Annotated in this window: 47 protein-coding genes (2 of these 47 running past the window's edge); 17 read left to right on the forward strand and 30 right to left on the reverse strand. The window is 64.1% G+C overall.

Annotated features, from left to right (window positions below):
- From iolC to iolB, 3 genes are all read left to right on the forward strand, one after another.
- Positions 1–1,422: the 3' portion of a 5-dehydro-2-deoxygluconokinase gene (iolC, locus tag FFS30_RS20800; RefSeq protein WP_137915110.1), read on the forward strand. The gene continues 627 nt to the left of window position 1, outside the view; only the last 1,422 of its 2,049 coding nucleotides appear in the window; its start codon lies off the left edge, out of view; its stop codon occupies positions 1,420–1,422.
- 100 nt (positions 1,423–1,522) lie between these two features.
- Entirely contained in the window at positions 1,523–3,403 is a 1,881-nt protein-coding gene (iolD, locus tag FFS30_RS20805) for a 3D-(3,5/4)-trihydroxycyclohexane-1,2-dione acylhydrolase (decyclizing) (RefSeq protein ID WP_137915111.1), read from the forward strand.
- Complete coding sequence (iolB, locus tag FFS30_RS20810) at positions 3,400–4,197, forward strand: 5-deoxy-glucuronate isomerase (RefSeq protein WP_137915112.1); 798 nt, start codon at positions 3,400–3,402, stop codon at positions 4,195–4,197. The genes iolD and iolB overlap by 4 nt, the downstream gene beginning before the upstream one ends.
- Positions 4,198–4,345: 148 nt before the next feature.
- Here iolB and FFS30_RS20815 read toward each other — a convergent pair whose 3' ends face one another.
- From FFS30_RS20815 to FFS30_RS20840, 6 genes are all read right to left on the reverse strand, one after another.
- Positions 4,346–5,425 carry a Gfo/Idh/MocA family oxidoreductase gene (locus FFS30_RS20815; RefSeq protein ID WP_137915113.1) on the reverse strand — a complete coding sequence of 360 codons (1,080 nt, stop codon included), beginning with the start codon at positions 5,423–5,425 and terminating at the stop codon, positions 4,346–4,348.
- Positions 5,422–6,288: a TIM barrel protein gene (locus tag FFS30_RS20820; protein ID WP_171014767.1), complete on the reverse strand. Its 867-nt coding sequence runs from the start codon at positions 6,286–6,288 to the stop codon at positions 5,422–5,424. The genes FFS30_RS20815 and FFS30_RS20820 overlap by 4 nt, the downstream gene beginning before the upstream one ends.
- A gap of 121 nt (positions 6,289–6,409) precedes the next feature.
- Positions 6,410–7,507, reverse strand: a complete 1,098-nt coding sequence (locus FFS30_RS20825; RefSeq protein WP_137915115.1) for an ABC transporter ATP-binding protein — start codon at positions 7,505–7,507, stop codon at positions 6,410–6,412.
- 8 nt (positions 7,508–7,515) lie between these two features.
- Positions 7,516–8,340 (reverse strand): carbohydrate ABC transporter permease, encoded by an 825-nt coding sequence (locus FFS30_RS20830; RefSeq protein WP_137915116.1) that lies wholly within the window; start codon positions 8,338–8,340, stop codon positions 7,516–7,518.
- Complete coding sequence (locus tag FFS30_RS20835; RefSeq protein ID WP_249352569.1) at positions 8,337–9,260, reverse strand: sugar ABC transporter permease; 924 nt, start codon at positions 9,258–9,260, stop codon at positions 8,337–8,339. The genes FFS30_RS20830 and FFS30_RS20835 overlap by 4 nt, the downstream gene beginning before the upstream one ends.
- 172 nt (positions 9,261–9,432) lie before the next feature.
- Positions 9,433–10,860, reverse strand: coding sequence for an extracellular solute-binding protein (locus FFS30_RS20840; RefSeq protein ID WP_137915118.1), 1,428 nt, complete (start codon positions 10,858–10,860; stop codon positions 9,433–9,435).
- A 304-nt stretch (positions 10,861–11,164) separates the two neighbouring features.
- Here FFS30_RS20840 and FFS30_RS20845 point away from each other — a divergent pair, with 304 nt between their 5' ends.
- Positions 11,165–13,111: a DUF5054 domain-containing protein gene (locus FFS30_RS20845; RefSeq protein WP_137915119.1), complete on the forward strand. Its 1,947-nt coding sequence runs from the start codon at positions 11,165–11,167 to the stop codon at positions 13,109–13,111.
- A 112-nt stretch (positions 13,112–13,223) separates the two neighbouring features.
- Here the strand turns inward: FFS30_RS20845 and FFS30_RS20850 are convergent, their stop codons facing one another.
- On the reverse strand, positions 13,224–14,000 hold the full coding sequence (locus tag FFS30_RS20850; protein WP_171014768.1) for a hypothetical protein: 777 nt from the start codon (positions 13,998–14,000) through the stop codon (positions 13,224–13,226).
- Between the two features lie 246 nt (positions 14,001–14,246).
- Here FFS30_RS20850 and FFS30_RS20855 point away from each other — a divergent pair, with 246 nt between their 5' ends.
- From FFS30_RS20855 to FFS30_RS20885, 7 genes are all read left to right on the forward strand, one after another.
- Positions 14,247–16,826, forward strand: coding sequence for a TonB-dependent receptor (locus tag FFS30_RS20855; protein ID WP_137915121.1), 2,580 nt, complete (start codon positions 14,247–14,249; stop codon positions 16,824–16,826).
- 251 nt (positions 16,827–17,077) lie between these two features.
- Positions 17,078–18,226: a phosphatidylinositol-specific phospholipase C1-like protein gene (locus tag FFS30_RS20860; RefSeq protein ID WP_249352570.1), complete on the forward strand. Its 1,149-nt coding sequence runs from the start codon at positions 17,078–17,080 to the stop codon at positions 18,224–18,226.
- Between the two features lie 8 nt (positions 18,227–18,234).
- Entirely contained in the window at positions 18,235–19,746 is a 1,512-nt protein-coding gene (locus tag FFS30_RS20865) for a CehA/McbA family metallohydrolase (protein WP_249352571.1), read from the forward strand.
- A 50-nt stretch (positions 19,747–19,796) separates the two neighbouring features.
- Positions 19,797–20,897, forward strand: coding sequence for an AraC family transcriptional regulator (locus FFS30_RS20870; RefSeq protein WP_137915122.1), 1,101 nt, complete (start codon positions 19,797–19,799; stop codon positions 20,895–20,897).
- Between the two features lie 232 nt (positions 20,898–21,129).
- Entirely contained in the window at positions 21,130–22,362 is a 1,233-nt protein-coding gene (locus FFS30_RS20875) for a parallel beta-helix domain-containing protein (RefSeq protein ID WP_137915123.1), read from the forward strand.
- A 20-nt stretch (positions 22,363–22,382) separates the two neighbouring features.
- Positions 22,383–23,537, forward strand: coding sequence for an SO2930 family diheme c-type cytochrome (locus FFS30_RS20880; RefSeq protein ID WP_249352572.1), 1,155 nt, complete (start codon positions 22,383–22,385; stop codon positions 23,535–23,537).
- A 31-nt stretch (positions 23,538–23,568) separates the two neighbouring features.
- A complete protein-coding gene (locus FFS30_RS20885) occupies positions 23,569–26,061 on the forward strand; it encodes a TonB-dependent receptor (protein ID WP_249352573.1) in 2,493 nt (830 codons plus the stop codon).
- A gap of 250 nt (positions 26,062–26,311) precedes the next feature.
- Here FFS30_RS20885 and FFS30_RS20890 read toward each other — a convergent pair whose 3' ends face one another.
- Entirely contained in the window at positions 26,312–26,701 is a 390-nt protein-coding gene (locus FFS30_RS20890; protein WP_137915125.1) for a hypothetical protein, read from the reverse strand.
- 216 nt (positions 26,702–26,917) lie between these two features.
- Here FFS30_RS20890 and FFS30_RS20895 point away from each other — a divergent pair, with 216 nt between their 5' ends.
- The 3 genes from FFS30_RS20895 to FFS30_RS20905 all read left to right on the forward strand — a co-directional run bounded on the left by FFS30_RS20895 (position 26,918) and on the right by FFS30_RS20905 (position 29,173).
- Positions 26,918–27,325: an Imm8 family immunity protein gene (locus FFS30_RS20895; RefSeq protein WP_137915126.1), complete on the forward strand. Its 408-nt coding sequence runs from the start codon at positions 26,918–26,920 to the stop codon at positions 27,323–27,325.
- Positions 27,326–27,643: 318 nt separating this feature from the next.
- A complete protein-coding gene (locus tag FFS30_RS20900) occupies positions 27,644–28,693 on the forward strand; it encodes a hypothetical protein (protein ID WP_137915127.1) in 1,050 nt (349 codons plus the stop codon).
- Positions 28,694–28,936: 243 nt separating this feature from the next.
- Complete coding sequence (locus FFS30_RS20905; RefSeq protein WP_137915128.1) at positions 28,937–29,173, forward strand: hypothetical protein; 237 nt, start codon at positions 28,937–28,939, stop codon at positions 29,171–29,173.
- A 381-nt stretch (positions 29,174–29,554) separates the two neighbouring features.
- Here FFS30_RS20905 and FFS30_RS20910 read toward each other — a convergent pair whose 3' ends face one another.
- The 9 genes from FFS30_RS20910 to FFS30_RS20950 form a co-directional block, all read right to left on the reverse strand.
- Entirely contained in the window at positions 29,555–31,273 is a 1,719-nt protein-coding gene (locus tag FFS30_RS20910; RefSeq protein ID WP_137915129.1) for a hypothetical protein, read from the reverse strand.
- Positions 31,270–33,438, reverse strand: coding sequence for a DUF4175 family protein (locus FFS30_RS20915; protein WP_171014770.1), 2,169 nt, complete (start codon positions 33,436–33,438; stop codon positions 31,270–31,272). The genes FFS30_RS20910 and FFS30_RS20915 overlap by 4 nt, the downstream gene beginning before the upstream one ends.
- Positions 33,435–34,601, reverse strand: a complete 1,167-nt coding sequence (locus FFS30_RS20920; RefSeq protein WP_137915131.1) for a BatA domain-containing protein — start codon at positions 34,599–34,601, stop codon at positions 33,435–33,437. Before FFS30_RS20920 ends, FFS30_RS20915 begins: the two co-directional genes overlap by 4 nt.
- Complete coding sequence (locus tag FFS30_RS20925; RefSeq protein ID WP_137915132.1) at positions 34,598–35,506, reverse strand: DUF58 domain-containing protein; 909 nt, start codon at positions 35,504–35,506, stop codon at positions 34,598–34,600. Before FFS30_RS20925 ends, FFS30_RS20920 begins: the two co-directional genes overlap by 4 nt.
- A 4-nt stretch (positions 35,507–35,510) precedes the next feature.
- On the reverse strand, positions 35,511–36,506 hold the full coding sequence (locus tag FFS30_RS20930; RefSeq protein WP_137915133.1) for a MoxR family ATPase: 996 nt from the start codon (positions 36,504–36,506) through the stop codon (positions 35,511–35,513).
- A 163-nt stretch (positions 36,507–36,669) separates the two neighbouring features.
- Positions 36,670–37,257: a DUF4159 domain-containing protein gene (locus tag FFS30_RS20935; RefSeq protein ID WP_249352579.1), complete on the reverse strand. Its 588-nt coding sequence runs from the start codon at positions 37,255–37,257 to the stop codon at positions 36,670–36,672.
- Between the two features lie 235 nt (positions 37,258–37,492).
- Entirely contained in the window at positions 37,493–38,833 is a 1,341-nt protein-coding gene (locus tag FFS30_RS20940; protein WP_137915135.1) for a TldD/PmbA family protein, read from the reverse strand.
- Between the two features lie 44 nt (positions 38,834–38,877).
- A complete protein-coding gene (locus FFS30_RS20945; protein WP_137915136.1) occupies positions 38,878–40,212 on the reverse strand; it encodes a TldD/PmbA family protein in 1,335 nt (444 codons plus the stop codon).
- A 15-nt stretch (positions 40,213–40,227) separates the two neighbouring features.
- Positions 40,228–41,862, reverse strand: a complete 1,635-nt coding sequence (locus FFS30_RS20950) for a TldD/PmbA family protein (protein ID WP_137915137.1) — start codon at positions 41,860–41,862, stop codon at positions 40,228–40,230.
- A 212-nt stretch (positions 41,863–42,074) separates the two neighbouring features.
- Between FFS30_RS20950 and FFS30_RS20955 the strand changes: the two genes are divergently transcribed.
- Entirely contained in the window at positions 42,075–45,062 is a 2,988-nt protein-coding gene (locus tag FFS30_RS20955; RefSeq protein ID WP_137915138.1) for a M14 family zinc carboxypeptidase, read from the forward strand.
- Positions 45,063–45,142: 80 nt separating this feature from the next.
- Here FFS30_RS20955 and FFS30_RS20960 read toward each other — a convergent pair whose 3' ends face one another.
- The 13 genes from FFS30_RS20960 to FFS30_RS21020 form a co-directional block, all read right to left on the reverse strand.
- Positions 45,143–46,357: a DegT/DnrJ/EryC1/StrS family aminotransferase gene (locus FFS30_RS20960; protein ID WP_137915139.1), complete on the reverse strand. Its 1,215-nt coding sequence runs from the start codon at positions 46,355–46,357 to the stop codon at positions 45,143–45,145.
- Positions 46,350–46,745: an EamA family transporter gene (locus FFS30_RS20965; protein ID WP_137915140.1), complete on the reverse strand. Its 396-nt coding sequence runs from the start codon at positions 46,743–46,745 to the stop codon at positions 46,350–46,352. Before FFS30_RS20965 ends, FFS30_RS20960 begins: the two co-directional genes overlap by 8 nt.
- A gap of 13 nt (positions 46,746–46,758) precedes the next feature.
- Positions 46,759–47,115: an EamA family transporter gene (locus FFS30_RS20970; RefSeq protein ID WP_171014771.1), complete on the reverse strand. Its 357-nt coding sequence runs from the start codon at positions 47,113–47,115 to the stop codon at positions 46,759–46,761.
- 238 nt (positions 47,116–47,353) lie between these two features.
- Entirely contained in the window at positions 47,354–48,442 is a 1,089-nt protein-coding gene (locus FFS30_RS20975; protein ID WP_137915142.1) for a sterol desaturase family protein, read from the reverse strand.
- A 137-nt stretch (positions 48,443–48,579) separates the two neighbouring features.
- Positions 48,580–49,089: a DUF1993 domain-containing protein gene (locus FFS30_RS20980; protein WP_137915143.1), complete on the reverse strand. Its 510-nt coding sequence runs from the start codon at positions 49,087–49,089 to the stop codon at positions 48,580–48,582.
- A 96-nt stretch (positions 49,090–49,185) separates the two neighbouring features.
- Positions 49,186–50,613 carry a M20/M25/M40 family metallo-hydrolase gene (locus tag FFS30_RS20985; RefSeq protein ID WP_137915144.1) on the reverse strand — a complete coding sequence of 476 codons (1,428 nt, stop codon included), beginning with the start codon at positions 50,611–50,613 and terminating at the stop codon, positions 49,186–49,188.
- Between the two features lie 92 nt (positions 50,614–50,705).
- Positions 50,706–51,167, reverse strand: a complete 462-nt coding sequence (locus FFS30_RS20990; protein ID WP_137915145.1) for an OsmC family protein — start codon at positions 51,165–51,167, stop codon at positions 50,706–50,708.
- Positions 51,164–51,442: a GNAT family N-acetyltransferase gene (locus FFS30_RS20995; RefSeq protein ID WP_137915146.1), complete on the reverse strand. Its 279-nt coding sequence runs from the start codon at positions 51,440–51,442 to the stop codon at positions 51,164–51,166. Before FFS30_RS20995 ends, FFS30_RS20990 begins: the two co-directional genes overlap by 4 nt.
- 98 nt (positions 51,443–51,540) lie before the next feature.
- Positions 51,541–52,329, reverse strand: a complete 789-nt coding sequence (locus FFS30_RS21000) for an N-formylglutamate amidohydrolase (RefSeq protein WP_137915147.1) — start codon at positions 52,327–52,329, stop codon at positions 51,541–51,543.
- A gap of 14 nt (positions 52,330–52,343) precedes the next feature.
- Positions 52,344–52,925 (reverse strand): hypothetical protein, encoded by a 582-nt coding sequence (locus FFS30_RS21005; RefSeq protein ID WP_137915148.1) that lies wholly within the window; start codon positions 52,923–52,925, stop codon positions 52,344–52,346.
- Positions 52,926–52,998: 73 nt separating this feature from the next.
- Positions 52,999–54,057 (reverse strand): diguanylate cyclase, encoded by a 1,059-nt coding sequence (locus tag FFS30_RS21010; RefSeq protein WP_137915149.1) that lies wholly within the window; start codon positions 54,055–54,057, stop codon positions 52,999–53,001.
- Between the two features lie 215 nt (positions 54,058–54,272).
- Complete coding sequence (locus FFS30_RS21015) at positions 54,273–55,952, reverse strand: M28 family metallopeptidase (protein ID WP_137915150.1); 1,680 nt, start codon at positions 55,950–55,952, stop codon at positions 54,273–54,275.
- Between the two features lie 167 nt (positions 55,953–56,119).
- Positions 56,120–56,911 carry a glycine zipper 2TM domain-containing protein gene (locus tag FFS30_RS21020; RefSeq protein WP_249352574.1) on the reverse strand — a complete coding sequence of 264 codons (792 nt, stop codon included), beginning with the start codon at positions 56,909–56,911 and terminating at the stop codon, positions 56,120–56,122.
- A gap of 150 nt (positions 56,912–57,061) precedes the next feature.
- Between FFS30_RS21020 and FFS30_RS21025 the strand changes: the two genes are divergently transcribed.
- Positions 57,062–57,493: a YbaY family lipoprotein gene (locus tag FFS30_RS21025; protein WP_137915151.1), complete on the forward strand. Its 432-nt coding sequence runs from the start codon at positions 57,062–57,064 to the stop codon at positions 57,491–57,493.
- 117 nt (positions 57,494–57,610) lie between these two features.
- Positions 57,611–57,671 carry the 5' end (the start) of an amidohydrolase family protein gene (locus FFS30_RS21030; RefSeq protein WP_137915152.1) on the forward strand. It continues 1,250 nt past the right edge of the window, so only the first 61 of its 1,311 coding nucleotides appear in the window; its start codon is at positions 57,611–57,613; its stop codon lies beyond the right edge, outside the window.

A 57,671-nucleotide genomic window follows, 5' to 3' on the forward strand; every position in this document is an offset into this window, starting at 1 on the left:
GCCCGGTTCGACCTGATCGTCGGCACCGAGGAAGAGTTCCGCATTGCCGGCGGCGCCGACGATTTGATCGACGCGCTGCGCAACGTCCGCGCCGCGAGCGACGCACTGCTCGTCATCAAACGCGGCGCGCTCGGCTGCAATGCAATCGATGCGGAGATCCCGGCGCGGATCGAAGAGGCACCGCTCGTCGCCGCGCCGAAAGTCGACGTACTCAACGTGCTCGGTGCCGGCGACGCCTTTATGGCCGGCTTTCTTTACGGCTGGCTGCGCGACCAGCCGATCGAAACCTGCTGCGCCTATGCGAACGCCTGCGGCGCGATCGTCGTTTCCCGCCACGGCTGCGCGCCGGCGATGCCGAGCCGAGCCGAACTCGAATATTTTCTGCGCCAAACCGGAAAGATCGAAGGCGATGCGCGTGAACTTCGTTTCACGCCGAATGCGCAAAAAGCGCGCGCCTATGACATCGCCACCGATGCCGAACTCGCGCATCTGCATCGCGTCAGCGTGGCGCGCCCGCACTGGGAGGATTTGCACGTATTCGCCTTCGACCATCGCAGCGCATTGGAGGAAACCGCGCGGCGCCACGGCGCCGACGCCGCGGCCCGCCTGCCCGTGCTGAAAAACCTGCTGCTGCGCGCCACCGAGCAGACCGAGGCGGCCTTGGACCTCGCCGGCCATATCGGCGTGCTGATCGACGACCGCCACGGCCAGGACGCGCTCAACGCCGCAAGCGGGCGCCGCTGGTGGATCGGCCGTCCAGCCGAACTGCCCGACACGACGCCGCTCGCCTTCGAGCACGGCGCCTCGATCGGCACGCAGCTCGTCACCTGGCCGCAGGAACATACGATCAAATGTCTTATCGTCTTCGATCCGGACGACGCGACTCTGCGCGCCGAGCAAGAACGGCAGTTGCGCACGCTCTACGCCGCCGCTTGCGCGAGCGGCCATGAACTTCTCATCGAAGTCATCGCACCGGCGCATGCTCCGGCGGCGCAGCGCGGCGATCTGGTCCTGCGCGCGATCGAACGCATCTACGCGGCCGGCATCAAACCCGAATGGTGGAAGCTCGCGCCACTCGCCGCCGCCGACTGGCCGGCACTCGACGCTCTCATTACACATAGCGATCCGTGGTGCCGCGGCGTGCTCCTGCTCGGCGCCGACGCACCCTACCCCGAACTCGCCGCCGGCTTTGCCGCCGCGGCCGGCAGCGCGACCTGCCGCGGCTTCGCCGTGGGCCGCAGCGTGTTCGCCGAACCGGCGCGCGCATGGTTCGCCGGCGAGATCGACGACGACGCACTCGTCGCGCGCGTGCACGCGAACCAGTGCGAACTCGCTGCGCTTTGGCGCGCGGCGCGAGACAATGTCGCGGGTCCTGCACCGGTGGAAACAAAAAGAAATTTTGGCCACGGATTACACGGATGAACACGGATCAAGCAAAAAAAAATTTGATCGAGCTTTGCTCCTGCTCTATCCGTGTTCATCCGCGCAATCCGTGGCAAACGCTCTTCTTCTCTGGATCGAAATGAACAGACCGACGATCCGACTGACAATGGCGCAGGCGCTCGTGCGCTATCTCGCCGCACAGCAAGTGCGCATCGATGGCGAGATCGTGCCGCTGTTCGTCGGTGCCTTCGCGATTTTCGGCCACGGCAACGTCGCCGCGCTCGGCGAAGCACTGTACGAGCACCGTGACGCGCTGCCGACCTATCGCGCGCACAACGAACAGGCGATGGCGCACACCGCAATCGCCTACGCGAAAGCGCAGATGCGCAAGCGCATGATGGCGGTGACCACTTCGATCGGCCCTGGCGCGACTAACCTCGTCACGGCCGCCGCGCTCGCCCACGTCAATCGCCTGCCCGTGTTGTTCCTGCCCGGCGACGTGTTCGTCTCGCGCGCGCCCGATCCGGTGCTGCAGCAAATGGAAGACTTCGCCGACGGCACGGTCAGCGTCAACGATTGCTTCAAACCGGTCTCGCGCTATTTCGATCGCATCGTCGCGCCGTCGCAATTGTTGACCGCACTTCCGCGCGCGATACGCGTGCTGACCGATCCCGCGCAGTGCGGGCCGGTCACATTCGCGCTACCACAGGACGTGCAAGCGCAAGCGTTCGACTTCCCCACAGCGTTCTTCGAACCACGCATCATCTCCGCGCCGGCAACGGTGCCGTCGCCCGAGCAGATTGCCATCGCCGCCGATGCGCTGTCGCTGGCGCAGCGCCCGCTTATCGTTGCCGGCGGCGGCGTGCTCTACGGTGAAGCGGCGAGCACGTTGCGTGGCTTCGCCGAGCGCCATGGAATCCCCGTCGCCGAAACCCAGGCCGGCAAGGGCAGCTTGCCGTTCGATCATCCCTTGCAGCTCGGCCCGGTCGGCGTTTGCGGCAGCACCGCGGCGAACGCGCTTTTTGCCGAAGCCGATCTCGTGCTCGCCGTCGGCACGCGTCTCGCCGATTTCACCACGGGATCGAACGCGCTGTTCGCACAAGCGCGACTCGTCACCCTCAACGTCAACGCCTACGATGCAGAGAAAAACTCCGCCCTAGCAATCGCGGCCGATGCGACGGCCGGGCTCGAAGCGCTGGCCTTCGCCTTGTCGGGCTGGCGCGCTGCGGCGGAATGGCGCAATCGCGCCGCTTCGCTCGGCGATGAATGGCGCGCCACCGTCGAACGCCTCACTTCGGCGCGCGACTTTGCGCCGGGCGAACTGCCCTACGAAGCCGACGTGATCGGCACCGTGCAGCGTTCCTCGCCCGATTCCGCAGACCACGACATCGTCGTCTGCGCAGCCGGCGGACTGCCCGGCGAACTGATCAAGCTCTGGCGCACGCGCACACCGGGCGGCTATCACGTCGAATACGGCTACTCGTGCATGGGCTACGAAATTGCCGGCGGCTTGGGCGTAAAGATGGCCAAACCGGAGCGCGAGGTCATCGTCATGGTCGGCGACGGCAGCTATCTGATGCTCAATTCCGAAATCGCGACCTCGGTCATGCTCGGCCGTAAGCTGATCGTCGTCGTGCTCGACAATCGCGGCTTCGGCTGCATCGGCCGCCTGCAGCGCGCCTGCGGCAGCGCGCCGTTCAACAATCTCGTCGACGAAGATTGCGCGACCGTCGCCGCCGGCGCGCCGGCGATCGATTTCGCCGCGCATGCGCGCGCGCTCGGCGCCGCGGCCGAACATGTCGACGATATCGCCGGGCTCGAACAAGCGATGACGCGCGCACGCGCGGCAAAGAGCACTTACGTGATCTCGCTCCGCACCGATCCGCATCGCAGTACGCGCGAAGGCGGGAGCTGGTGGGACGTGGCCGTGCCCGAGGTCTCGTCGCGCGCGTCCGTGCGTGACGCGCGCGACGCCTATGCAGCCGCACTGCGCAAACGCGACGGAGGCGAAAATCCATGAGTCTTCTCGTCAAAGCGCAACGCGACGCCTCCCATCTCGTCCGTATCACGCCGCAATCGGCCGGCTGGCGCCATGTCGGCTTCGACGCCTGGCACCTCGCTGCCGGCGAAGAGCTTCAGATCGACGTCGCCGAGGACCGCGAAACCTGTCTTGCCGTCCTGCGCGGCGCAATCGATTTCGACACCGGAGCGCTACGCCGCGAACGCTTCGGCGGCCGCGCCAGCGTATTCGATGCGCAGCCGCCGCATGCTTTGTATCTGCCGCCACGTAGCTCGGTTCGCCTGCGCGCCTGCGATGCAGTGGAGCTCGCCCTCGCGAGCGCGCCGGCCACGGGCCGATACCCGGCGCGCATCATCGAGCCTGCGGCGATGCCGCGTTCGACACGCGGCACGGGCAGCAACGAACGCTACATCTGCGATGTGCTGCCGCAGAGCGAAGACGCCGAGTCCCTGCTCGTCGTCGAAGTCCGCACGCCGGCGGCGCATTCGTCGAGCTACCCGCCGCACAAGCACGATGCCGACGATCCGCCGCGCGAAACGCAGCTGGAAGAAATCTACTACCACCGCATCGACCCGCCGCAGGGTTTCGCCTTTCAGCGCGTCTACACCGATGCGGGCGATCTCGACGAGACGATGGCGCCGCACGACCACGACGTCGTCCTCGTGCCGCGCGGCTACCACCCGGTGGTGATGCCGCACGGCTACCGCGGCTATTACCTCAACGTTATGGCCGGACCGCGGCGCGAATGGCGCATGCGCAACGATCCGGCGCACGAGTGGATGCTGAAGCTATAGCTTCCCTTCTCCCACCGGGAGAAGGTGGCGCGGCAGCGCCGGATGAGGGAATAGCTTCACAAACTTGAAACGCCATTTCAGTTTGCAACGCCTTCCCCTCATCCGCCCTTCGGGCACCTTCTCCCGCGGGGGAGAAGGGAAGAAGAACCTATGAAGCGGATCGAGCTTCCTCGGCGAACAACTTCCCGATCTGCGCAAACAGCTTGAGATCGTCGAGCGAATCTTCGAGCGTCGTCTTCACCGGGGCACCGTTGAACACCGCATCATGGAACGCATCGAGCTCGCCGCGGAACGGGTCTTCGTGGAACGGTCCGATCGTTTCGGTCGTCGTCTCGTGGTCTCCCGAGCGCGTGATCTCCAATCGCGTCGGCAGATGGCGGACATACGGCGTGTCGTAATTGATGCGAAACATGGCGCGATCGCAGAGCACGTCGATACCCGAGTCGAAGCGCGCGATATGGTTCGTCACCGCTTCGTACACCGCAGTGAAGTGGCCGTAGTCGAACAACACCGCGATCGCTTCGCCGCCGTTGCGCTGACGCGCGGCGAACACGCGCGGTGTGCCGAGCAGCTCGCGCATTGCCGAAAAGCTGTGTGAAGACAACCCGGTCAGCACTTGGTAACCACGCACGACCGCCGCGGGCGCATCGGCGCCGACGACAGCGCGCAGCATTGTCTGCGTGCGCGCCCTGCCCGCGTCGATCACGGCCTGCGGCACGTCGTTCGGCTTGAACACCGGGCGCGTCTGCGCGACGAAGAACGGCGCCTCGCAGATCAAATCGCGCACACGCACATGCTGGACTTCACTCCGCGCCGGCATGCGTTTTTTGAGTTCGAGGAACGGCCGCGCGTAGCGGCGCATATAGCCGACGAAGATCGTCTTTTTGTAGTCGCTCGCCCGCGGCAGCAGTGGCAACAACTGCTCGACATTGAGGCACACCGGCTTTTCGATGAACACGTGCTTGTCCGCGTCGAGCGAGCGCGCAAGCAGATCAGCATGGAGATGATCGGGCGTCAGAATGAAAACCGCATCGACCTCCTTGTCGCTCAACAACGCGTCCGCATCGGCATGCGCGCGCGCGCCGTAACGCTGCGCGACGTGCGCCGTGAGGCTCGGCGATACGTCGTTGACCGCGACGATGCGATAGCGCGCATCGTCCGCGAGCAGCGGCAGGTGCATAAGCTGGGCGACTTCGCCGAGGCCGATCAGTCCGACTCGGATGGTCATTGCGCACCTCCGCTCAAGGACTGGAGGTACTCGAGGTTCTTGCGCGCGAGCACCACCGGCTCTTCCGTCTGCGTCGGACTCCAATCCTGTTCGATGATGCACGGTCCGGCATAGGCCTTCTCGGCGAGTAGGCCCATGACTTCGGCCATGTTCACCGCACCGTCGGTCAGCGGCGCGAAGATGCCAGCTGCCGACGCCTGCGCGGTGTCGATTTCGCCGCGCAGCAAACGCGCACGCACGCCGGCGTCGATGCTCTTGAAATGCACGTAACCGATGCGCGGCCAGACCTTGCGCATGTAGGCCGCCGGGTCCTGCCCCCAGGCGGCATGATGGCCCGTATCGAAGCAGAGATTGACTTCGGTGTCCTGGAGCAAACGGTCGATCTGCGCTTCGCGCTCGACGCAGGTGCCGAGATGCGGATGAAACGTCATCGCGATGCCGTACTCACCGGCAAGACACTGCTGCGCGTCGCGCACCATGCCGACCACGGTTTTCCAACCGGCCTCGTCGACCACGCCGCGGCGGCCGGACGGATACCAGTTGCCCTCGTCCATGATGACGACGTGCTTCGAACCGGCGTCGCTGACCAGCTTGCCGAGCTGCTCGACGGTGGCGAGCAGCGCGTCGTGCGTGGACGGATCGGCGAGTGTGTGCACATGCGTTGCGCCCGTGAGTTTGAGCGCGCGCGAGTCGAGCGCGTTCTTGAGCTGCGTCGCGTCGGTCGGCAGAAAGCCGAGAGGACCGAGCTCGGTCGTCGCGTAGCCCGCCGCGCGTACCTGATCGAGATACTGCTCGGGCGTGTAGCGGTTGTCTTTGGGATAGTAGATACCCCAGGAACAAGGGGCGTTGCCGATCGATAACATGGTCGTGTTGCCTTGGTTGTTGAATAGGTCTTTGTTCGTCATCCCAGCGAAAGCTGGGATCCAGCTCTGCCGTCAATCTGGGGAAGAGCTGGATTCCAGCGTTCGCTGGAATGACGGTGCTCTAGTTTTGGCCGTCGATTCTGTTTCCTTGTGCATCGAACAGCGTGACTCGCGCCGCATCGAATGCGAACACCGCGTCGCCGTCGATGCGTACCGGCGCATCGCCGAACACGCGCGCAGTGATGCGCACGCCATCGTCAAGGCAAAGCGTGACGAGGCTTTCCGGCCCCATCGCCTCGTTGGCGAACAACTTGCCGCGCAGGCGATTGCCGTCGCCCGCAGCGATGCGCAGATGTTCGGGGCGCACCCCGACGGTGATGCGGTCACCGCGTTCAAGTGCGAGATCGAGCGCCGGCCAGCTCGCGATCGGCGCCATCTCCAGTCCGCCGGCGCGCAACGCGATGCCAGCTTGCGTGCGCGTCGCCTGCGCGGCGATCAGGTTCATCGGCGGATCGCCGACGAAACCGGCGACGAAGGTCGTTGCCGGTCGGCGATAAATCTCCAGCGGCGGCGCGTACTGCACGATATCGCCCGCGCACATCACTGCGATACGCGTGGACAAGGCCATCGCTTCGGCCTGGTCGTGGGTCACGTAAACCGCGGTCATGCCGCGGCTGCGCTGCAGGTGATAGAGGAATGCCCTCGCCTCCACGCGCATGCGCGCGTCGAGATTCGACAGCGGCTCGTCGAACAAAAACGCATCGGCCGGATGGACCAGCGCGCGCGCAAGCGAAGTCCGCTGCTGCTGGCCGCCCGAAATCTGCGCCGGCAGGCGGTCGAGCAGATCGGCGATATGCAGCACGTCGGCGACCTCGCGCGCCTGCGCGCGGCGTGCGTCCGCCGCCACGCCGCGCACCTTGAGCGGATAGGCGATGTTGTCGGCAATCGTCATGTGCGGATACAGGGCATAGTCCTGGAACACCATGCCGATATTGCGATCCTTCGGCTGCGCATGAGTCACGTCGCGGCCGCCGATGCGGATGCCGCCGCGCGTCGGCTGTTCGAGCCCGGCGATCATGCGCAAGGTCGTCGTCTTGCCGCAGCCGGAAGGGCCGAGCAGGCAGACGAATTCACCATCGCCGATGGCAAGATCGATCTCGCGGATCGTGTCGATCGCCCCGTAGCTCTTGCCGATCTTGTCGAGTTGGATCGAAGCCATGAATGCCCTTAGGACTTGATCCCGCCGAAGAAGCGGAATCCGTATTTGCGGTTGACGTACCAGTACAGCGCGATCACCGGCAGCGAATACAGTACCGAGTACGCCGCGAGCAGCGGCACGATCGGCGTGCCTGCCTGCGAGTAGAACGAATAGATTTCGACCGACGCGGGCATGCGCTGCTCGCTGCGCAGGAGCACGAACGGAATCAGAAATCCGCCCCAGACCTGGACGAAGGCCCAGACCGCCGCAATGGTGACGCCCGGACGCAGCACCGGCACGACCACATCGACAAAAGCGCGCCATGGCGAGGCGCCGGCGACGAGCGCCGATTCCTCGTAGCCGCGCGGAATGCTCGCGATGAAATCGCGCAGGATGAACATCGCCGTCGGCAACAAGCCACCGGTGAAGACGAGGATCACCGCGACTTGGGTGTCGATCAGGCCGAGCGCATTGACGATCAGGAAGATCGGCACCATCGCCGCCGAGCCGGAAACGACCGAGGAAAACAGCAGCAGCACGTATTCGATCACGCGCTTGCCGCGCAATGCGGTGCGCGCGAGCGCATAGGCCGCGAGTGTCGCCGTCGTCGCCACGAGCAACACCGTGCCGAACGCCTGCAGTAACGAATTCAGCAGTGCGCCGACCGCGGCGCGGTTGGCGAACACGCGCGCGAAGTTCGTCAGCGTCGGCGGCTTCGGCATGGCAAGGTCGAGATCGGCCTGCGCATTGAACGGCGCGAACACGAACCAGATCAGTGGCAGCGCGAACGCAGCGCCAAGCAGTGCGGCGCCGACACTGAAAGCCATGCGCGAAAACAGGGTGCGGCGATTCATGTGCCCTTCCCCTTAGCACGCAGACCGCGCTGGGCGAGGCGCAGATAGAACAGCGAAAACGCGAGGTTGATCAGCATGACGATCACGCCGATCGCCGCGCCATTGCCGAACTCGAAGCTCTTGAACGCGATGCGATACGTGTAGATCGGCAGAATGTCGGTCTCGAACGACGGCCCGCCTGCGGTCAACAGGAATGGCGTAAACACGTTGAACGTCCACATCGTGATCAGGATCAGATCGGTGACGATATGGCCGCGGATCAGCGGCAGCACGATGTCGCGGAATTTCTGCCACGAACTCGCGCCCGCGACATCGGCGGTTTCGAGGTAGCTCGGCGGAATCGATTGCAGCGCGGCATCGAACAGCATCATTGAGAACGCCGCGCCGCGCCAGGCGTTGAACAGGCAGATGGTCAGAAACGGGTGCTCGATCAGGAAATCGGCGGCCGGAAAATTCAGGCCGTGCAGCAACTGATTGAGCGTGCCTGCATCGCGGTCGAGATAGGCGAACCAGGCGAAGCCGACGACCACGTCGGGCAGTATCCACGCCAGCATCACGATGCCCTGCAGCAGCGATTTCGCCCGCGGCGACAGCTCGCGCGAAATCCACGCAAGGACGAGGCCGAGCAGCACTTGGCCGAGTAAAGCCGAGAACACGACGAACTGGATCGTCAACCACAGCGAGGGACCGAAGCCACCCTGACTCCAAAACGTCGCCGGATCGAACAGGTCGAGATAATTCTTCAGACCGACGAACTGCGGATGCAGCGCGTTCACGCCGAGCAGGCTGCGATTGGTGAAGCTGACCGCGATGATCCAGAAGAACGGGAAGACGACAAACAGGCCGATCAGCAGGCCCGCCGGAGTCATAAAGGCAATGCCGGTGCGCGAGGACACATTAGCGCCGCGCTGAGAAATCACGACTCGCCCCTTGCACGTTCGGCGCTCGACCATAAAAAGCCGTTCGAGCCGAGCGTAGCGCCGCAGGCGCGAAGCCTGCCCCGGACTTCGATCCGGGGGAGAAGCCGACTACGCCACTTCGACTTCGCCGCTTCGCGGCTATGCACGGTGCGAACGGCCTTGCGCCCATTGGTCACGGTGCCGCACCTCGCAAATCGAACGCGATCGTGCGATCGGTACCGACGATCTGCTTCACCGCGGCCGCGTACTCGCCCATCGCCGCGCGTGGCGTGAGTTTCCCGGCAATCACGCTTTCGGTCATGCGTTGAATCTCGGCCGAGACCTTTTCATAGTCGGCGTCGATCGGCCGTATCGTCGTCAACGGCAGCAGTTCGCGTCCGCTGTCGCGCAGGAACTGCGAGCGCGGCGGCAGCACGTCGTCGCGCACGCAGAGATGCTCGTTGTATTCCTGATAATTGCGCAGCGCCGGCGCCGAGTTCATGAAGGCGAGCAAGGACCACGCCTCGCGCGGATGCTTTGAATGCGGATTGAGCACGAAGCTGTTGCCGCCCGACACGCTGACGAAATCCTGCGCGCGCACGCCGCCGCCCGGCGCACGCGCCGGCATCTTCGCCCAACCGACCACGGCGTCTCGATCGGCGATCGGGAAATCGCCTTGCGGATCGATCGCGGTGTAATAGAACCAATTGCTCTCGATCAGGATCGCGCTCTTGCCGCGCTGGAAGTCGGTGAAGCTGCGGTTGCGCCCGCTGACCAGGCGCTGCGTGCGCGCTTCGCCGAGTTGCTCGTCGCGATAGACCGTTTTGTAGAAATCGAGTACGCCGAGAATGTTCGCACTGCTCACGATCCAGCGCCCGGTGTCGTCACGCAGTTCCTCGCCGGTGCCGGCCAGCAGCATCAGATAGCCCTGCATCGTCGTCGCCTCGCCCATCGCAACGCCGGCATTGATCTGCAGCGGGAAACTCTTCGGATCGAGCGCTTTCAGTTTGCGTGCCGCATCGAGCAGATCGCCCCACGAGCGCGGCTGCCAATGGTCGGCGTCGAGCCCGGCGCGACGGAACAGATCGCGCCGATAGAAGATCATGCGCACGTCGGTCTGCTCGGGCACGCCGTAGCGCTTGCCGCGAAAGCGCACGAGTGCCTGCGCGCTGTCCGGGATATGCGACCAGCCTTCCCACGCATCGGCTTCGGGCCCGGCGGTTTCGGCGAGCGGCTTGAGCAGGCCGGCATCGACGAAACCCGGAATCTGGAAGCCGTCGAACTCGGCGAGATCGGCGCCCTGCGCGGTGGCGAAGTCGAGCGCGAGCTGCTGCGACATCTGTTCCGCGCTGCCAGCGAATTCGCGCAGGCGCACCGCGACGTCACGGCCCTGCGCCCTGGCTGCGGCGACGTATTCGGGAATCACATACTGCTTGAGCCAGCGCGCCTCGGCGCCGTTCACGCCACCCTCGACGCAGCGGCAGGCGATCGACAGTTCGACCTGGGCCGCCGACGCGTTCGCCGCCAAGGCGATACCGAAGCACCATGCCGCGAGCGCGCACAGACAGCGGCGCACTGTCGAGGCGCGCTGCAAGCTGCGGGTGTGATGCGTCGCCGGCATTGCTATTCTTGGCTGAGGCGAAAACGAGATTCGGAAGCCGAGCTTAAGCATGCCCGAAGGTTTTCGCAATTTGCATTGCAAAATTGAATTTTTTGGAATACAAATTCCAAATCAATAAATCCTAGACACGCTTTCGCGGTGCGCATTTTTCCGCTGCAAGGAATGCTGCCCGGGGAGCCGGCGGGAAAAAACTCTACGCATCGCTGCCAACGCTACTCTACCCAGCGCCACGACGCGACTTCGGCTGCGGACCGACTTCGCCGCAGCTTCTGCGCAAGCGCAAGAGGCGACACGACAGGCCACCATGAAATCCACCATTCACCTCGTCTTCAAAACGCATCTCGATATCGGCTTCACCCAGCTTGCCGAACGCGTGCGACAGCAGTATCACAACGTCTTTATCCCCGCCGCGCTCGATACGGGCGAGCATTTCCTGCATGAAGACGCGGCGCAGCGCCTATTCGTCTGGACCACGGGCGCCTGGTTGATCTGGGATCATCTAGAAACGCAGCCGCCCGAACGCGTGCGCCGCCTCGAACGCGCGATCGACCGCGGCATCATTCGCTGGCATGCGCTGCCGTTCACCACCCACACCGAATTGATGTCGCCCGCGCTGTTTCGCGCCGGGCTCTCCTATGCGCAGGATCTCGATCGCCGCTTCGACGTGAAGACCGTCGCTGCGAAGATGACCGACGTACCGGGCCACACACTCGGTATCGTGCCGCTGCTGGCGCGCGCCGGAATCAAATTCCTGCACATCGGCGTGAACTCCGCGTCGACGCCGCCCGACGTGCCCGACCTGTTCCGCTGGCGCGCGCCGGGCGGCGAAGAAATCCTCGTCACCTATCAGAAAAGCTACGGCTCGACGCATTTCGTCGACGGCAGCGACGTGGCCCTGAGCTTCGCCCATACCAACGACAACGTCGGCCCGCAGAGCGTCGGCCAGGCGATCGACTGCCACCGCGACCTGCGCGACGAATTTCCCGATGCCGAGATCCGTGCTTCGACGCTCGACGCCTTCGCCGAAAGCCTGTGGCCGCTGCGCGAGCGCTTTCCGTTGATCGAAAAAGAGATCGGCGATTCGTGGATCCACGGCGTCGGTACCGATCCGGTCAAAGTTTCTCGCTTCCTTGCCCTGCAACGGCTCTACGATCGCTTCGACGAAGAAGGCCTGAGCGCGCAGCGCAGCGCGTTCGGCCGCCGCCTCTGCCTCGTGCCCGAACATACCTGGGGCGTCGACATCAAGACCTTCCTGCGCGACGAAACGCATTGGGATCGTGCCGATTTCGAGCGCGCTCGGCACGACGATCCACGCTTCGCATTTTGCGAGTCGTCGTGGAACGAGCAGCGCGCCTATCTCGATACGGCAGTCGAAGCGCTCGATGCCGACGACCGCGCGCTGGCACAGGCAGCACTCACTGAAGCTGCCGAACACAACGACGAAACACCTTCACCGGCACCGGTTGAAATAGCGGGAGAAATGGAGCTCGGCGGCTGGCGTGTCGCAATCGAGCCAATATCGGGCGCCGTGATGAGTCTCACCTCATCAAACGGCCTCCGCGTCGAGGGCGACGATCTGATCCGCTACGTCTACGAAAGCTACGACGCGAACGACGTCGCCGAGCATATGCGCACCTACCTCACCGATCGCGTGCGCTGGGCCCTGCTCGATCACGGCAAGCCCGGACTCGAACGCGCGCAGACCGCGCAGTCGGCGCGACGCGGTACGTGCCTGCTCGGCGTCGAATCAAACTCGCAACGTGCTGTGCTGCACCTGCAGACTCCATCCGCCGCGTGCGAAACGCTCGGTGCACCGAAACGCGTCACACTCACGTTGCGTCCGATCGACGCGACGCGCCTGCGTCTCGAACTCGTGCTGCACGAGAAGCCGTCCAACCGCATGCCTGAGGCGAGCTTTCTCACGTTTATGCCGAGCGGCGCCCGCGACTGGCATCTGCATAAACTTGGCCTATGGCTGCCGGCTGGCGATGTCGTGAGTAACGGCGGCGGTGCTCTGCATGCCGCTGCCGGCATACGTGCGCGCCTCGACTCCGGCGCAACGTTGCAGATCACGCCTCTCGATTCACCGCTGTTCGCGCCGGCCGATGCCGCCTTTATGTCGTTCGCGCCTGTTGCGCCCGATTTTTCTTCGGGCATCCGCTGCAATCTGCACAACAACAAGTGGGGCACCAACTTTCCGATGTGGTGTGAGGGGACGTTGCGCTTTCGGTTTGATCTCGCGCTGTCTTGATGTTGCTTCCGCTTAAGGGCTAGAGCTTCCACTCGTCCTGCGGACGAGCGGGTAACTTTCTTTGCTTGTGCAAAGAAAGTCACCAAAGAAACACCCCCCAGAACATTGCGCCCTACGCGCATCCTGCGCTCCGGGTTCGCGTCAGCGGCCGGGTTCCGCTAATTGCACATCCGTGTGCAATAGCGGAATCGGCGCGATCCATCGCGCCGACCCTCACAGGCCTTTTCGTCCGCTGCCGCCGCAATGTAATGGGGACCCGGAGAAGCCACAGCAGCGCGCATCGTACGCGCCAAAGCAGAGCAAGAGCTAGGCACCCCGCGCTTGGCTCTTGCTCTTTTTGCTCTTTTTGCTCTTTTTGCTCTTTTTGCTCTTTTTGCTCTTTTTGCTCTTTTTGCTCTTTTTGCTCTTGATCTCGGGTCCCTGTCAGCCGCGGCGAGGGCATGACGGATTCGCCCGTTAGGGTCGCGCGCAGGATGCGCGCGAGTTCGCGAATGGACAGGATGTCCATCGAGCGAACCCCGGCATGACCTCGCGGACCGCCGTAGGCGGCGCGGCTCCCGGGGTGCATTTCTTTGGTTACTTTCTTTGGGCAAGCAAAGAAAGTAACCCGCTCGTCCGCAGGACGAGTGGAAGCCTTGGCTCTTAAACCAACAAAAACAAAAGCTAAAGTCACTGGATTCCCGCTAAGAGCACGCGGGAATGACGAACAAAGAGCAATGCGGGCAAAGAAGAGCTGGATGACCAGCCCTACGGCTGTTGAAAGCCCTGCTTCCGCAGGAATGACGAGCAAAAAGAGCAAAGCCGCGCGCGAGGGATCACGCCACACTACTGACCACACGAAGAACGGCCACCGCGCAACGAACGCACGTGGAACAACCGCAAAAAACAACACGCAACCTGACATTCCCACGACATAAAACCCAGCTAGATTCCCGCCCAGCGCAACGCTGCCGAGCGGCAGCGTTGGGGTGGAGTCACGCGCGCGAATAGAATTTTTGTTCTACTTGAAACATTGTTGCAATGCAAATTGCAATAGAGTTTCAGGGTACCTATGCTCGTCCAGCGTCACGGACGCGCACCACACGCTCATCTCCTCCCCTCGTTGCGAAGCCTATCCATCTGCGGAGAGTCGTCTATGTGCCAATACCGAATCCTGACCTTGTCCAGCGTGCTTGCGCTGTCGTGCTTTCTCGGCGCGGCCGGCCACGCCGCTGAAACCGCGGCCGCGCCGGCCGATCCGAATCCCGCGGCGGCGGACGCGCAGGCTGCGCCGTCCGATGCACCGGCCATCACCACGGCCGATGCGAAGAAGACGCAGAGCATGGAAGCGGTCGTCGTCACCGGGCGTGCCGGCGTGGACGCGCGCACCAAGGAGCAGACCAGCTATTCGATCACGACGATCAGCGAGGAGCGTCTGCGCCTGCAGGCCCCGACCAGCGTGACCGAGTCGCTCAAGTCAGTGCCGGGATTCTGGGTTGAGGCGACCGGCGGCGAAGCGAGCGGCAACGTGCGTGCGCGCGGCATTCCGGTCGACGGTTTCGGCTCGATCAACCTGCTCGAAGACGGCCTGCCGATCCAGCATGATCCGTCGCTCGGCTATCTCAACGGTGACCAGGCGTTCCGTCTCGACGAAACGATCGACGGCATTGAAGTCGTGCGCGGCGGTCCGTCGTCGCTGTTCTACTCGAACGCGCCGGCCGGCGCGGTCAACTACATTCCACGCCAGGTCGGCAACGAGGCGTCGGGCCTGTTCAAGTACACGGTCGGCGACTACGGCCTCAACCGCGGCGATTTCTGGTACGGCACGCCGTTCGGCGACGGCTGGAAATTCTCGATCGGTGGTTTCTATCGCAAGGACGACGGCATCCGCGATCCGGGCTACACCGCGGACCGCGGCGGCCAATTGCGCGCGACGATCTCGAAAGAGTGGGATACCGGCAAGTTCAGCTTCGATCTGAAACGCTTGGTCGATACGGTGTACTTCGACCTCGGCATCCCGATGCGCACGTATCCCGACGGCAAGATTAAAGCGGTGCCGGGCTTCGACGGCAACTACGGCACCGTCGCCGGCCCCGAGACGAACCACATTACGCTGACCGGCCCGAACGGCAAGCCCTACTCCTATACCAACGACACCGGCACCCAGGTGCATCGCACTCAGGCGACGTGGAAGTTCGAGCAGGAATTCGGCGACAACTGGAAATTCAGCGACAGCCTGCGCATGAGCGATACCAACACCGTGCGCAACGGCATGTTCCCGAACCAGCTCAACTCGGGCCAGGGCATCATCAACACCGCGCTCGCTGCCAAACCGAGCCCGCTATCGCTGTTCCCCGGTGCTTCGGGACTGCGCCTGCGCTACGTCGATTCGCCGTCGACCTATTTCGACCTCGCCAACCAGAACGGCAACGGCCTCGCGATCATCGGCGGCCTGCGCAGCGTGACGTCGCCGACCGACGAGATCCTCAACGACGCGCGCGTCTCGACCAAGTTCGACTTCGGCGGCCAGCACGACTTCACCCTCGGCTACTACCTCGCCCACGTCAATTTGAAGTTCGACCGCTATTCCTCGACCGTGCTGCTCGACGTGCAGAACAACGCGCGCCTGCTCGACCTGGTTGCGGTCGACGCGAACGGCAACGTGCTCGGCAGCGTCACCCAGAACGGCATCTATCAGAACGGCTACGAGTGGGCCAACGCCGGCGGCAGCCAGACCACGAACGCGGTGTACTTCAGCGATGAGTGGCAAGTCAGCGACCGCCTGCGCATCGACGGCGGCGCGCGCTACGAGCGCGTCGAGTTCAACGGATCGAACGAGGTCAAGCAGAAGGTCAACTACGGTGGCGGCTTCCCGAATTCGCAGGTGCTCACCGGCACCGGCCAGTTCCTGCGCTTCGATCGCGACTTCAACAAGGTCGGCTGGACGCTCGGTGCGAACTATCAGTTCGACGAGCGTTCCGGCGCGTTCGCGCGCTGGACCAAGGCCTTCCGTCTGCCGAACGTGAGTTCGTACATCGACAATCCGTTCGCCACGCCGATCATCCAGACCATGGACCTCGGCGAAATCGGCTACAAGTTCGCCAATCGCTGGCTCGAGTTGTACGCGACGGGCTTCTACACCAAGTACAACAACGTCGGCTTCTCCACGGTGGTGTTCGACCCGAACAATCCGAACGTGCCGGGACCGAACCAGACCATCTACGCCAACACCAAGACCTACGGCCTCGAACTCGAAGGCGGCATCTATCCGGTCGACTGGTTCGACATCACCTTCAACGCGACGATCGAAGATCCGAAGTACAAAAACTTCCTCGGGTACAACAACGTCAACGGCAAGCCGGTCGCGTTCAACTACAGCGACAATCAATTGATCCGCGTACCGAAGAACAGCATCCGCATCGTGCCGGGCCTGAACCTGCTCGACGGCAAGCTGCGCCTGCAGGTCAGCGCCGAGTACGAAGGCGCGCGCTACGTCGATGCGGCCAATACGGTGCGCCTGCCCTCGTACAAGACCTACAACGGCAGCGCGAGCTACCAGGTCGACGACCGCTGGACCGTGTTCGGCTACGTCGACAATATCAACAACTCGCAGGGCCTCACCGAAGGCAATCCGCGCGCGGGCGAACTCGCCAACAACAATCCGCTGGCGAATACCTTCCTCGCACGTCCGCTGCTCGGCCGCACTTATCGCGTGTCGGTGATGTACAAGTTCTGATCAACTAAGACGCCGGCCGCCGCTGCGGCGGCCCGGCGTTCCGAAACGATGCTGCCCCCGGCACGGACGGCCGGGGTCGAAATCGCAGGGATGCGCTGGATGTCCCCGTGATCGACTGTTCTCTCGCTTCTCACGATACCCGGACCGGCAGCCCGGTTCTTCCGGCGATCAGCCATCGCAGCTCATCCTCGCGTCTGCGCTCAAGGCTACCTGTTCTCTCCGTCGCCAACGCTGTCCTCGCCGTGCTCTGCTTGAGCGCTGCGTTGTTCTCACACTCGGCTTGCGCCGCCGACAACGGCTGCGATCTCTCCGCAGCCAACGCGGCCAAGGCCGGCGGCGAAGCCTGCACACGCGCGTGGATGGACCACAATCTGCGCCTCAACGATGTCCAGGTGATCGGCACCCACAATAGCTATAAGCTGCATATGCCGCCCGAGGAATTCGCCGCGCACAAGGCGCATGACGCGCACGGTGCCGACGGTCTCGACTACGGCCATCGTCCGCTCCGCGAACAGCTCGATCTTGGCATCCGTCAGCTCGAACTCGACGTTTGGGACGATCCCGAAGGCGGCCGCTGGCTGCATCCGCCCGGCGCGCTGCGCCAGGGCTACGCGACGCCGCCGTGGCCGCCCGCGCAGGCCGCGCTGATGGCCAAGCCCGGCTTCAAGGTCATGCACCTCGCCGATATCGATTTCCGCTCGAACTGCGTCACTTTCGTCGCCTGCCTGAGCGCGATCCGCACCTGGTCGGCTGCATATCCGCGCCATCTGCCGATCATGATTCTGATCAACGCGAAGGACGGCAAACTCGGGCCCGGCTCCGTGCCGGCACTGAAGTTCGACACGGCCGCGTTCGACCGGCTCGACGCGGAGATCCGCAGCGTGTTCAAACCGGCGCAACTGATCACGCCCGACGAGGTGCAGGGCAAGTATCCGACCTTGCGCGAAGCCGTGCACGCGAACAACTGGCCGAGCCTCGGCCGCGCACGCGGACGCGTGCTGTTCGTGCTCGACGAGAGCGACGACAAGGTCGCGCTGTATCGCGGCACGCGCGCTTCGCTCGAAGGCCGCGCGATGTTCCCGACGATCAAGGAAGATTCGCCTGCGGCCGGCTATATCACGCTCAACGATCCGCTTGCTGATACGGCACGCATCCACGCCGACGTCGCCGCGGGCCTGCTCGTACGCACGCGCGCCGATGCCGACACCGTCGAGGCGCGCAGCGGTGACACCAAGCGCCGAGACACCGCGTTCGCGAGCGGCGCACAATACATATCGACCGACTATTTCGAGCCCGACTCGCGCTTCGGCTCTTACCGCGTGCGCTTCGACGGCGGCGCGATTGCGCGCTGCAATCCCGTGCGCGCGGCGGAGAAATGCGCGGGCATTCCGATCGAGTGAACGACAAAGTGAAATTCTATACTTTCCTGCTGTTTGCCCTGTTTGCGTCCGTCGTCCACGCCGAGGGCGGCGACAAGCCCGATCTAACCCTGACCGGCAAGCTCAGCGGCAAGGACAACCAGACCTACAAACTCGTGCCGTTCGACGTGCCGGCCGGCGTCGATCGCATCACGGTCGATTTCGCCTATACCGGCCGCGAGGAAAAAACCACGATCGATCTCGGCCTGCTCGGCCCCGGCGGTTTCAAGAACAACGCGTTCCGCGGCTGGAGCGGCGGCAACAAGAGCCGCTACACCGTGTCCGCAACCGACGCAACGCCATCCTACGTGCCCGGCCCGATCACGCCGGGCCGTTGGAACCTGCTGCTTGGCATTCCGAACATCCGCGAAAACGCGCATGCCGAATTCACCGCGAAAGTCTACTTTTCCAGAAACGGAAAAATTCCCGACCTGCTCGATGCACCGCTGCGCGCCGAATCGGGCTGGTACCGCGGCGATCTGCACATGCACGGCGCGCACAGCGACGGCTCGTGCACGCCGCAGAGCGGCAAGGGCAAGGTCCCCTGCCCGCTGTTCCTCAGCGCGCAGACTGCCGCTGAACGCGGCCTCGACTTCATTGCGTTGTCCGACCACAACACGGTGACGCAGGCGAATGCGGTGCGCGAGCTGCAGCCGTATTTCGATCGCCTGTTGCTGCTTCCGGGCCGCGAGCTGACCACGTTCACCGGACACGCCAATCTGCTAGGCACCTGGGTGCCGCTCGATTTTCGCGTCGGCAGCGCCGAGGTGCCCGACTGGAACGCCCTGCTGCGCAATGCGGCAAAGCTCGGCGGTTTCGTTTCGATCAACCACCCGATCCGTCTCTCGGGCGAAGTCTGCATGGGCTGCGGCTGGACCGCGGAACCCGAAGTCGACATGCGCCTCGTCCAGGGCATCGAAGTCGTCAACGGCAACGACGCCGACACGCTGATCTCAGGTATTCCGTTCTGGCAGGCACGTCTCGACAAAGGCTTCCGCCTCACCGCGGTCGGCGGCAGCGACGATCACAACGCCAAACAATGGGGCGAAAGCCGCGGCCATGTCGGCATCGGCACGCCGACCACGGTGGTGCATGCCGCCAACCTGTCACAGCGCGCCGTGCTCGATGCGCTGCGCGCGGGGCACGTCTTCGTCGACGTGTTCGGCAGCAAGGACAAGCATCTGGAGTTCACCGCGAAAATCGGCAACGTCGACGCCGAGATGGGCGACGTGATCGCCGTAGCGCAAAACGCCAAAGTGGATTTCTCGGTAAAGACCGCCAACGCCGCCGGCGGCAGCGTCGAGATCCTGATCGACGGCAAACTCGCCAATGTGATCGATCAACCCAAGATCGCCACCGCCGCACAAACCTTCGCCTTCACCTGGAGCGGTGACGGCCAGCGCCACTGGCTGCGCGCGAATGTGCGCGGCGCCGACGGCAAGCTCGTACTGGTCGGCAATCCTGTCTATGTGAACTTCAACACGGTTTCCGCCGTGCACTGATGGCGCAGCGCGTCGCGACTTGCGCGATGCAAGTCGCTACCATCGCGCGGATGACGCCAGCCCGCACCATCGCCAGCGCGAAGCATCCGACCGCCGCGACCAAGACGACGCGGCATCAGCATGCCGATGCGCGCTATACCGCCGCGGTTATCCCGACGACGATTCTCGCCGTGATCGCGCAGCTCGCCGATGCGGAAGGGCTTGCGGTCGAACCCTGGCTCGCCGGTCTCGGCATCACGCGCGCGCAGATCGACGACGCGTCGGTGCGCGTGTCGTACCGGCAGGCGAGCATCATCATCAAGCGCGCGTTGCGCTCGGTGCCGCGCAGCGGCTTCGGCCTCGAGGTCGGTGCGCACCAATCGAGCGGCACGTTCGGCGTCATGGGTCTGGCGATGATGACCGCGCGCACGTTCGGCGACGCCGTATCGATCGGCCTCGAATTCGCCGACATTACCGGCGCGCTGATGGACGCGGAGCTTGAGCATCCGAATGAACGCGATGTGGCGCTTGTGGTGCGGCCGAGATTTCCCGACGAGGAGATTCTGGTTTTCCTCTGCGAAGAATTGTTCGCAAGCACGCTGCAGCTCGCGCGCAGCATAGTCGGACCCGCGTTCAAGCCCGAGCGGCTCGAGCTCACCTACCCGGCACCGCCGCATGCGGGCGAGTACCGCAAGCTGTTCGACTGCGAACCGCGCTTCGGCGCGAGCCGCAACCGCCTCGTCGTCGGCGCGCGCTGGCTCGAGATGCGTCTGCCGACACATCATCCGGTCAGCGCACAGCAGGCGCTGGCGATCTGCCGCGAGCAGGCCGCGCAGATCAAGCGTCAGAGCGAGATCGTCGCCTCGGTCGAGCGCATCCTGCGCCGCCGCCTTGCCGAACATCCGACGCTCAGCGAAGTCGCGTCGCACCTGAATCTCTCCGAGCGCACGCTGCGCCGCCATCTCGCCGCGGCGGGACGCGTCTATCGCGACATCCACGATCAGTTGCGCACCGAGCGCGCGCTCGAACTGCTCAGCGCCGGCGCGTTGAGCGTCGCCGATATCGGCAGCGAAGTCGGTTACTCCGACGCACGCGAATTCCGCCGCGCCTTCAAACGCTGGACCGGTGCGGCACCGACCGCGATGCGGCATCTCGCCGGCCCGCTGGAATGAGAACCTGCGGGCAAAACCACTGCGCTCGATGATCTGCGCGCCGACGGTGCCCGGAATCCCCAGCTATCTCGCCCGTCTCTCGCTGCGTTTCGAGAACGGGCTCGGCGAGCTGCGTGGCGCAAACGGCCATTCGACGATGACCGATTTACCCCCCAAGATGGCCCCTCGCCCCCTATCGTCAAACGTTCGTTTGGCGCACATTGCCGAGCTGAAATTTCCGAGGAGAACCGCCATGCGCAAGCTAGCCGTCGTCGCCTTGTGTGCCCTTGCCGCCGGCTGCGGCACGGGGTCGAGCCCGCCGCAACCCGTCAGCGATGCGGACGCCGCGTTCGAGAAAAAACTGCAGGAGCAGTTCCTCGACGCGAAACCCGGCACGGTCATCGAGATTCCTCCCGGCAAGCATCAATTGCAGCGCGTGCTGACCTTGCGCGCGAACGGCGTGACCGTGCGCGGCGCGGGCGCGGACAAGAGCATCCTGTCGTTCAAGAACCAGGTCTCCGGCCCCGAGGGTATGCTGGTCTACGCCAACGATTTCACCATCGAGCATCTGGCGATCGAAGACTCGAAGGGTGACGGACTCAAGATCAACGACGGCGAGAACATCACGATCCGCGACGTGCGCGTCGAATGGACCGCCGGCCCGTCGAAGGACAACGGCGCCTATGCGATCTATCCGGTCAAGTGCAAGAACGTGCTGATCGAGGATTCGGTTGCGATCGGCTCGCGCGACGCCGGCATCTACGTCGGCCAGTCGCAGGACATCGTCGTGCGCCGCAACCGCGCGGAGAAGAATGTCGCCGGCATCGAGATCGAGAATTCGATTCGCGCCGACGTCTACGAGAACAACGCGACCGGCAACACCGGCGGCATTCTCGTCTTCAATATGCCCGACCTGACCCAGCACGGCGAGCATGCGCGCGTGTACAAAAACAAGGTCATCGCCAACAACCTCGGCAACTTCGGCGCGAAGGGCACGGCGGTCGCGAGCGTACCGGCCGGCTCGGGCATCATCGTCACCTCGAATCCGAAGGTCGAGATCTTCGACAACGACATCGCCGACAATCGCACGGCCAACGTCATCATCGCCAGCTACTACATCACCAACTTCGCCGACAAGAAACCGACCGAGGGCTACGATCCGTACCCGAAGTCGATCTACATCTACGGCAACCGCTTCTCGGGCGGCGGCGATTCGCCGGACGGCCTCGACTGGAAAGCGCTCAAGGTGTCGATGTTCGGCATCAGCGGCCACTTCCCCGACGTGCTTTGGGACGGTTTCGTCGACACCAAGATCATGACCAACGGCCAGTACCCGGCCGAGCAGCGCATCTGCGTGCAGAACGGCGAAGTCGAAGTGCTCAACGTCGACGGCCCGAACAAGTTCAGCAATCCGAAGGTCGGCAAGGAAGAATTCCATTGCGAACTGCCGAAGCTCGCCGCGGTCGAGTTGAAGGGCAAGGCTTGATGTCGTTCGCGTTTCGATCCGTGCGCGTCCCCTGCGCGCTGCTCGCGCTCGCCGCGTTCCTCGGCGGCTGCGCGCGCGCGCCGCAGCCGGTGCATTTCTTCGCCGAAGGCCGGCCCGGGAAACTCAGCGACTGGCATCTGGTCGAGGCGCGCGACGGCAAACTCGCGGCCAACACCGATGTCGTTCCGTACGATCTGAACACGCCGCTGTTCAGCGACTACGCGCACAAGTTCCGCACCGTATGGATGCCGAAGGGCAAGGCGGCGAAATACGATGCCGAGGGGCCGTTCGATTTTCCGGTCGGCACGGTGCTGACCAAGACCTTCTTCTATCCGCTGCCGAGCGGCGCTGCGCGCGACGCGAAGTCGGTTGCGCGCACTTACGACACCTCGCGCGATTTCGCCGGCGACCGTGCCGGCGAAAGTCTCGACTTGGCCAAGGTGCGCTTAGTCGAAACACGCGTCCTCGTGCGCCGCGACAACGGCTGGGAAGCGATTCCGTACATCTGGAACGCCGCGCAGACCGAGGCCGAACTCGCACGCACGGGCGATGCGATTCCGCTGGAACTGGTCGACGAGACGCCGGCGAAAGCAGAGCGCGAAGCGTTCGCCTACGTCGTGCCGAACGAGAACCAGTGCGCCGGCTGCCACGTGACCAACGTCAAGGCGAAGCAGATCGAACCGCTCGGACCGCGCGCGCGCCATCTCAACCGCGACTACGCCTACGCAAGCGGCAAAGAAAACCAGCTCGCGTATTGGACCGCCAAGGGTTATCTCACCGGCCTGCCGACAACGAACCTGCCGCGCGACGCCGACTGGCACGACACTGCGCAACCGCTGGCAGAGCGCGCGCGCGCCTATCTCGACGTCAATTGCAGTCACTGCCACAGCCCGACCGGTCCGGCCAACACCACCGCGCTCGATCTGCGCGCGGCCGCGACCGACCTGCGCCGCCTCGGCCTGTGCAAGCCGCCCGTCGCCGCGGGACGCGGCACCGGCGATCGTCTGTTCGACATCGTGCCGGGCAAGCCCGACGCATCGATCCTGCTTTACCGCATGACTTCAAGTGAACCCGGCGTGATGATGCCCGAGATGGGCCGCAACACAACGCATAAAGAAGGCGTCGAACTGATCCGCGAATGGATCGCCGCGACATCGGGGACTTGCGACGCCTGAAAAAACGACGAACTGAACTAGGGAGGCAGCCGTGAATAAAACTATACAAACGACACGATTGACCCGGCAGGTGCGCATCGCGCTCTTCGCCGGCACGACCACGCTGCTGGCGAGCGCGGCCACGTTCGCCGCCGAACCGGCCGAGGCTAACGCCGACGCGCAGACCCAGGCATCCGCGCAGAACGCGCAGCCGGCCAAGACCGACGATGCCGCGATGCAGCTCGGCAACGTCACCGTCACCGCGCAGAGCCGTTCGCAGCAGGTGCAGGAAGTGCCGATCGCCGTACAGGTGATCACGCCGGCGCAGATCGAAAAACTCGCCGCGACCGACATCTCGAAGATGGACATGTACGTGCCCGGCCTTTCGGTCAACGGTGACCAGCCGACCCAGCCGAACTTCAGCATGCGCGGCATCGGCACGGGCGATTTCGGCATCGGTACCGACGCGCCGGTCGGCGTCTACGAGAATGGCGTCTACATGGGCAAGACCGGCGGCGCGCTGCTGATGTTCAACGACATCGACCGCGTCGAAGTGCTCAAAGGCCCGCAGGGCACCCTGTTCGGCCGCAACAGCGCGGCCGGCGCGATCTCGGTGACGACGGCGACGCCGAGCGAGCAGTTCGAAGCCAACGCGCGCCTGCGCCTCGGCAACTACGGCGAGCGCTACGGCGACGGCGTGCTCAATACGCCGCTCAGCGACAACCTCGCGTTCCGCCTGAGCTTCGTCGACAACCAGAGCGACGGCTGGCTGCGCGACGCGCAAACCGGTAAGCATTTCTACAAGAACGACGACTGGGCCACGCGCATGCAATTGCACTGGAACGGCCCGGCCGATACCTCGGTCAACTTGGCTTGGGAACACGAGCGGCTCAAGCAGCCGCCGCGCGCGACCATCGGCGTCTCGCCGGTGCCGCCGTACCCCGCACTGCCCTCGCCCGTGCCCGACTACTCGACCTTCATCGATCCGCGCAACGCGCCGCTCTACAACGAAGCGGACGGCGCGCGCGAGACGCGCACCTACGACTCCTTCGTCCTGCGCGTCGAACACTCGTTGCCGTTCGCCGACTTCACCTCGTTGACCTCGTATCAGCGCTATCGCACCTACAACCGCGAGGCGCAGGAGGGCACCAACCGCCTCGACCTCTATTTCGACGACGTCAACATCGAGCGGCACAAGTCCTGGTCGCAGGAATTCAAGCTCGCCGGCAAGACCGATCTCGCCGACTGGGTTGCCGGCGTAAGCTGGTACAAGGACGACGGTCACCAGACCAGCCAGATCAACTTCTATACAAACAGCATCGACACGCTGGCGAACAATGTCTACGGCGCGACCGGCGGCATCTTCGGCCCGATCACGCAGTTCCTGCAGGCCAACGGTTTTTCGTACTCGCTGCTCGGCGACCCGTGGCAGGAGAACATGATCAACCGCAACACCGCCACGGCGGCCGCGGCCTACGGCGACGTGATCTGGCATCTCAGCGATCGTCTCAATCTGACCACCGGCGTGCGCTTCACCCACGACAAGCGCGACTTCAGCTGGTACACGCCGCCGCGCATCGCGCCGCAGCTCGATACCACCCTGTCCGCGCTGGCCGCGATCGGCGTGTTGCCGCTGATCGAGGCGCAACTGCCGCCCGGCATCAGCCTGAACCAGAACATCTACTTCACCGATCCGTCGGCGCTCAACCATCCGGTCGGCTTGAACCGCAGTTGGAACGACACCAGCCCGCGCGTCGTGCTCGACTACAAGCTCACGCCCGACGTGATGGTCTACGCTTCGGCGACCAAGGGCTATCAAGCCGGCGGTTTCAACGCGCTGCAGATCGGCACCGTGTACAAACCGCAGACCGTGCGCAACTACGAGGCCGGCATCAAGAGCTGGTTCGCCGACTACAAGCTGCTGTTCAACGCGTCGGTATACTATTACAAATATTCCAACCTGCCGAACCTGGTGCTCGTCTCCAACGGCGCCGGCAACGGCGACCTGCCGCAGTACCAGATATTGCCGAGCGACCAGGAAGCCAAGGGCCTCGAATTCGAAGCGCGCTGGCAGGCGACCGACGATCTGCGCCTCAATGCCTCCGTGGCGTACATCGACCAGACCTACAGCAACTACAAAACCTCGGCCGGGCTCGACCTGTCCGGCCAACCGACCGGCGTGCCGCAATGGTCGGCCGCGGTCGGCGCCGACTACACCGTGCGCAACGTCGCCAACGGCGATCTCGACTTCACCCTGCAAAGCGCCTACGTCGGCAAATCGCGCTGCAATGCCGATTCGCAAACGCAGGGACAATGCATCCCGACCCTGCCGTTCAAGGTCGGCGGCAGCCAGACCCGTACCGACTTCCGCGTCGGCTGGTCGTCACCGAACGTGCCGTGGAGCGTTGCCCTGTTCGTCAACAACGTGTTCGACAAACAGTACGTCTCCGGCCTCAACCGCATCGTCACCAATGTGCTCGGCGTGACCAGCGCGGGCATCACGGCACCGCGCATGTGGGGCGTCGAGGCGGCGTATCGTTTCTGATCGATAACCGCGGCTGCGCAAGCGCCGCGGGATTCGGAATGCAGGATACGGCTTCATCGTTCCGTCGAAGCCTGTATCCGATATGTTCGGCGCTCGGCCTCTCCTGCCGCGCCCACCCGGTATGGCGAGAGCATCTCGCCGTCAGCCTGTTCGCAAACGGCACTCAAGGTACTTTGCCAGCGGCCACCTACAACTACTCTGCGTTTGCTTTCGACCCGAACAGCCCATCGCAGCAGTTCGCATGAACGAATCAGGTAGCGCTTGAAGGATAGAGAGGTCTGCAAAAATAAACCGTCAGCAGGGCAGCGAAAGCGGCGGAAACAGCGAGCTCCAACGTCTGCTGCCGCGGGAAGTCCGGCTCGAACAACGACCAGATTATCGAGACGCCGGTAAAAACGCCTACAAAGCCCCAGCGACGAATCGGAACATCAGGCATCGAAGTAGCCAACGCTACAGCCGCAGCAAGTACGATCAGAAGCGCAGAAGGATAGCTCAAGATAAGCAAAATCCCCGCTGGAACAGAAAAAAGTACACCTCCTAAGAGTTCGATGGAGTCGCCGCCTACTGGCCGCATAATGAGAAGAAGAAATAGCGTTGGCGTTGCCAGCCCCAACGTGAGAAAGCCAATAACGCCGCGCAAGAATCGCGCTCTTGTCGGACCTGACATGCGACACCTAAGGCTTCAGCCAAGCGGCCGCTGCCGCAAGAGCAGCAGGATACTGCAAACCGTCACTCTGGCTTTTTGATCGCTGTCCTATTTTGGTTGCGTCGGCCGATGCCCGGCTCTTTGTCGACCGCCTTGTTCCGGGTATCACCTAACTGTTCGCGCAAGCGGGCCGCTCTGACGAGTTGAAGTATGCTCATGGGCCTGCGGCAACGACCGCTCAGCTCAAGCCTTGAAGATCCTCCGATGGTCATTCCGAAGCTTAAATCTCTTACAAGCCCCGACTTGGCAGCGCCCGCGTTACCCAATGACCTAGAAGAATTTTCAGTTCCATTCGAAGCCATCATCGGCCCCTCTTCGATTAGCGGTGGCGATCTCTTTTCATTTACCGTAGTTAATCCAGCATTTCTGCTCTCAAGCCCTCGTACTACGTGGGGACGTGGCCTACTCATTCTTCCAGAGTTTTCGTGGTCAACGGTTCAATTCTCGGTGGAGCGTCTCCTTACCCTGGCTATGCGACCTAGCTGGTCGGATGTAGCGAACGAACTCAATAAAACCCTTTGCTGGGAGTTCGACAACTATCAGCAGGTCAAGCTCTAACCTTCGCTCAGGCGTGTGCTTGTCAAAGACTGCGGTATCCCGGCACTCCTCGCGGCAGCGGCCGCTTAGCTTGAGCGTTGGGCATCGGTGGACGTCAACCTGCAAGTAATCAACGAGCCCACCTACTCCGTTGGTTCCGTTGACAATGTTCGGCGCTACGACCGGGAACTAGTGTTGTGCGGCTTGGATCGGCCGTCGTCAATCCACGGCATCATATGTCGCTCCTCACAAGACGAATCGTCCTGTGTTGTTGCCGCTAACGGCGGGGCATCGTGCGTACACGACCGATCAATCACTGTCGTAGGAGACAGGTGCTTCTTGGCGATTGGAGATCACATAGTCGCCTTTGATCTGCCCTCGCTGAGTGTGCTGTGGGCCAAAGCACTCGATGCGTTTACATGTTTCGGTGTGCTCTTCGTCCCCTCAGCCGCATGCATCATTGTCCACGGCGAACTGAAAATATCTTGTGTTTCGCTCGACGGCGAAGTTGTATGGAGTGCGGGCGGCCGAGACATCTTTTCGGGGCCACTTCTCATAGAAGGCGACCAAGTCCTTGCGGAGGACTTCAATGGCGAGCGGTATTCCTTCGCGCTCGATTCCAGACAGAATTCAGGCCCCGATATCCAGTCATTCGCTCAAGTGGGTCGCTGCGACGGGTTGCAGTATCCTAATGCCACTCACGGCAGCCGCCGCCCAGCCCAAGCGTTAGCCCTTATGACCGATTACCGCACTATCTTGAAGAGAGTTGGATTTGTTTGGATCGCGTTCGGTTTAGTAGACATTGTATTCATGATCTACAGCATCGCTCGTGGGCAGAGTTATTCGTCGAGCTTCAACCTGTTTACTGTGGCCGTTGGTGCATTTCTTGTCCGCGGCAGCCTTGGAGCCACAACACTTGTCGTGTGGCTTTCCGCCTTCGCGCTCGCTTCATTCATTGGATTCCTTCTCACTTTTCCGTTTTTGCAACCCGTAGAGCTGCTTCTTGCCGAAGCCAAACTCAATCCTGGCGCTTCAACGGTTGCGTGGCTTATGACGATAGCTGTCCTGGCGTTGCTCGGCTGGAGTTACAAACAACTACGCTCTACTCCGGTTTTGGAGGCGCGCAAGGCCGATGGTCGTAGTACGGCGATGCCAAAGATTGCAATCGGCTTAGGCATAGCTTTCGTTGCCTTCTTGGTCACCATTATCAGCATGACACTTCATGGTGCTGTGGGCACTAAGGCCGTCGAACTAGCGAGGCAGAAACTTGGCCCGGGTTACAAGTACTCCACTCAGTCGTTTTCAAGCGGCGGGGGACACACCAGTGCAATCGTGGCCGCCTACAACAACGACGAGATCAAATATGTGCCTGTGGAGTGGAGCGAATGACGGCTAACGATTCCCTCAAACTCGCCGCTCTTGTTGAATTCATTGCTCACGGCGCGGGACAGAGAAATCACCGACATCAGCATCTGGTGAATGAGTCGAACATGCTCAGGTAAAGCTTCGGTGGAAATTCTGGCACTGATGCCTAACTGTTCGCTCAAACGGATCGCTGAGACAGGCTGCGATATCTCGATACCTCTTTCGGCGGCGACCGTCTAGTTCAAGCTTTAAGGCATCGGATTCGACATGAAACACAACAAGATTGAAAAACTTCTTAGCCGGCTCTGCGCAGAGCTTGGCTTCTGCCTTACTCCTGAGCAGAAAGAGCATATGACCAGCTTGTTTCCGCATTCTGTCGAAGCATTTACTGACGCAGTATTTGTAGCGGAAGGCCTTGACCCTAAGCTTGCCGATAGACATCTGTGGCGTCAGGTTAGAGATCATGTGAGCCAATGCTTCAGGGAGGTAAAGGTCGATGCCTAGCTATTCGCTCAAACGAACCATATTGACGGATTGGGGCATCCTGCCACTCATCGTGGCAGTGCCTGCTTCGTTCAACAGATAACCGACGCATGTTGTCTCGCCCCACTCCAGAAGAAGTAATTTCAGCGATTCATGCCGCATTTCGCGATGTAGGCCGAGCCGATGGAGTTTCGCTGCACGAGTCGACAGTAATTGACAAATTCGATACGAGCGACGAATGTGCGGCCGCTACGCCGCTTGATGTCCGACGAGAGTGTTTAGTACTACGCAAATAACACTGTGGCACAACGTGCGCTTGAGTCACACTGGGCGCACTACCTTCCGGCCAGTGGTCACTGATCGGATCGCGAGATCAAGAGCAGCGTAAAGTATTGCGTTACCTCAAGATTGAGCAACTGCGCCGCGCTCCAACCACCATAGCGCCGCGGCGACAGCAAGCCATGCGAGGAAGAACGGCCAACGCGGCAGTGGTCGGTCGCGTGTCGCGGTACCCATCGCGGACGAAGTTTCGCCCACGAGTGCATACGTCGCACGCACAGTGCTAGCCGCAGCCAACGCATGCGCTTCGTCGCGGGAACGCACATAGAACGGCCAGCGCATACCGCCGTTGAGCAGGCTGTGCCACCCGGCCATATCTGGCCAGTACGCCGCGCAATGCGTCGTAGCGTCGACGATCAACTCGCTATGCGCACCCGTTGTGCTCTCAATCGCAGCCGCGTCGGTAACGCCACAAAGCACGGCGCGCTCATCGATACGCGCCGTTAGAGGCAAGCTAGGCGAAGCGGCACCGCGTGTGCGCGCGACCGCAGCCAGCGCATCGCCCCACAAGGTGCCGAATCCCGCGCTCGCGCCGCCGAGGCTCAGTTTGTAGCTGTCGGCGAGCAGCCATAGTGCGACGCGACCGCTGCCAAGATTGCGCGACCAGGCCAGCGTCGAACCATCGTCGGCGCGCAACAGCGATGCAGCATCGGGCGACGTCACCGCAAAAGCGCGACGCGAAAACGTCAGCGCCGCGTCGTCGCGACCGAGCAGGCCATCGATCCGCACCGCCGATGGCGGCTCGGTTGATTCCAATCGATACCCCAACTCGACCCACTCCGCCGCAACCGCCGCCGGCAGTGGTCCGGTCACGCGCAGCAGCAGGCCAAGCCCGTCGCGCACGGCGGTGATGAGCGCTTTCTTACTTTGCGCGTCGAGCGCTGCCCAAGCGCGCTCGTCGACGATCGCAACATCGGCACGCCGCAGCGTCTCGCCGTCGAGCGCCGGTGTACCTTCGGAGTACGTCACGCCTTCGCTCAACATCATGCGGGTGTCCGCGGCGAGGCCGGCGTCGGCGGCCCAGCGGCGCAGATACTTGAGTTCCGCATCGGGCGCGCCGGCGAGCAGCAGGATGCGCGGCGGCACGTTCGCGCGCGCAGCGAGCGGCACCGTCACCGCATCGATACGTGCGCCGTCGCGATCGAGCACGTTCAGCGCGAACAATACGGCACCGTCGCCTTTCGCCGCAGCACGCAGATCGAAACGGCCCTGCGCATCGAGCGCACGCGTCGCTACCACCGCACCCGACGGATCGCGCAACTCGACGCGGCCGCCGTCGACACTTTCGACACGACCGCCTAGACGCCAAACACTGCCGGCACTTACATTGCCGGGGATCTCAAGCTCCACTACTCCACGCGACAGGGGCGCGGCGTCGAACGCAGCGACGAGACCACGCGCGGCATCGATGTCGCGTGCCGGCAGGCCGCCACCGACGATGCGCAGACGGCGTGCATCGGCATGCCGACGCAGGGCCGTGCCAAGATCGGGCGCGCGCTCGATCGCGCGGCCGGCATCTGCACCAGGCAGTGCGACGACACTCGCCGCGGGCGACAGCTGGGCCAGTTGCGCCGGCGTCGCGCCCGGCGTCAGCACGATGAGTTCGTCGCTCGCGAAGCGCTCCGGCAAGGTCGGCGGAAACAAGCTGAAGTACAGCAGCATCGCCGCAGCAATCTGCAGACCGATGCGCAGCGTGCGATGGCGCGACGCATGACGACTGCGCACGACACCGAGCAAAACGGAGAACACCAAAACGCCCGCGACGATGGCCGCTGTGTTCATCGCGCACCTCCCGCGTCCGATTGCAGCGCATCGAGATAGGCACGGCCGGCCGCATCGGGCGTAGCACGCGCCGCGCCCGTCGCAGCCGGCGCCGGCAGCAGCGGCCAGAGCAAGGCGCGCAGCGAATCGCGGCACTCTGCACAAGCAGGATCGCGCCGCGTACGATCGATCGCTGCAAGCACGGCAAGCGCATCGGGCAGGCTTGCCTCGCGCGCACGCAGCCATTCTTCGGCGCCGCTCCAGTCGATCGCGTTCGCATCCGCCGCATCGCCGCGCTGCAACCCGGACCACAGGCGCGCGAGCGGCGCATCGTCGATCGTCGCCGCGGCGAGCGAACCGCTGCGGTCTTCCACGCCTTTGCGCTCGCCGCTAAGGCGGCGCGCTTCGTCCGGTGCCGGCAGTTCGAGACCGACGCGTTCGAGATAGATGCGCGTCGACTGCTGCACACGCTTGATGAAGTCGAGCGCTCGGTATTCGTAAGGCAGCGCTTCGTCGGGGCGTCCCTGGCGCAGATGCAGCTCGGCTTGCCACATCTCGGCGAGCGCGGATTTGAGCGTCGCCTTGGTTTCCGCATCGAGCAGAGTCGCCGCCTCGGCAATGTCGTGCACATGGCCGAACTCGGCGACGATGTCGCCTTCCTTGCCGAACGTCGCCGCCTCCTGCCCTGCACGCGGCGCATGCGCATGCTCGTCATGATCGTCATGCTCGCCGCCATGTTCGTGTGCGGAGTCTGCAGCCTGCTCGGCAGCTTCGGCGTGCTGGGCATGCGTTTCGGACTCTTCGCCGAGAAATTGGCCGTAGCGCAGGCGCAGAATTTTCTGATCGACGCCGATCGCGTCCGAACGTGCAAGGAATGCTTTGTCGTCGAGTTTCGGTTTCTCGCTCTGCAGGGCTTCGCTGTCGATGATGATCTGACGTTGGCTGCGAAAGTAGGCAGGCATCGTCTTCTGCACAACGCCTTCGAGCCCCGCACTTTCCTGCGACGCCTGCGCAGGCCAGCGCAGGATAAAGCTGGCGCTGCGCGTGATGTTCGGCTTTGGCTCGCGGTTGTCGCTGACGGCGAGGCGCACGACCACGTCGTCGCCCTGGGCGACACCGAGCGCGGCGAGATCGAGTCTGTGTCGGTAACGCTGATGCTTCACACCGCCGTCGGCGCCGACCGGTTCGCCTTCGAGCGCGACAGTCTGTTCCTTGAATTTGACGTTCTCGCCGCTGCCTTGCGCGAGGGTGATCTGCAGTTCAGCGGCGGCGATGCCGTAGTCGTCGTCGGCCTCGAAGGCGAGATACCAATTCTTCTGCTGTGTGTCGAGCACGGTCAGGGTCTTCTCCGGTTCGAGTACGCGTATCTCGGGCGCGCGATCGGCGATCGCGTCGAGCCGATGCAGGCGGTCGTCGGCCGGCGGCGGCACACCATCGAGCGCGATGCGGTACAAGACCGATGCGTTCAACGCGCGCTCGCCGTGCCAGTCGGCGCCGTCGCGCGTCAAGGCCATGCGGCTGCCATCGTGGAAGACCAACGCCGCGGCTTGCGGCTCGGGATCGAAGCGCAGGCTCCAGCGCAGACGCGAACCTTCGGGCGCTTTCACATCGAGCGAGGTTTCGTCGCTCGGCGTCACATGCGTGTAGGCCGGTGGTTCGACGGCGATGCGCGTGCGCACGAGCGCTGTCGCCGCGGCCGCGTTGTGCGCCGTCGCGCTGCGTTGTTCGGTGTCGCTACGCGCACTCGGCTGCCATGTCGCGGCAGCGATGAGCAGTACCAGCGCCACACCGCACGCCACGAACAGGCGCGGCCACGGCCACGCCGGCCGCAAGTCGAGATTGATTTCCGCCAGGCATGCGTGCACGCGCATCTGCTGCAGACGTTGCAGCTCCGACAAAGCGGCGCCGTCGTGAAACAGCAGGGCCGCGCTGTCGTCCATCTGCACCGCCGACGCGTCGAGACGGCGCGCGAGCCAGCCTTCGTCGACGCTGCACCAAGCACGCCACGCGATGGCCGCCGTTGCCGCCAATGCCAATACCACGACGACGAACGCGGCGATCGAGCCGCCGATCCGCGCAGCCAACACAGCAGCCGCAACGACGAGCGGCAGCGCGGCGAGCGCGACGATGGCGAGCTTGCGCTGCGCTGCGGTGCGACGCAGATGATCGAGAGCTGCCGTGCTCACGCTTCGCGCTCCGTGCGCGGCCAGGTCGCCACAACGCGCTCGAACAGAAACACCGCAGCGATCAGCAACGCGAGCCACGCATCGAGCGGACGCGCGGCGTGCAGCCGGCTCGCCTGCGAACCGGCGGTCGCGGCGTCCGCAGTCGGACGCATCGCGGCTGCCTGCGCCTGCGTTGGTGCCGACAGCACATCGCCGAGTACGACGCGCAGGCGCTCAGGGAAATCCGCATCGAGCAGCATAGGCAATTGGTCCGGCGTCAACGCGCCGGGCAGTGCGATCAAACGACCGTGGCCGTTCGCCACAGTGCGCGCAAGTACGTTGCCGGTCGCGTCGCGCCAGAGCGGTTCGCCTTCGTTGCCCGGATGATTTGCCGCCAAGGCGACGCCGCCCCGGTCTAGCCAGCGATTAAGTACGGACGACGACGGCGCAAGCCAGATCAAAGCATCGCTCGTCTCGGCGACCGGCGCCTCGGCCGGCTGCGCATCGAGTTCGCAGTGTCGCCTTCCGCTTTGATTCCATGCGACAACGGCCGCGCGCAGATAGCGCAGCGAGTCTTCGCTTTGCGCCGCGTAGCGCACAGCAAGATGGAATGGCTTGCCCGGCACGGCTGGCCGATCCGGCATCTTTCCGGGCACGACGCGCCATTCGACTGCACGCGAAAGCCGCGGTTTTTCGCCGTCGAGGCCGGAAAGAGTTTCGGGCACGACGACGGTCAGCGCGACACCGGGCGGCAATTGCGCATCGAGTTCGCGCAGCAAACTTGCCGTGGCGATCTGCGCCGGCGCTTCGGTCTCGTCCATGCGCGGAAAGCCCGGCGCGAGGCGATGCCATTCGCTGTCGCCGGCACCGGCCGCGGCGCGCGCGTCGGCCAGTGCGACACCGGGCGCGACCACGGTCCAGACGCGCGTCGGCGGCGCGTCGCCGTTCCATACCGGCCGCGCAAGCAGGAGCGCGAACAAGGCCAGCAGAACGAGGCGCATCAACAATAACCACGGCCGCTCGAAACGCAGGCGGCGTTGCGGCCGCATGCGTTCGGCAACCCAGCGCAGCGCGGCGAAGTCGGTGGTCTTCAGTTCAAGCCGGCGCACGAGATGGATCAGCAGCGGCAGCGCGAGTGCGGCCAAAGCGGCAAGACCGAGCGGAGCGAGCAAGGCGAAACTCATGCCGCTCCGCCCCCGCCGCTCGCCCGCGTGGCGCCTGGCGCGAAGAACGTGCGCAGCGGTTCGTCGAGCGGACGATCGAGCACATATTCGACGTGACGGATGCCGGCCGCACCGAAACGGCGCGCAAGTTCGGCGCGCGCGGCGGCGAAGCGTTCGAGGTAGTCCTTGCGCACTGCACTGGCTTCGACGCGGCGCTCGGCGCGGGATTCCGGATCGCGCAAACGATGGCCGCCGGCGAACGGAAAATCGCGCTCCTCGGCGCTCAGCATCTGCACGGTCAAAACCTCGCGCCGCGCCGCGGCAAGGCGCAGTGCGAGTTCGACCGCTTCGTCGTCGAAGAAATCCGAGAACATCACGACGACGGCCGACGGCTGCACGCGTTCCCAGAGCGGGCGCAGCGCAGCGGCTTCAGGCCAGCGGCCAGCGGCTTGCAGACGCGCCAGTTCGAGAAGACAACGATCGCGTTGGCGCGAGCCGGCGCCGGCAGGCACGAACGTCGGCGCCGTCGCGGCCAGAGCAATTAGGCCAAACCGATCCCCCTGCCGCAGCGCCAGCTCGAAGACACAGGCGGCCAAAGTCTTTGCCGCGTCGAGCTTGGCGTAGCCGGGCCGCGCCGCATCGGCCTGGCGCATCGACGCGCTCGCGTCGACGATCGCCCAGGCGGTCAACGGGCTGTCGCGCTCGGCTTCACGGACGAAGTAGCGGTCCGAACGCGCGTAGAGTTTCCAATCGATGCGGCGCAATTCGTCGCCGGGCTCGTAAGCCCGGTACTGCGCGAATTCGAGGCCGGCGCCGCGACTGCGGCTCGCATGCTGGCCGAGCCCGTCGCCGCCGGCACCGCCGCGCGCGGCGAGACGCAGGTCGCGCAGGCGCGCGCGCAGCTCGGGCGGAATCAGCGAAGTCATGCGCTCAGGCGGGAAACGGCACCGACTTCAGCAGGGCCTCGATGACGTCGGCTGTGCCGCGCTGCTCCGCCTCGGCGGCGAACGAAAGCAGCAGACGATGGCTCAGCACCGGCGCCGCGAGTGCCTTGACGTCGTCGCGTGTGGCAGCGAGGCGGCCGTGGATCAGCGCGCGCGCTTTCGCCGCGAGTACGAGCGACTGGCCTGCGCGCGGACCGGCACCCCAGCGCACCCAGTCGCGCACGGCCTGCACCTCGCTGGTCTGCGGGCGCGACGCGCGCACGAGGCGCGTGATCCAGGCGAGCACGTCGTCGCCGACGTGCACTTCGCGCGTCAGCTTTTGCAATGCGACCACTTCTTCGCCGCTCATCACCGCGGCGATGTCGGCGCTCGCGCGTCCGGTGGTCTGGGCGAGAATCGCGCGTTCTTCGGCTTCGTCCGGATAGTCGACGCGGATATGCAGCAGGAAGCGATCGAGCTGCGCTTCCGGCAGCGGATAGGTGCCGGCCTGTTCGAGCGGATTCTGCGTGGCGAGCACGAAGAACGGTCGCGGCAGCGCATGCGTGGTGCCGGCATAGCTGATCGTGCGCTCCTGCATCGCTTCGAGCAGGGCCGACTGGGTTTTCGGCGGCGTGCGGTTGAGTTCGTCGGCGAGCAGCAGGTTGGTGAATACCGGCCCCTGCTGGAACTTGAAGTAGCGCTTGCCGGTGCCGTGGTCCTCTTCGAGGATTTCGGTGCCGACGATGTCGCTCGGCATCAGGTCCGGGGTGAACTGGATGCGGCGGAAATCGAGCGCGAGCGCCTGACCGAGCGAACGCACGAGCAAGGTCTTGCCGAGACCGGGCACGCCTTCGAGCAGGCAGTGGCCGCCGGCGAGCAGGCCGATCAGAAGCTGCTCGACCACGTCGCGCTGGCCGACGATGACCTGGGCGATCGCTTCGCGCAGCGCGCCGAGTTTGCCGAGTTGATGCTGGATGGATTGTTCGGTGATGGCGTCGTTCATAAGTCTGTTCAAATCTTACCTGGGTTCCCTTCTCCCGCCGGGAGAAGGTGGTGCGAAGCACCGGATGAGGGAAAAGTGCCGGGGATTCGCCGCGTATTTCCAAACCGCAAAGCCTTTCCCTCATCCGCCCTTCGGGCACCTTCTCCCGCGGGGAGAAAGAAAGCTAACTCGTCATCGCGTAGATGACGATGTTGACCGCGAACTTGGTGTTGTCCTCGGCGAGAAAGCGCTTGTTGTGCCAGTCGTAGTCCCATTCGCAGCCGTAGTCCTTGTTGCTGTAGAGCACGCCGAGGCGACCGTCGATTTCGATGCCCTTGAGATATTCGTGGACGAGATCGTCGCCCCAGCCGTTGAGCTCGAACGCGGTGTTCGGCGGCCCGTCGAATTTGAAGAAGGCGTCGTAGATCGCGTGCTTTTTCGGCAATTTCTTCAACGCGTCGGCGCCGAAAATCGACGCCATCTCGCGCTCGAAGGATTTGGCGAACAGGCCGTCGATGTCGTGGTTGCAGTCGTCGACGAAGACGAAGCCGCCGTTGCGCACGTAGCGCTCGAAGTTGCGCCGCTCGTCGGGATTGAACTCGACCAGTTTGTGCCCGGCGAGGTAGCAGAACGGCGCGCTGAGCATGCGTGCGTCGGCCAGCGGCAGCACGCGCTCTTTCGGATCGACACGCAGAGTCGTGTACTGAATCAGCGCGTCGAGCAGGTTCGCCGGCATGCGCTGATCGACGTTCCAGTCGCCCGACTCGTACATCAGGCGCGTGAACCAGAAGTCGTAAGAGCCGGGATTGGGGATTGGGGATTGGGGATTCGGTGAAGCGCCACGCCCACGCGCGTAAGGCGCTAGCGCGAGGCCGGCGAGCATCAGGCGGAGGAATTCGGCGCGAGTCATGAGGGAGAGCCGGGATTGAGGATTCGATGGCGTAGAGATTCAGTGACTGCAAGACCGTCGCTTTTCCAAATCCCCAATCTCCAATCCCGAATCTCAGCTATACCGCGTCCGACAGCGAGGTGAAGGTGAAGTCGCGCAGCTTGATCGCCGGCAGCATCATCGGAAATGCCAGGTCGAAGAAAAACACCGTGCGTTCGGCTCTGCCGACGTCTTCGACGTTGTTGAGCGCGATCACCGCGGACTCGTTGAAGCGAAAATTCTTGATCGGGTATTTGATCTCGCCGTTCTCGATGTAAAAGGTGCCGTCGCGCGTGAGCCCGGTCAACTGCATGGTCTGCGGATCGACCATGTTGACGTAGTGGGTGCGCGTAATCAGCAGGCCTTTGGCCGTCGACTTGACCAGATCGGCCGTGGACTTGTCGCCGCCGGCCATGACCACGTTGCCGGTTCCGCCGGTCGGCGTCTTGCCCTTCTGCGCCGCCCAGTAGCGCGAATAATGCAGCGCATCGACACGGCCGCGCGTCACCAGCGGCATGCGCCGGCGCGGCGTGTCTTCTTCGTTCCACGGCAGCACGGGCGCCTGCGCGTCCCACGGATCGGTATAAATCGTCACGCGCTCGTCGAACAATTTTTCGCCAAGGCGGGTGCCGCCGCCCTTCTTGCTCAGGAAACTGCGTCCCTCGTCGGCTTCGCGCGCGTCGAAACCGCCGTTCATCAGGAAGTACATGATCGGCATCAGCGCCTGCGGTTCGAGGATCACCGTGTACTTGCCCGGTTCGAGCGCCTTGGCCGCGATCGATTCCTTGGCCTTGCGCGCGGCGAGCGCGACGGCTTCCTTCGCATCGAAGGTCGAGACGTCGGCGCTGTTGCGCGCGACATAGCCCGAGCCGCGTCCGTCCGCGGTGCGCACGGTGCAGGTGAAATCGATCGTCGTGCTTTCCTGGTAGCCGAAGTTGCCCTTGCTGTTGGCGATCGCCGAGAACGCGTGCGTGTCGGTGAAGAAGCCGGCCGCGACGAGTCCCTGCTTGCGGCACGGCTCGATGCAGTCGGCGGCAACCTGGGCGCGATACTCGGGCGTCACCGCCGCGCTCTTGGCAACGAAGGTCTTGCTCGGCGCGTAGGTCTGTTTCTCGATCGCCGGCACGAACTCCGGATTGTCCGGCGCGAGATGCGCGAGTTCTTCGGCGCGGCGCACCACCGCCGCGAGCGACGCATCGTCGAAACGGTTGGTCGTGGCCGTGCCGACACGTTTGCCGAAGGCGACCTCGACCACAAGCTCGGCGTCGCGCACCGAGCCGCTGGTCGAGGCGGTGTTGGCCGCATAGCGCAGATTGCCGGTCTCCGCACCGTTCAATCTCGCCACGCATTGATCGGCCTTGGACTGGCCGATCGCCTTGTCGAGAATCGCCTTCGCGCCGCTTTCGCCGATCATGCCCATGAACCGCAACGCCTCGCTTTGCCGGACCGGCGGCCCGCTCTCGGTCAGACCGCGTCGGACAGCGACGTGAAGGTGAAGTCGCGGATCTTCATCGGCGGTATCATCATCACGAACGGCGATTCGTCGTCGCCGACGCGCACAGGCTTGCCGATCTCTTCGATGTTGTTGAGCATGATCGCCGGAGATTCGTTGAAGCGGAAGTTCTTCACCGGATACTTGATCTCGCCGTTCTCGATGTAGAACGTGCCGTCGCGGGTCAGGCCGGTCAGCAGCACGGTCTGCGGATCGACCATGCGGATGTACCAGGTGCGCGTGACGAGGATGCCCTTCTTCGTGCCCTTGACCAGGTCCATCGTCGACTTGTCGCCGCCGATCATGATCAGGTTGCCGGGCTGGCCGACCGCCTTCTTGCCCTGCTTCTGCGCCCAGTAGCGCGAATAGTGCAGATAGTCGATCTTGCCGTTGGTGACGATCGCGGTCTTCTCGCGCGCAAGGCCGTCGTTGTCCCATGGCAACACGCCGGCGTTCGCGTCCCACGGATCGGCGTAGATGGTCACGCGCTCGTCGAACAGTTTCTCGCCGACCTTGTTGCCGCCGCCTTTCTTCGACAGGAAGCTGCGGCCTTCGTCGGCGCGGCGCGCATCGAAGCCGAACATCATGAAGCTGATCAGGCCCGCAGTCGCGGCCGGCTCCATGATGACCGTGTACTTGCCCGGTTCGAGCGCCTTCGCATCGACCGAACCCTTGGCCTTGTCGATCGCGGTCTTGATCTCTTTCTTCGCGTCGAACTTGGCGACGTCGGCGAGATTGCGCGCGACCCAGCCCGAGCCCTTGCCGTCCTCGGTGCGCACGGTGCAGGTGAAGTTCATCCCGCTCGCTTTCTGGTAGCCGAAATTGCCCTTGCTGTTGGCGATCGCGGAGAAATCCTGCGAATCGCTGAAGAAGCCCGCGGCGACGAGCTTATCCTTGCGGCACGGCTCGATGCAGTCGGCGGCGACGGTCGCGCGGTACTCCGGCGTGATCGCGGCGGTCTTCTCGACGAAGGTCGTGCTCGGCTTGTAGGACTGCTTGTCGATCGCCGGCACGAACTCGGGGTTCTCCGGCGCGAGCTTGGCAAGTTCTTCGGCGCGGCGCACCACGGCTTCGATCGACTTGTCGTCGAACGAATTGATCGTCGCCGTGCCGACGCGCTTGCCGAACGCGACTTCGACCGCGAGGTCGGCGTCGCTGACGTAGCCGCTCGTGGAAACGTTGTTGAGCGCGTAACGCACGTTGCCGCCGACCGAGCCCGACAACGTCGCCGTGCACTCGTCCGCCTTGGATAACTTGATCGCCTTGTCGAGAATCGCCTTGGCTTGCTCTTCGCTGTATATGCTCATTATGTGCTCCGTGTCTTAGCCGAGGCTGCGCGCCGTGTTGATGACATTGACGCCGTTGAAGCGCGCCGTACTCGAACCGTGCGATACGGCCGAAACCTGACCGGGCTGGCCCTTGCCGTCGAAGAACGAACCGCCGAGGCGATAGTCGCTCTCGTCGCAGACCGCGACGCAGGAGTTCCAGAATTCCGGCGTGCGGATCTGGTAGGCGACGTCTTCGAGCGGCTGCGTGACCTTGCCGTTCTTGATCTCGTAGAAGAGCTGGCCGCCGAACTGCGCGTTGTAGCGCTGCTGGTCGATCGAGAACGAACCGTCGCCGACGATGTAGATGCCGTTCTCGATGCCCTTGATCATTTCCGCCGGGGCGAGCTTGTCTTTGCCCGGCGCGAGCGAGACGTTGGCCATGCGCTGGAACTGCACGCTCGACCACGAATCGGCGTAGCAGCAGCCCTGCGATTCCTTGAGGCCGAGGATGTGCGCCTGATCGCGGATGACCTGGTAATTGACCAGGGTACCGTCCTTGATCAAGTCCCACTTCTGCGTCTTCACACCTTCGTCGTCGTAGGCGACCGCGCCGAGCGAACCCGGCTGCACCTTGTCGGCGAAGATGGTGACCTTGTCGCTGCCGTACTTGAACTTGTCTTTGAGCTTGTCGAGCGTGGCGAAGCTGGTGCCGGCGTAGTTCGCCTCGTAGCCGAGCACGCGGTCGAGTTCGAGCGGATGGCCGACCGACTCGTGGATGGTCAACCAGGTGTGCGAGGGATCGAGCATCAAGTCGTACTTGCCCGGCTTGACCGAAGTCGCGGTGAGTTTTTCCTTGGCCTGCTTCGCCGCCGCGATCGCGTCGGCCTTCATGTCGTAGGAATTGCCGTAGACGACCGCGCCGCCCGGCAGCTCGATCTTGTCGCTCGCCTTCGCGTCGAGATATTCGAAGCCCATGCCGCGCGGCGCCGACAGACCCTGGCGCGAACGGAACTTGCCGGTCTTCTGATCGACCGCGGTCACCGTCATCGGCGCCCAGATGCGATGCACGTCCTGATCGATGTAGGAGCCGTCGGTCGAAGCGAAATACTTCTGCTCGTTGACCAGGAACAACGTCGAATTGACGAAGCTCGCGCCGGCCTTCATCGCTTCAGCGTTGACGCCGAGCAGCAGATCGACCTTGTCCTTGATCGGCACGGCCATCGAATTCTTGACGATCGGCGTCTTCCACGCCACGTCGCCGACGCCCTTGACCGGCGCGAGCTGCACCGGCTCGCTGCGCAGGCGCGCATTCGCCTTGGCGATCGCGACCGCCTGCGCGGCGGCCTTCGCCACCGCGTCGTTGGACAGATCGCTGGTCGCGGCGAAACCCCACGAGCCCTTGGCGACGACGCGGATGCCGATGCCGGTCGATTCGGTGTTGACCACGTTCTGCACCTTGTCTTCGCGCGTGACCACGAACTGGCGCAGGTAGCGGCCGATGCGCACGTCGCAATAGCTGGCGCCGCCGGCCTTGGCCGCGTTGAGCGCGACGTCGGCGAGTTTCTTCTTCGTCGCCACGTCGATCGTGCTGAGCAGCTCTTCGGCCGCAATCGCGCGCCCGTAGAAGCCGGGAATCGCCAAGCCGCCAAGGCCCACGCCGGTAATCTTGAGAAAATCGCGTCTGTCCACTGTCCCTCCCTCGGGTATTCAGGCACGGTCATGCCAAGAGTGAGACCTTGGCAAAGCCGCCGCGGCGAGTCATATGCCAAACGTCACGTCTTCGCGAATCGATGTCGACGTCGCACAAATGCGCTATCGACACTTCCCGCCCGCTCGCATGACAATCGCGTTTCAAATCGGGCGCCGCCAAACGTCCTCGCAATGACCCAGAGGAGTCCTGCATGCTCAATCGTCTGTTCTGCGCCTTCGCCGCGCTCGCGGCCGTCGCCGCAACGAGCGGCGCGTTCTCCGCCGTTCCCTACACGCGCGATCCGCAACAACCCGTCGACGAGGCCTACGGCAAGAAAATCGCCGAATATACGACCGGGCCGCAGTTCAACTCGCCGCTGACCGACTACCTGCCCGCCTCGCCGAGCGTACCGACGCCGGCCAAGGTGCTCGGCGACATATCCGGCGCGCCGAACATGCTGCCGTACACGAAGGATGTGGTGCGCTACTTCGACCTGCTCGCCGCATCGACACCGCGCGTGAAAGTGTTCCGCATCGGCAAGAGCGAGGAAGGCCGCGAAATGATCGCCGCCGCAGTCGCCGACGAAGCCCTGCTCGCCAATCTCAAGGACAACGACGCGCGCCTGACCCAGCTCGCCGATCCGCGCACGCTCGGCCTCGACGACGCCAAGGCCGATGCGCTGATCGCGCAGACCGCGCCGGTCTACTACATCACCGGCACCATCCATTCGCCGGAGACCGGTTCGCCGACCGCGCTGATGGAACTCGCTTATCGCCTCGCCGTCGACGACTCGCCGTACATCAAGAAAATCCGCTCGAAAGTGATCGTGCTGATCACGCCCGTGGTCGAGACCGACGGCCGCGACCGCATGGTCGACCTGTACAACTGGCATCGCGCGAATCCCGGCAAGACGCCGCCGCCGCTGATGTACTGGGGCCACTACGTCGCCCACGACAACAACCGCGACGCGATGGGACTGACTCTCAATCTGTCGCGCAACGTGCTCGACACCTATCTCGGCTGGCATGCGCAGGTGCTGCACGACCTGCACGAGTCGGTGCCGTTCCTCTACGACAACACGGTCGGCGACGGCCCATACAACGCCTGGGTCGATCCGATCCTCGTCGGCGAATGGCAGCAGCTCGGCTGGAGCAACGTGCAAGAGCTGACCAAGTTCGGCATGCCGGGCGTGTTCACCCACGGCGACTTCGACACCTGGAGCCCCGGCTATCTGATGTTTATGGCGGCGATGCACAACGGCATCAGCCGCCTCTACGAAACCTTCGGCAACGCCGGCGCCGACACGGTCGAGCGCATCCTCGATCCAAGCGACTACGCGCGCACTTGGTACAAGCCGAATCCGCCGCTGCCGAAGGTGCTCTGGTCGCAGCGCAACAACAACAACTACCAGCAGAGCGCGCTGCTCTCGACGTTGAACTATTTCGCCGACAACGAAAAAACTTTCCTGCGCAATTTCTATCTCAAGGGCAAGCGCTCGATCGAAAAGCCTTCCGCTGCCGGCCCCGCCGCCTACGTGCTGCCGGCAGACGATGTGCATCGCGATGCGCAGCGCCAGTTGCTGCGCGTGCTCCAGTTGCAGCACGCCGAGGTCAGCCGCGCGACCGCACCGATCACCGTGCAGGTGCCTGCACCGGCGAAAGATGACGGCAAGGACGAGGCGAAGAAGGACGACAAGTCGGCCAAGGACACCAATCCGAAAACGATCGCACGCACTTTCCCCGCGGGCAGCTACGTGGTGCGCATGGATCAGCCCTATTCGCGCATCGCCGACACCCTGCTCGACCGCCAGTACTGGGCGCCCGACGATCCGCAGAAACATCCGTACGACGATACCGCCTGGGCGCTCGGCGACATGTTCGGCAGCGAAGTCGTGCGCATCACCGACAACGCGATTCTCAAGGCGCCGATGGAAACGCTGCGCGAGCCGGTCCCCGCACGCGGCGGCGTACAGGGCAGCGGCGCGGTCTATCTGATCGACAATCATGCCGACACCGCGCTGATGACGCTGCGCTATGCGCTCAAGGGTGCCGATATCGCCGTTGCGGAAAAACCGTTCGAGGCGGCCGGCCGCCGCTTCGGTGCGGGAACGTGGATCGTGCGCAAGGCCGATCAGGCCGCGCTGGCGTCGAAGCTGCAGGAACTCAGCCTCGACGCTTACGCGGTCACCGCCGCGCCCGACGTCGCCGCGCACAAGATCGGCGCGCCGCGCATCGCTCTGATGCACACCTGGCTGTCGACGCAGACCGAAGGCTGGTGGCGCCAGGCGCTCGACAAGCTCGGCGTGCCCTACGACTACATCTCGACGCAGACCGTTGCGCGTGCCGACAACCTGCGCGGCAAGTACGACGTGATCCTGTTCGCGCCGATCGGCGCCGACAATTCGCAACTCGTGCTCAACGGCCTCCCGCTCTGGGGCAATCCGATGCCGTGGAAGAAGACCGCGCTGACGCCGAACATGGGCATCGACGAGACCGACGATATCCGCCCCGGCCTCGGCGCATCGGGTCTTGCCCATCTGCAGCGTTTCGTCGAACAGGGCGGCCTGCTGCTCGCCGCGGGCGACGCGGCGAAGTTCGCGATCGACGTCGGCCTCGCGCCCGGCGTGTCGGTCGCGCCAGCAAAAGACCTCAAGGTCGTCGGCAGCATCCTGCAAGGCGTGATCGTGGACGAAGCGCATCCGGTGACTTATGGCTATGCGAAAGAATTCGCCCTGTACAGTCCCGACGGCCTGTCGTTCAAGCTCAGCAACCTGCTCACCGGCGACGACCTGCCGACGGCGAAAGACAGCAAGCGCCCGACCGGCCGCGGCGGTCCGCACGATACCGATCAGCCCGAGGCGCGCGGCGCGGTGCAGGCGGCCGAACTGCCGTCGCCGAAGCCGTGGGAAGCGACGCCGCTCAACAGCGACCAGACGCGGCCGGGGCCGTTCTTCCCCTACACGGTGATTCCCGCGGATCAGCGTCCGCGCACGGTCGTGCGCTTCGGCGAGGCCGACGATCTGCTGATCGCGGGGTTGCTGCAGGGCGCGGGTGCGCTCGCCGAACGCGCCGCCGTCGTCGATGCGCGCTACGGCCGCGGGCATGTCGTGCTGTTCGCGACCAATCCGATCTGGCGCGGGCAGACGATCGGCAACTACGGCCTTGTGTTCAACGCGATCCTCAACTACGACAAGCTCTAGTCGCGGCATTCGCGGTGCAGATCCCGGCGCATGCCGGGATCTGCGGTTTCAATGTTCCGCTGTACGAAGCGCAGACAGCATCAGGCAATAACGCGTTCAAGTTCGCGGCACACCTGCTCGAAATCATCGTCACCGAGCCAGAGGCTGTTCGATATCGTCAAAGTGCGCGCGGCGAAATCGCGCGCATTCGGCACGTCGGCACGCGGCACGATCGTGGCGAGGTAGTCGTAATCCGGCAACGCATGAATAAACAGACGGCTGACGCCGAGGCGGCTCGTCCACAGTCGTTCCAGCGCGGCGTCGCGCAGTTCGCGCGTCGGCAGCATTAGCAACAGGAACGGCCACGTGCCCTGCGCACCGTCGGTATCGCGCAGAACCTGCACGCCCGCAATGCGCGCAAGTCGCGCACAGCGCCGCGACGCCTGTTCGGCGAGCGCACGCTGAAAATCGCCGAGGCGCGGAAATGCGCGTGCGCCGACCGACTGGCGCCATGCGCCGAGGCGATGCAGCGGAATCGACAACGGGAAATCGTCGCCGACCGCGGCGGTCGCATGGCCCACGCGCAGTGCGCGACGACGCGGCAGTCCATAGACGAGCGGCAGGCCGACCGGGCGATAAAATGCGTAGTAGCCGAGCAGTTCGAGCGTGCGCTTGAACTCCCAGGCCGCATCGGACGGAACGATCTCGTCGCTGCAACGGCGCAGCGCTTCGCGCAGCGACGGGTCGCGCGCGACCAGCAGGCCGCCTTCGTAGGTGGTCAAGCCTTTGCCGACGGCAAGCGAGAAGAATCCGATATCGCCTCGGCTGCCGACGAAGTCGTTACCACTATGCCGCGCACCGAGCGCTTGCGCCGCATCTTCGATCACCCAGGCGCCCGCGCGGCGCGCGCAAGCAATTGCGGTGTCGACGTCGGCGATGCGGCCGGCGAGATGGGTCGGCATGACCGCCAATGTGTTCTCGTCGCAAAGCGCGGCGAGCGCCGCCGGGTCCATGTCGATGCTGTTCGGCGCGAGATCACAGAGACGCAGTTCGAGCCCGCAATGCGCGACCGCAATCGCGACGAGCGGACAGGTGTACGCGGGGACGATCACGACTCGGCGCGTGCTACGCCGCTGCAAGGCACTCAGCGCGACGACGAGCGCCGCGGTGCCCGAGCACTCGACCTGCACGTCGTCGATGCCGAGAAACTCTGCCGCGCGCTCGGCGAGCGATGGCGTGGACGACGGCAGCAGGTCGCTCAACCGCGGCGGCAGGCCTGCGGTCGGCGGCGCTTCGCGCCATCGCTGGCTAGCCACTGGGCCGCTCGTCGTGGCCTTCGTCGGGCGGATCGAAGGCGAGGCAGACGATGCCGGCAACGATCACCGCGCTGCCGAACAATTGGACTAAGGAAAGATGGTCGCCGAAGATGAAGTACGACAGCACGAGCACGACGACGACTTCGAGGTGCGAAGCGGCGAATGCCGGACCGACCGGCGCATGCTTGAGCAGAGTCATCCAGGTGAAGAACGAACCGATGTAGCCGGCGATCGCGACGTACATCCACGGCGCGCTGACCACGCGCACGACCCAGGCGAAATCGGCGACGAACGGGCCGGCATGGTTGGCGTTGAGCTTGAAGCAAACCTGGGTCAGCGTGTCGAAGGTCATCAACACGAGGAATCCGATCAGATAAAAACGGCGCATGTCGATTCCTCCCTCAGCCCAGACCGACGATGGCGACGCCGAGCGCGATCAGGGTGCTGCCGATCACGCGCATCGGCGTGAATTTCTCGGCGAACAGCCAGCGCCCGGCCAGCATCACGGCGACGATGTTGATCGAACCGAGCAGCACGCCCTGGGACAATGGAATCAGCGACAAAAACGCCTGCCAGACGACGAACTCGGCGACGAAGAAGCTGACGCCGATCCAGATCCACGGCCGCTGCGCCATCGCTTTCCAGCGAGCGAGGCCGTCGCCGGCGTCGGGCTGTGCCGCCGCGGCCTTGAAGGCGAGATGTCCGCCCGTGTCGAAAGTGACGTTGAGCAGCCAGAACACGGCAACGAGCAGGGTCATGCGAGGCATTCACGCGAAGGGAGCGTGCATTGTCCGCAATGCGTGCGAAAGACGCAAAGTTGTGCGGCTTTCGTCAGCGTCTCAGTTTGAAATTTCGCGGTTGCGTTCGCGTTGAATGTAGCTTGCGCAGCGGACGAAATCTAAGCGCCCCTTCAAGCGCCTTTCGACTTCGGCCCTTCGGGCTTACGCTCAAGGCGAACGGACTTCAAACCAAGACACTGCTCGAACTACGGCGCGCTTACACAGCCGATGTCCGCTCCAGCGGAACAGTCGCTTCGTCATGCTCGAAAGCATGCAGGTCCATGTGATCGACCGGAATCGGATGGAAATCCTTTTCGTCGAACGCGACCTCCTGCAGCTTCCAGCCGTCGACGCTGCGCACCGCGCCCCAGAAGCGGCGCAGCGCGCCCCACTGCATCGCGATGACGCCGCGGCCGTTGTCGGCATCGACGGTCGGATCGCCGACGCCGGTCGGGCGTATCGGTTCGCCATAGAGCGCGGTGCCGAACAGATTGTCCCAGACCGACATGACCTGACCGAAATTGCAGTTGTGCAGATTCGGCCGCGACGGATCGACGCGCATGTGATGCAGGCGATGGAAGATCGGGCCGACGAAGATGCGCTCGAACACGCGGCCGAAACCGATGCGCGTATTCGTGTGCGAGAAGTTCTGCACGAGTTCGCTGACCAGTTCGAGCAGGGCGAACTGCGCGGCGTCGACGCCCATAAGCAGACCGGCCGAGGCGAGCACGAAGGACTGCAACACGCCGTCGAGATAACTGCCGCGATCGTTGGTCCAGCAATTCATCTGGCGCTGGCTGTGGTGCATGCTGTGCAGCGCCCACCACCACGGAATCGCATGCTGGGCACGGTGCATCCAGTAGTACGTCAGGTCGTAGACGATGTAGTAGAGAAAGAACGCAATGAACGGATGCTGCTCGATGCCCGGCACGAAACTCAGCAGCCCACCGCTCGGCTCGGCCGTCGCGCCGACATCGGCACCACCGCCGAGCAGGTTCGCGAACGGCGTCAGCACGAGAAACGCGAACAACGGATTCAGCCCGAGCACCATCAGCAGGGTGAAGGTGCGGTCGATCCTGGTCAGCTTTCTGTCCGTCCACACCTCGGCCGGAGCGAACGTCTCCAGCGGACGGAAGATGCAGGAAATGATGACGAGCTGGAGAAAGGCGATGATGACCGCCGCGGCGATGTCGTTCGGATCGCCCATCGCCTGGCCGACGTGCAGGAACGACAGCACGGGCACGACCACATGCCCGCTGACCCACGAAACGAGACTCGACCAGAACTGCACGACTGCATCAAACATGGCGCAATTGTCGCACGATCAGCGCAAAGAAAAGCTGAAGCACCCCGGTGCGAACCCGCGATGGCGCTTGCGCGAACGGCTGCCGCAGGCCGCCACACCCCGCACGCGCGGGAGCGGCGGCAGTGTGCGACGCCGACTCAGTCGAGCTTGCCGAGGAAATCGTTCTTGCCGACCTCGACGCCGTTGTGGCGCAGGATCGCGTACAGCGTCGTCGCGTGGAAATAGAGATTCGGCAGGACGAAGTTGAGCAGATAGATCAGGCCCTTCATCTGCACGTCGCCCGAGCGGCGCGGCAGGACGATGTCGCGGCTTTCGCTGCCGGCGAATTTTTCCGCAGGGATCGCATTGATGAATTCGAGCGTCTTGGCGAGGCGCGCTTCGAGCTCCGGCAGCGTCGCTTCGGTGTCGGCGTAGGAAGGAATCTCGGTACCGCTGAGCCGGCCGGCCGCAGCCTTGACCGTGTCGGAGGCGATCTGCACCTGCTTGATCAGCGGCAGCATGTCCGGCGCCAGGCGCGAATTGAGCAGCACGCCGACATCGATCTTCTTCGCCGCGGCGAAGGTCTCGGCTTTCTTCAGGAACACCAGCATGTTGGCGAACACGCGGTTCGTGGTCGGAACGAAAACGTCGTAGATCGAAACGGACATGAGAAATCCTGGGCGAAGGAAACAAAACGGCGCGCATTCTCGCATGCGCGCCGCTTATCTCCAATCCGCCCGCGCCGTCGCGGCGTGAACCGAGGCTCAGCCCGGCGAGTTCGCGTAGATCTTGACCACCTCGTAGAGAAACTTGCGCCCGTCCAGCAGCGACTTCACGCGGATGCGCTCGTTGAGACCGTGCGCGCGGCTGCCTTCGGCGTCGTGGAACATGCCCGAGAGGCCGTAGGTCGGCACGCCGGTCGCGTTGAGGAAGCGGCCGTCGGTCGCGCCGGTGGACTGCGTCGGCACGATCGCGACGCCGGGCCACAGCGTCTCGGCGACCTTGCGCACGGGCTCCATCATCTGCTCGCTGAGCGGCGGCAGCGGCGAAGGCAGGCCGGGCTCGCCGGTCGGCTTGACCGTGATCTTGTCGTCGCCCATCACACCGGCGATCTGCTTCTGCACCTCGGCGACCGGCACGCCGGGCAGGATACGGCAATTGACGTTGGCGCTGACGTGCTGCGGCAGCGCGTTCGGCGCGTGGCCGCCGTCGATCTGGGTGACCACGCAGGTCGTGCGCATGGTGCCGTTCCAGCCCGGATTGATCGCCCACAGGCGCTCGGCCGCGGCCTCGTCGGGCTTGGCCGCGAGCACCGCGCGCATGTCCGCGGCAACCTCGGGCGACGCGGTCTTCGCCTGCGCCTCGAAGTAGCCGCGCGTCACCGGATTGAGCGCGATCGGGAAGTTGTACGCCGAAAGCTTGGCCAGGCCGGCCGACAGGTGCGCGATCGGATTGTTCTTGGTCGGCCGCGAGCTGTGGCCGCCGACGTCGGAGGCTTCGAGCTTGAAGTCCTGGTAGACCTTCTCGCCGGCTTGAATCTGCAGCGCGACCGGCTTGCCGCTCTTGTCGAGTTCGCCGCCCGCGCCTTCGTTGAGCGCGAATGCCGCGCTGAGCGCTTCGGGTTTGGTCTGAGTCAGCCATTTGACGCTGTTGAACACGTCGGGCGTTTCCTCGCCGCAGGTCAGCGCGAGCTTGATGTCCCGGCGCGGCACGAAGCCTTCTTTCTTGTAGCGAATCAGGCTGTCGGCAAACACCGACGCCATCGCCTTGTCGTCGCTGGCGCCGCGCGCGTAGAACCAGCCGTTTTCCTCGACGAGTTTGAACGGATCGCGCTCCCAGTCCTCGCGCTTGGCTTCGACGACGTCGATGTGCGCGAGTAGCAGGATCGGCTTGGCCAATTTGTCGTGACCGTGCAGCACGGCGATCAGCGCGCCGTCCTGCGGGCGTTCGGGCGGCGCGAGGATCTGCGTGTCGCTCTTCGGAATGCCGGCGGCAACGAGGCGCGCCTGCATCGCTTCGGCGGCCTTGGTGCAACTGCCGACCGAGCGCGTCGTGTTGATCTCGACGAGCTGTTTGTAGAGATCGCGGAACGCGGCTTCGTCCGCGGACGGCGTCTGCGCCCTGCCCTGGCCGGCGAACATCGCCGCGGCAACGGCCGCGGAAAGAGAAAGCGATCGGACAACGGCGCGCATGCACAACTCCTCGGCTGGAAAGGCACAAGGTTGCAACGCGGCGGCGTCGAGATCAACCCCGCCGCGGACCTTTCGCAGACGAACGGCGCGGCTTATGCCAACCGCGTGGCGATAATGATCTTCGAGGTCAGCGTGCGATGCACCGGGCACTTGTCGGCCATTTCGAGCAGGCGCGCGCGCTGTTCTTCGCTCAGCGTTCCGACCAGTTCGATCTCGCGGTCGATGTGATCGAGCATCACCGGCTTGTCGCCGCAGTCCTTGCAGTCGTCGATGTAGCGCTTGGCGTGCTTGAGCCGGACGATCACGCGTTCGAGCGGAATCTGCTTGCGGTCTGCATACAGCCGCAGGGTCATCGAAGTGCACGCGCCGAGCGACATCAGCAGCAGTTCGTACGGCCCCGGCCCCGTGTCATTGCCGCCGACCGCTACCGGCTCGTCGGCAGCAAAGTGATGACGGCCGTCGAGCAGATATTGGGTGAACTTGCCCTCGCCCGTCTCGGCGACGACGACCGTGCCGCCGGCGACGTTCGGCTCATCGAAGCGCGCGCCGCTCATGCCTGCACCAGATCTTGGTATTCCTGGTGCTTCTTGATGTATGCAGCGATAAACGGACACTGCGGAATCACCTTCTCGCCGTGCCTGCGCGCCTCGTCGAGCACGTGCTGCGCAAGTTTCGAGCCGATGCCGCGGCCGCCAAGTTGTTCGGGCACGATCGTGTGGATGAAACGAATCGTGCCGGGCTTGCGTTCGTAGTCGACGTGCGCGGTGTGGCCGTCGACGGTCAGTTCGTAGCGATGGCGTGCAGTATTGTCGATGATTTCGTCGGTCACATTCGCTCTCCTGAAAAGTTGCTCATCGGCATCATACGACGAAGCGCACTTCGACGAATGCCGCGACCGATCGATGGTGCCCGCTAGCGTGGCGCCGACTAGATCAGCGCACTCACAGCCACGGCCTGCGACAGCCAATCCGCGACGCGCTCAGCCCACTCCGCCTGCCCGGCCTCGCCCGCAATCAGATCCTGGCGGATTTCGAGTTCGACGTTCGCCAGGCCGCGCTGCGTACCGTACACCGGGATCGCATAGTCGCTCGTGTCGCTGACCGAATACGGCTCGTTGTCACCGACTGTCCAACGCCCTTCCTCGCGGATCACGCGCAGCATGGCGTGCGCGAGCCGCTTATCGCGGTGATAGAGAATGCCGACCTGCCATGGCCGCGCGACGTCGAGATACACGGGGGTGAAACTGTGCACGGTGACGAGGATCGTGGGCCGCTGTACTTCGCGGCGCGCGTCAAGCTCGGCGGCCGTGCGCGCATGGTATGGAGCGAAGATCTCGCCGACACGCTGCTCACGCAGCGCCGCCGTCAGGTTGGCGTTGCCCGGAATGTCGGTGCGCTCGCTGCGCAGCGGGATCAGCGTCGGCGAGTCGAGCGGACGGTTGCAGTCGATGACCAGGCGCGAATAGGTCTGCGCGATCGCGAACGCGTCGAGCCGCGCGGCGAGCCGCGTCATCACGCCGGCTGCGCCGATATCCCAGGCGATATGCCGTTCGAGTTCGCTTGCGGCGACGCCGAGATCGCCGAGGCTGCGCGGAATGCGCCGCCCGGCATGGTCGCAGGTAAGGAAAAACGGCGACGTGCCTTGCGCATTCTCGATCGAGAACGCAGCCGGCTCGTCGGCCGCGAGCAGAGATTCCGTTACGGTCTCGCCATGCATGCCGGAAACGCCGCTCAGCCTTGCGGCGCGCGCACCGCGGCGCGGCGCGACCAGTCGAAGTCGAGAATCACGCGTTCGCCGCTGCGCGCATCGGTCGCCTCCAGGCGCGCGATGCGGCCGCTGCCGTCGCAGATCCAGGCGCGCAGATCGCCGTCGGCATTCGCCCCCGGCAGCTTGCCGCTGGCGCGGAAGCGATAAACCTGGGCCGCGCACTGGCTGGTTTTCGACGCACCTTCGATACGCGCATCGTGGACCGTCGCAATCGCGCGACGCATCGCGCCCATGTCGAACGCGGTCACCGGCACGAGCGAGCGGTCGACCGCGCTCCACACGCCGAGCGCCTTGATCCAGGCCTGCTCGCCGATGGCGACGAATTCCATCTCGTCGGTGCTCGCGTGGATGCGGTCAGGAAACACCACTTCGATTTGGCCGCTCATTGCCGGCAACGCGGGACCGAACAATCGCCCCTGTGCATAGCCGCGGAAGCCGCCCGCATCGACGACCTGGCCGAAGGCGCGCTGCACGTCGGCGCGCGGATCGGCATGCGCTTGCATGGCGACAGCGAGGCCGAACAGACCGGTGAGCAGAAATTTCATTGCGGCTCCGCGAACGAGGTCGCGAGAGTATCCGCATCCGTCGATGAATGCAGCTTATCGCCGGCCGCGCCGGTCAATTGGCGATGGCGACGCGATCGCGCCCGTGCGCCTTGGCTTCGAGCAGGGCCACGTCGGCGCGCTTGACCCAGGCGCGTGCGTCGTTCATGCCGTCGTCGTTGGTGGCGATGCCGATGCTGACCGTCGACATCGACACCGGAATGCCGTCGGGCTCGCCGGCGAGCACGCTCAGGCGAATGCGCTCGGCGATGATCTTGGCCGTCTCCGGCACGGTCTGCACGAGGACGATGCCGAATTCGTCGCCGCCGTAGCGGCCCGGCACGTCCACGTCGCGGATGCAGCGGCGGATAATGCCGGCGACGGCGCGGATCACTTCGTCGCCGGTCAGATGTCCGTACTCGTCGTTGATCTGCTTGAAGTGGTCGATGTCGATCATCAGCAGCGCCGCCGGCAGGCCCAGGCGCTGATGCCGGCGCAGAATCTCCAGCGCCTTGTCCTCCCAACTGCTGCGATTGAGCAGGCCGGTCAGGCCGTCGATGCGGTTGAGTTGGGCGAGCCGCCGGTTTTGCCGGTTGACGGTGCGCACGAGGTGATAGTGCATGCGCCCGATCGCCAGTGGATAAAAGATCAGCAGCGGCAGCGACGCAGCGATTTCGAGCATCGTCGTCTCCGGCTTCAATTGGAAGCCGAACACGAGAACGGTGACGAGGCAAGTCAGCACCATGCCGCCGAATGTGCGCGCAAGCAACTTCGATCCGCCGAGGCTCAGGCGGTCGAACGACAGCATCACCGCGGTCAGCGCACACGGCAGCAGGTTGAACTGCATCAGCGCGATCCACATGCCGCCGAGGCTTGCATCGATGATGAGGTTGCGCGTTTCGGCCTTGCGCGGCGACGGCGCGCGCATCGCGATTTGCAGGGCCAAATGCGGCCAGAGAAACCCGTTGGCGAACAGCAGGATCCAGGTCAGCCAGTTCGCGCCGTTGACGTAGAACACGCCGGCGACGCAGAAGAAACCTGCGCCGAGGCCGAGCGTACGCAAAAGGTGCATGCGCTTGACCAGGAGTCGTTCCTGGGTCATGAACCTGGCGGTTTCGACGAGAGGCACCGTCATTTCAGGCTCGCATTGTCCATATGGCCGGGAGGGTAAGCATGGTTAATCATTCGAATAAACCTAAGCAAACTTCATGCCCGCCTATATATGAAATCCCGTTTCCCTTGCAGAATCAATGCTTCTACGCGCATTTTTTACCGTGCGCAACGCAAAAAGAAACGGCGCGCACCGGAGTCCGGGGCGCGCCGTTCGAATCGTGAAACTGCCGCTCTGCGTTACTTTCTGTCGTTCGCCGTCGCATCGCGCGTGGCGCGGAACTCGGAATCCGCCGACCAATTCGGCCACTGCCGCGAGTTCGCGAGCTTGTTGCCGAGCTGATACAGCACACCGAGATCGTGGCTCATGCCGGTGAAAGCCCAACTCGCCTGCCATTCGTCGGCCGGCTGGTGGTAGCGGTTGGTCACATAGTCCTTGCGCGCCTTTTCGCCTGCTTCGAGGCCGCCGTCGACGAGATCGTTGCCCGATTCCCACGAGAACGCAGGCAGGCCGCGCTTGGCGAACGGGAAGTGATCCGAACGGAAGAAATGCCCCGCTTCCGGATGCGGATCGACGGTGAAGCTCAGGCCGGCGGCTTTGGCGAACGTTTTCGCTTCGTCGAGCAGTTCGGACTGGGCGTTGCCCGACTGCGACCAGTTCTTCGCCGGCCCGTTCGGGTCGAGCGCGTCCATATTGATGTCGGCCACGGTCTTCGCAATCGGATACAGCGGCTTGGACGCGTAGTATTCGGAGCCGAGCAGGCCCTTCTCTTCCGCGGTGACGTTGAGGAAGACGACCGAGCGTTCGGGCTTCGGCCCCTGGGCGAACGCGCGGCCGAGTTCGATCAGCGCCGCGGTACCGGTCGCGTTGTCGACCGCGCCGTTATAGATTTTGTCACCCTTGGCATCGGGCTCGCCGACGCCGAGATGATCCCAGTGCGCGCTGTAGATGACGGTCTCGTCGGGATGTTTCGCGCCTTCGACGCGGCCGACGATGTTCTGCGAAGTGATCACGCTGGAATCGACCTGATAGCTCGCCGAGAACGTCGTGTTCTTCAGCGTGACCGGCTTGAACTCGCGGGTCTGCGCTTCTTTCTTCAGCTTGTCGAAATCGAGCCCCGCGTTCTTCAGCAGCGAAACGGCGAGGTCGCGCTGGATCCAGCCTTCGAGCTTCGGATGAGTCGCCGACGGATTGTCGCGCACCACGTCGAACATCGTGTTCGTATTCGAATTCTTTACCGTCGCCCAGCCGTAGGACGCCGGGTCGGTCTCGTGCACGATCAGCAGGCCCGCAGCGCCGCGGCGCGCGGCCTCTTCGTACTTGTAGGTCCAGCGGCCGTAATAGGTCATCGCCTTGCCGCCGAAATCGCCGACGCCGGTCTCGAAATCCGGATCGTTGATCAGCACCACGGCGATCTTGCCCTTGAGGTCGATGCCTTTGAAGTCGTCCCACTTGCGCTCGGGCGCCGTCACGCCGTAGCCGCAGAAAACCAGCGGTGCCTTGGCGATGTCGACCGACTTGGCGCCGTCGAGCGGCGCGCGCACGGCGATCTCGGAGCCCTGGGTCAGGCTCTGTACTTTGCCGCCGACGTCGAGCGACAGTTTCGGCGCACCCTTGATCTCGGCGCGCAGCAGCGGCACGGCCTGGGTCCATTCGCGCTTGCCGTCCTTGAGATCGCCGCCCGGCGAGAGGCCGGCGCCCTTCATCTGCTCGATCACGTAGGCAACCGTCTTGGTCTCGCCCGGCGTCGCCGGACCGCGGCCTTCGAACTCGTCCGAGGCGAGCGTCTTCACTTCTGCCGACAGCCGCTTCGGGTCGAAGGTCGGCGCGTAGGCGGATTTGCCCGCGGCCGGAGGATCGGCGGCGATGGCGGCGGTGGAAATCGCCAGCGCGATGGCGGTTGCAAGCAGTGTTTTCATGACGCTCCCGTGAGTTGACCGAGCGTCGATGATAGTTCGCCCGCGTCGAAAGCGTCTACGAACCATGACTAATGGCATAGATGCGCGGCGGCATATTCGCCGCGCATCCGACAACCGATTTGCAGCGTCCACTTCGATGTGGCGAAGCGGACGGTTTTCTCACCCCGTTACTGTAAACCGCGCACTGGCAGGGCGATGCGATTGCCGGGATCGTAGTCGAGCTTCACGTGCATGTTCTGGCCCTGATACGCATAGACCACGTCGTAAAGTTGCGGCGCGTCCTTGCCCGGCACGACATCGCGGCAGCGCTTGACCACGCGCGTCACCGTGTCGTTGTTCTGATTGGCTTCCTGGATCTTCTTGCCGGCGATACCGCCGCCGATCGCGCCGGCGACCGTGGTCAGCTTGCGTCCGTTGCCGCCGCCGACCTGGTTGCCGATGACGCCGCCGGCGATCGCACCGATCACCGTGCCGGCGACTTGATGATTGTCCGACTGCGGACGCCGTTCGGTCACGGTCTGATCGGTACAGACGTGCTGCGTACCGCTGAGCGGCGTCACGCTGATCACTTGCGCGTACTCGCCGCTGTCCTGCTGCTGCGGAGGTGGCGGTGCAGAACCGGGCCGCGGCGCGTAGCCGGTTGAGGCCAAGGTGCCCTGCTGCACCGGGGGCACATTCGACGCGGCATTGTTCGGCGGCGGCGGCGCGCCTGCAGCCGCGTTGGGCGGAGCATTCGGCGGCGCGTTCGGCGCGGGTGCATTCGCCGGCGCCGTCAATTCCGCAACCGACATCGACGGCGGCGAATTCGGCGCCTGCTGCACCGGCGGCGGGTTCTGTGCGGGCGCATTCTGCGCCGCGTTGTTCGGCGTCGAGCTGCCGCAGCCCGCCAGCGTCACCGCGAGCGCACAGGTCAAAACGCCGGCGAATGTCTTCGACGACACGAATGGAATCACGTTCATGGCACTCTCCTTGCTCCCTGTGCTTCCGATGGTAGTCCGAAAACGTGTATGTTGGCTGAAAATCCGGCCGCGCCCGCGGTTGATTTTCGCCGTGGAAATCCGGCATGACAGGCGCGCTGCAAGGTCGCAAGATTTCCGCAGGAGTACGCCATGTCCATCCGCCTCGTCCCGCTTTCCGGTTTAAGCGCCTTGCTGGTGTCCGCCTGCGCCGCCACGTCGCCTTCGGCAACCGATAATCGCTCGGCGGCGCAGATTCACGGCAGCGCCTACTACGTCGAACGCATCGCGCTGCCGCCCGATATCGCCCTCGACGTGCAGCTCGTCAATACGCGCCTCGCCGATACGCCACTGGCGGTCGTCGCGCGGCAGCGCTACGAGCATCCGCAAGGGCCGCCGTACAAGTTCACACTCGACTACGACCCGGCCAAGCTGCAGCCGAACATGAGCTACGCCCTGTTCGCCACCCTGACCGACGCCGACGGCCATGTCTGGTTCGTCACCGACACGAGCGTGCCGGTAACACCCGGCAGCAAGGACACCGTCGAGTTGCGCATGGTGCGCACGACCCCGCCACCGCGTTAGATCTGCAGCACTCGCGAATTCGTGATCGTGCACGCGTTTCGCACGGCGGGCGCTTGCGCGAATCCGCATATACTTCTTCGAGACCAATTCGACACCACCGCTGGGGGAGAGTAAGAAATGAAATACCGATTCGCATCGCTGGCCGCCGGCCTGCTGCTCGCCTTGTCCGCACAGGCCC

Source organism: Rudaea sp. 3F27F6 (assembly GCF_005503555.1).
Lineage (GTDB): Bacteria > Pseudomonadota > Gammaproteobacteria > Xanthomonadales > Rhodanobacteraceae > Rudaea.

What these genes read in the sequence shown, in the direction of transcription:
- iolD (WP_137915111.1), top strand. Translation starts at nt 1,523, where the DNA reads ATGAACAGACCGACGATCCGACTGACAATGGCGCAGGCGCTCGTGCGC.
- iolB (WP_137915112.1), top strand. Translation starts at nt 3,400, where the DNA reads ATGAGTCTTCTCGTCAAAGCGCAACGCGACGCCTCCCATCTCGTCCGT.
- FFS30_RS20815 (WP_137915113.1), bottom strand. Translation starts at nt 5,425, where the DNA reads ATGACCATCCGAGTCGGACTGATCGGCCTCGGCGAAGTCGCCCAGCTT.
- FFS30_RS20820 (WP_171014767.1), bottom strand. Translation starts at nt 6,288, where the DNA reads ATGTTATCGATCGGCAACGCCCCTTGTTCCTGGGGTATCTACTATCCC.
- FFS30_RS20825 (WP_137915115.1), bottom strand. Translation starts at nt 7,507, where the DNA reads ATGGCTTCGATCCAACTCGACAAGATCGGCAAGAGCTACGGGGCGATC.
- FFS30_RS20830 (WP_137915116.1), bottom strand. Translation starts at nt 8,340, where the DNA reads ATGAATCGCCGCACCCTGTTTTCGCGCATGGCTTTCAGTGTCGGCGCC.
- FFS30_RS20840 (WP_137915118.1), bottom strand. Translation starts at nt 10,860, where the DNA reads ATGCCGGCGACGCATCACACCCGCAGCTTGCAGCGCGCCTCGACAGTG.
- FFS30_RS20845 (WP_137915119.1), top strand. Translation starts at nt 11,165, where the DNA reads ATGAAATCCACCATTCACCTCGTCTTCAAAACGCATCTCGATATCGGC.
- FFS30_RS20855 (WP_137915121.1), top strand. Translation starts at nt 14,247, where the DNA reads ATGTGCCAATACCGAATCCTGACCTTGTCCAGCGTGCTTGCGCTGTCG.
- FFS30_RS20870 (WP_137915122.1), top strand. Translation starts at nt 19,797, where the DNA reads ATGACGCCAGCCCGCACCATCGCCAGCGCGAAGCATCCGACCGCCGCG.
- FFS30_RS20875 (WP_137915123.1), top strand. Translation starts at nt 21,130, where the DNA reads ATGCGCAAGCTAGCCGTCGTCGCCTTGTGTGCCCTTGCCGCCGGCTGC.
- FFS30_RS20895 (WP_137915126.1), top strand. Translation starts at nt 26,918, where the DNA reads ATGCTCATGGGCCTGCGGCAACGACCGCTCAGCTCAAGCCTTGAAGAT.
- FFS30_RS20905 (WP_137915128.1), top strand. Translation starts at nt 28,937, where the DNA reads ATGAAACACAACAAGATTGAAAAACTTCTTAGCCGGCTCTGCGCAGAG.
- FFS30_RS20910 (WP_137915129.1), bottom strand. Translation starts at nt 31,273, where the DNA reads ATGAACACAGCGGCCATCGTCGCGGGCGTTTTGGTGTTCTCCGTTTTG.
- FFS30_RS20920 (WP_137915131.1), bottom strand. Translation starts at nt 34,601, where the DNA reads ATGAGTTTCGCCTTGCTCGCTCCGCTCGGTCTTGCCGCTTTGGCCGCA.
- FFS30_RS20925 (WP_137915132.1), bottom strand. Translation starts at nt 35,506, where the DNA reads ATGACTTCGCTGATTCCGCCCGAGCTGCGCGCGCGCCTGCGCGACCTG.
- FFS30_RS20930 (WP_137915133.1), bottom strand. Translation starts at nt 36,506, where the DNA reads ATGAACGACGCCATCACCGAACAATCCATCCAGCATCAACTCGGCAAA.
- FFS30_RS20935 (WP_249352579.1), bottom strand. Translation starts at nt 37,257, where the DNA reads ATGTACGAGTCGGGCGACTGGAACGTCGATCAGCGCATGCCGGCGAAC.
- FFS30_RS20940 (WP_137915135.1), bottom strand. Translation starts at nt 38,833, where the DNA reads ATGGGCATGATCGGCGAAAGCGGCGCGAAGGCGATTCTCGACAAGGCG.
- FFS30_RS20945 (WP_137915136.1), bottom strand. Translation starts at nt 40,212, where the DNA reads ATGAGCATATACAGCGAAGAGCAAGCCAAGGCGATTCTCGACAAGGCG.
- FFS30_RS20955 (WP_137915138.1), top strand. Translation starts at nt 42,075, where the DNA reads ATGCTCAATCGTCTGTTCTGCGCCTTCGCCGCGCTCGCGGCCGTCGCC.
- FFS30_RS20965 (WP_137915140.1), bottom strand. Translation starts at nt 46,745, where the DNA reads ATGCGCCGTTTTTATCTGATCGGATTCCTCGTGTTGATGACCTTCGAC.
- FFS30_RS20970 (WP_171014771.1), bottom strand. Translation starts at nt 47,115, where the DNA reads ATGACCCTGCTCGTTGCCGTGTTCTGGCTGCTCAACGTCACTTTCGAC.
- FFS30_RS20975 (WP_137915142.1), bottom strand. Translation starts at nt 48,442, where the DNA reads ATGTTTGATGCAGTCGTGCAGTTCTGGTCGAGTCTCGTTTCGTGGGTC.
- FFS30_RS20980 (WP_137915143.1), bottom strand. Translation starts at nt 49,089, where the DNA reads ATGTCCGTTTCGATCTACGACGTTTTCGTTCCGACCACGAACCGCGTG.
- FFS30_RS20985 (WP_137915144.1), bottom strand. Translation starts at nt 50,613, where the DNA reads ATGCGCGCCGTTGTCCGATCGCTTTCTCTTTCCGCGGCCGTTGCCGCG.
- FFS30_RS20990 (WP_137915145.1), bottom strand. Translation starts at nt 51,167, where the DNA reads ATGAGCGGCGCGCGCTTCGATGAGCCGAACGTCGCCGGCGGCACGGTC.
- FFS30_RS21000 (WP_137915147.1), bottom strand. Translation starts at nt 52,329, where the DNA reads ATGCATGGCGAGACCGTAACGGAATCTCTGCTCGCGGCCGACGAGCCG.
- FFS30_RS21005 (WP_137915148.1), bottom strand. Translation starts at nt 52,925, where the DNA reads ATGAAATTTCTGCTCACCGGTCTGTTCGGCCTCGCTGTCGCCATGCAA.
- FFS30_RS21010 (WP_137915149.1), bottom strand. Translation starts at nt 54,057, where the DNA reads ATGACGGTGCCTCTCGTCGAAACCGCCAGGTTCATGACCCAGGAACGA.
- FFS30_RS21015 (WP_137915150.1), bottom strand. Translation starts at nt 55,952, where the DNA reads ATGAAAACACTGCTTGCAACCGCCATCGCGCTGGCGATTTCCACCGCC.
- FFS30_RS21020 (WP_249352574.1), bottom strand. Translation starts at nt 56,911, where the DNA reads ATGAACGTGATTCCATTCGTGTCGTCGAAGACATTCGCCGGCGTTTTG.
- FFS30_RS21025 (WP_137915151.1), top strand. Translation starts at nt 57,062, where the DNA reads ATGTCCATCCGCCTCGTCCCGCTTTCCGGTTTAAGCGCCTTGCTGGTG.